This window comes from Kitasatospora sp. NPDC058444 (assembly GCF_042721415.1).
Taxonomy (GTDB): domain Bacteria; phylum Actinomycetota; class Actinomycetes; order Streptomycetales; family Streptomycetaceae; genus Kitasatospora.
In genome coordinates, this window is record NZ_JBHXLL010000025.1 from 54115 (window position 1) to 110533 (window position 56419).

A 56419-nucleotide genomic window follows, 5' to 3' on the forward strand; every position below is an offset into this window, starting at 1 on the left:
GTCTCGAACGGGAACGGCCCCAGGTGGGCTTCGGCCCAGGCGAGCTGACCGGGGGTGAGGGCGAGCGCGGGCTCCAGCTCGGCGGCGCGGGCGGTCGGCACCACGTCGCGCACCGGCAGGCCGTGCGGGCCGGTGCGCTCGCGCACGGTGTAGTCGCCGACCGAGACCTGGACCAGTTCGGTGGCCATCGGCTCGCGGGAGACGTACCGGCGGGTGGTGCGGCCGTCGCCCAGCCGCTCGGTGGCCGTCAACTCCCCGTTGGCCACGCCGAGGAGAGCGTCCGGGGCGGTCACCGCGATGGTGAACCGGGCCTTGTCGCCCGGGTGGTCGTTGCAGGGGAAGACGGTGTGGGCGCTGTTCGGCTGGCCGGCCACCGCGAAGCCGTCCGGGGTGGGGACCCAGCCGGTGTGCGGCAGCGAGCCCCGGGGGTCGGCGGTGTACTCGACGGCGAGCCGGGTGACGGCGCCCGGCCGGAACGGCCTGGCCGGAGTGACCGTCAGCTTCTCGTCGTGGGCCGCGAACTCCGCCGGCCGCCCGTCGACCCGGACGGTGCGCACGGTCAGTCCGAGCGCGTCCAGCTCCAGCCGGGCGAGGGTGCGGTCCGGCCGTACGGTGATCACGGCCGTGCCGTCCACCGTCCTGGTCCCGGCCCGGTACTCGAAGGCCAGGTCGTACCCGAGCGCCCGGTACCCGGTGTTCCCGAGCGAGGGGAAGACCGGATCGCCCAGCCCGTCGGCGGCGCCGGCCGTCGGCACGCTCGCCGACAGCACGACCGCACTGAGCACGAGCGAGGGAAGGAGACCGGCGCGGGGCCTGAGCAAGGTGATCACCGCACTTCACGACCGGGAGCGGAGGCGGGATCCGCCGGAACGGAGAGCGCCTGGGCCACGGATGCTAGTGGACGCCGGAGCGGCCCGGGCGCGATCGCTGCGTCCCGGCGACACACCGTGGTCCCCCGGACGGCCGACAGTGATGGCGGGGCCCCCGTACGCGGTCTAACGTGAGGAGTGCATCGTCCCCTGACGGACGATCCACGGCCGTCGGAAAACCTGGCCAGGTCCGGCGGCCGTACTCTGCTGTCCTGGCGCCGCGCGCCCGAACGCACCCCGTAGGCTGGCGGTCGAGACGACACCCGCGTACCGGATGCCAGGAGCCGCCGTGACCAGCCCAGCCGCACCCGTTCTGGTGATCGGCGAGTGCGTCGCTGACATCGTCCGATCGGGTGACACCCCGGACCGGGTGCACCCCGGCGGCAGCCCCGCGAACGTCGCCTACGGCCTGGCCCGGCTGGGCCGCCCGGCCACGCTGCTCACCGAGCTGGGACCGGACGCCAACGGCCGGCTGATCCGGCGGCACCTGGAGTCGGCGGGGGTGCGGGTGTGGGCCGCCGAGGTCTCCCGGACGCCCTCGGCGGTGGTGGAGCTGGACGGGCAGGGGCGGGCCCGCTACACCTTCGACATCCGCTGGACGCTCCCGCCGACCGAGCTCGCCGAGGCACCCGCGGCGATCCACCTCGGCTCGATCGGCGCGGTCACCGAACCCGGCGCGGCATCGGTGCTGGCGCTGGTCGAGCGCTGGCGCGGGCGGGCGCGGATCAGCTACGACCCGAACGTGCGCCCGGCGCTGATGGGGGACCGGGCCGAGGCCGTCCGCCGGGTCGAGCGCTGGGTGGAGCTGAGCGACCTGGTCAAGGCCAGCGACGAGGACCTGGCCTGGCTCTACCCGGGCGAGCGGCCCGAGGCGGTCGCCGAGCGCTGGCTGGCCCTCGGCCCGGCCGTGGTCGCGGTCACCCTCGGGGCCGAGGGCGCCTTCGCCCGCACCGCCGGGGGCGGACACGCCGAGGCGGCGGCCCTGCCGGTTCCGGTCGCGGACACCGTCGGCGCCGGCGACTCCTTCATGGCCGCCTTCCTGCACGCCCGCGCGGCCGACGCCGACCTCGCGGTCTGCCTGACCCACGCGGTGACGGCTGCCGCGCTGACCGTCGCCCGCCCGGGTGCCAACCCGCCCTCGGCGGCCGAACTCGCGGCCGCCCTCGGCGGAGGCGCCCCGGCGGCCTCATCGGGAGGCGCTCCGCCGGCCTCTCGATGAGCAGGGCCTCGTTCTCCGGGTGACCGGAAGGGGCCGCCGTCGCCGCTCCGGCGAGCCGGCCCCTCGGGGTCAGTGCCGCTGTTCCACGGCGGTGACGTCCTTTCCGTACCAGATCTCGGCGTACGGCCCGCTGCTGTAGGCGGGGATCTCCCGGTACCCGTTCCGCAGGTAGAGCGCGCGGGCCTCGACCAGGTCGAGGCGGGTGTCGAGGACGATCCGGTCCGCGCCCAGGGAGCGGGCGGCCCGGTCGACGGCGGCCAGCAGTTCGGCGCCGCCGCCGGTGCCGCGCAGGCCGGGGCGGACGAAGACGCGGGTGAGTTCGGCGGTGGTGGCGTCGAGTCGCCGCAGACCGGCGCAGGAGTGGGCGGCGCCGTCGTGGCGGCCGATCAGGAAGAGGCCGTTCGGGGCGGCGAGGTCGTCGCTCGGGGAGTCGGCCAGGCCGGACTCCAGCTCCTCGGGGGCGCCCTCCCGGTCGAGGTGCAGGCGGTAGTAGCGGTTGGCCACGTCGTAGTAGTACTCGCGCAGCAGGTCCAGGGCCTCCGGGGTGGTCACGTCGGCCGGGGCGACGGTCCAGGAGCCGGAGCTGCGGGGCGCGGTGTTCGTCATGCGCGCATGATCCACTCCGCGGCGCCGTCGCCGCAATCGGTTTTCCCGGCTGCCCCGCACCCGGCCCCGCCCGGCCACCCGGCGGCCCACCGCCCGGGCAAAGGAACGGCAAGGCCCCGGTGCGTCGTTGCCCCGCGCGAGTGATGAGGGGATTGGCGGTGGGGCGCGGCGGGGGAGCAGTGCACCCATGAACAGACCATCAGTTTGTCGTACTAGTGCGGGTCTGAGGGGGAATCAGCGGAATCGGACCGGCATGCGGACCGGCCTGCTGGCCACCGTCTGCCTCTCCGCCGTCCTGGCCGGCTGCGCCGGACCGGCCGCTCCCGCCGGGCCGAAGCCCGCCCCGATCGCCGACGCGAACGCGAAGGCTGCTCCCGCCGCCGAGCCCGCCGCGGCTCCGGCCGGCGGTGCGGAGGCGGAGGCCGCCGGTGCCGCCGAGGGTGCCGCCCCCGCCGCCCCGCCCGCGGCGCAGCCGCCGCTGCCCGCAGCGGCCCACCAGGAGGAGCAGGGCGGTGGCGAGGCCATGGCCCGTCAGGAGGCCGCCGCCCGCGCCACCTCGGAGGCCGCCCAGCGCTGGGGCCTGGAGCGCCCGCCGCTGAAGGCCCCGCCGCGCCCGGCGACCAGGGTCGCCCTCACCCCGGTGCAGGGGGTCAAGCTCGCGGACGGCCGACCGCCGGTCGTCTACCGGGTCCCCACCGACGACAAGGTGGTCTTCCTGACCGTCGACGACGGCGCCGAGAAGGACCCCGAGTTCTCCCGGATGGCCGAGGAGCTGGGCATCCCGCTGAGCACCTACGTCTCCGACTACCTCGCCCGCGAGAACTACGGCTACTTCCGCGACCTGCACGCCCACGGCGTGGAGATCAACAACCACACGATCAACCACCGCAACCTGAAGGTGCTGGACTACGAGACCCAGCGCCATGAGATCTGCGACCAGCAGGACCAGCTGGAGCAGCAGATCGGCGTCCGCCCCCGGCTGTTCCGGCCGCCGTACGGCGAGTACAACGACGACACCCTGCGCGCGGCGGCGTCCTGCGGGGTGGAGGCGGTGCCGATGTGGAACGAGGAGGCCTTCCCGGACCACATGGAATGGCGCTACGACGACCGGGAGCTGCATCCGGGCGACATCATCCTGACCCACTTCCGGGGCACCGACATCTGGAAGGCCTCCATGCCGGACCTGCTGCGCAAGGTCGTCAACGACGTCACCGCGCAGGGCTTCGCCCTGGCCCGGCTGGACGACTACCTGTAGCCGCACCACGGGCGTGGTCCACGGGGGTGGCCCACCGGAGCGGCCGGCCGCAGCGGCTCACCCCGGCGGCCGCGGGCCGGGCGACTCAGCCGAGCGAGAGGGCGTCGAGGTACACCCAGGCGCCCTCGTGCCGCACGAAGCGGCTGTTCTCGGTGAGCACGCCCTGCTCACCGCCCTCGGTCCAGTGGGCCCGAAAGGCGACCGTGCCCTCGGCGTGGAACGCGCCGCCCTCGGTGGCGGAGAGCACCTCCAGCCCGGTCCAGCGCAGGCCCGGGTCGAAGTCGACCTCCGCGGGCCGGGTGTCCGGGTGCCAGGTGCGCAGCAGGTACGCCTCGTCCTGCGCGGCGAAGGCGCTGAACCGGGAACGCATCAGGGACTCGGCGGTGGTGGCCGCCGTCTGGCCCCGGTGCAGTCGGCCGCAGCAGTCGCCGTAGCTGGCGGGCAGGCCGCACGGGCAGGGGGAGGAGGGCAGCAGCCGGGGCGCGGCGGCGCGCGGCTCGGAACGACGTCGGGACATGCCGTCCATTGTCCCCCACCCGTCGGGCGGCTCCCCGGCCACCCCTTGCACGACCGGAACAGGCCCGCCCCTCGGCGTACCGAGGGGCGGGCCCGTCCGTGTCACCCGGGGTCCGTCCGGGGGGCGGCACCGGTCGGCGGCTGGTCGGCGGCTGGTCGGCAGCCGGTCGGAGGCCGGGCGCCGCCGGGGCCGGTCGCGCGTTGCCCGGTCGGCGTGCTGCCCCGCTCCACCGTCCGGCAAGAATCGCCAGGCTTGTGGCGAGCCGCCTGCCACCTGCTGTTCGTCGCTGGTAGTAGTTGCCTGGTCGCGGAGCGATCCCCGCCGGGGAGCCCGTTCCCACGGGCTGGTCCGGCAGGACGACTCGACAGGACTTGAGGAGCGGTCAATGGGTGGCAGACAGCGTCCGCCGAGAGCGCGGACCCCTCGCCAGGGCAGGCCCGTCGGCGCCCGCCCGCGGGTGAACTCCCGGGCGGAGTTCGCCCGCATCGAGGGGTTCCTGGCCTGGGAGGCGGAGGTCGCGGCGGCCGAACGGGACGCCCGCGCGTTCGCCGCGCAGTTCCCGTGGCTGCCGGCGGCGGAGCGGGAGAGCCTCGAACAGGCCTACGCCGCCGACCGGTTGCGCTACGCCGAGGAGGTCGTCGACCGCGCGGTCGAGCGCTGCCGCCGACTGGCCGCCCGGTACCGCGTCGAGTGCCGCCGGATCTGCGCCCGCTGGGCGGCGCTCTGCCTCTCCGTCACCGTGGCGGCGGCGCTGTTCGCCGTCGTCCCCGCCGTCCTGCGCGGCTGAGCGGTCCCGGGCCGCCGTCCACCGGCCCGGGCACGACGAGGGCCCGCCGCACCGGGAACGGTGCGGCGGGCCCTTCCGCGTGTCGTCGCGTGCCGGGGACGCGGGTCAGTGGTGGCCGTGGCCGCTGCTGATCTCCTCGCGCTCCTCGACGGTGGGCTTGGCGATCTGGCTGTCCCTGCCGTAGAAGCCGCGGGAGAGCTTCACCCGCAGGCGGGTCCACAGCCCGGCCTTGCGGGCCACCCCGTTCTCGTCCACCTCGGGCGGCAGCTCGGAGGGCCGGGGCTGGTCGTGGGCGGTGAGGGTGAAGAGGCGGCCCGGCGGCAGCGGGGCGTGCACCTCGACGAACTCGCCGTGCTGGAGCCGGTTGATGACGCCGGTCTCCCGGCCGTGCAGCACCTTCTCCTTGTCCCGCCGCTGGAGGCCCAGGCACCACCGCTTGGTGATCACGAAGACGACGATCGGCACGGTGAAGAAGCCGATCCGCACCGCGTAGGTGATCGCGTTGATCGAGAGGTGGAAGTGGGTGGCCAGCAGGTCGTTGCCGCCGCCGGCCAGCAGGAGCAGGTAGAGGCTGATCCAGGCCGCGCCGAAGGCGGTGCGGACCGGGGCGTTGCGCGGCCGGTCGGCGATGTGGTGCTCGCCCCGGTCCCCGGTGATCCAGGCCTCCAGGAAGGGGTAGCCCCAGATGACCAGCAGCACGAGCGGGAAGACCATCAATGGGATGAACACCCCGAGGTTGAGGGTGTGGCCGCCCCAGACGCTGATCTCCCAGCCGGGCATCACGCGGATCAGGCCCTCGGAGAAGCCCATGTACCAGTCCGGCTGGGCGTCGGTGGAGACCTGGTCCGGACGGTACGGGCCGTACGCCCAGATCGGGTTGACCGTGGCGATCGCGGACATCACCGCGACCACGCCGAACACGAGGAAGAAGAAGCCGCCCGCCTTGGCCGTGTAGACCGGCAGCAGCGGCATGCCGACCACGTTCTTGTTGGTCCGGCCGGGCCCGGCGAACTGGGTGTGCTTGTGGTAGAAGACCAGGATCAGGTGCGCGGCGAGCAGGCCCACCATGATTCCCGGGATCAGCAGGATGTGGACGCTGAACAGCCGGGTGATGATGATGGTGCCCGGGAACTCGCCGCCGAAGAGGAAGAACGACAGGTACGTCCCGACGATCGGGACGGCGAGGATGGCACCCTCCATGAAGCGGATGCCGGTGCCGGAGAGCAGGTCGTCCGGCAGCGAGTAGCCCATGAAGCCGTCGAACATGCCGAGGATCAGCAGCAGGGCGCCGAAGACCCAGTTGATCTCGCGCGGCTTGCGGAACGCGCCGGTGAAGAAGACACGCATCATGTGGGTCAGCATCGAGGCGACGAAGACGATCGCCGCCCAGTGGTGGATCTGGCGCATCAGCAGGCCGCCGCGCACGTCGAAGCTGATCTTGATGGTCGACGCGTAGGCCTCGGACATCGGGATGCCGCGCAGGGGGACGTACGTCCCGTCGTAGACGACCTCGCCCATGCTCGGCGTGAAGAACAGGGTCAGCCAGACGCCGGTGAGGATGATGATGACGAAGGTGTAGAGCGCGATCTCGCCCAGCATGAAGGACCAGTGGTCGGGAAAGATCTTGCGGAGGTTGGACTTGGCCAGGGAGTAGATGCCCAGCCGGCCGTCGGTCCAGTCGGCCAGGGACTCGGCCATGTTGTCGGGGTTGGCGCGCGTGCTGGTCACCGGTCCCGGCTGCGACTGCTGGTCGGTTCTCACGACGGGCTCCCCGGCGTCCTCGGCGAACCGTGCTGGAGGCCCGCCGGCGGGAACGCCGGCCGGCGAAGTGTTGTGATCATGGGACCTCTCGATACGGGCCCGCCGGCCGGACCGGCGCGCGGACCAGGTGTTCCACTGGACCCGTTGCTCAGGGTGATGGAGCGCTTACTCTGTCATGCTGTCGGCAGGGGGCCGACTGTGCACGTCCATCGGGCCGTCCGGCCGCTCGTGTCGGGCCGGACGGGGGCTCCTGACGCCCGATCGGATGGCCGCCGCCCGGCCCAACGGGTGCCGATGCTGCGGTCGAGTGCCGCTGAACCGTTTCGGCGCGCGCCGCGGCCGGGCGTGGCGCGGTCCCGGGCCTACGCTGCGCCAATGGTGGATCACCGTGAACTCTTCGAGGACGTCACCGAGGCCCTGGCCCGCGCCGGGTTCGACACCGGACCGGGGCCCTCACCGCTGTGGATCGACCGTCACCCCGAGGGCGTGGTGGTCGGCTGGACGCCGGGCGCGGAGCCGGGCGGGCCGCCCTCCCGGGAGGCGCTCGCGGCGCTGAGCGGCGCGGCCGCGGTCGTGCTCCGCGAGTGCGGCTACCTCGTCGCCGGGACGGAGGAGGGCGATCTGCTGGTGCGTTGCGCCGAACCGGTGACGATCCCGGACGCGTCCGACTCCGAGCCGGAGCCGGTGCCGGAGCAGTGGTGGGGGTGACCCGGGCCTCCTGACGATCCCTCCGGTCCTCCGGAGGGCCCGGCGGGCCCGGTGTCCCGTGCGCCGGGCCCGCGTGCTTGCGGCGGGGGCGCTCAGTCGTCGAGCGTGAAGCCGATCACCGCGCCGCCGCCCTCACGGTTGGCGGCGAAGGCCGTCCCGCCGTGCGAGCGGGCCACCTCGTGCACGATGGCCAGGCCCAGCCCGGACCCCGGCAGGCTGCGAGCGGCGGTGGCCCGGTAGAAGCGGTCGAACACCCGGTCGAGGTCGGCCGCGTCGATGCCCGGGCCGCGGTCCCGGACCTCCACCCGCGGGCCGCGCACCACCACCTCGATCGGGCCGGTCCCGGACGGGTCGAACTTCGCGGCGTTGTCCAGCAGGTTGCCGACCGCGCGGGCCAGCGCGTCCGGCCGGGCGGTGACCACGGTTCCGTCCGCGTCCACCGCGATCTCCCGGTCGCTGCGCCGCCGGGCCTGGGCGGCGGCCTGCCGGACCACCTCGGCGAGCACCACCTCGGTCGGCTCCTCGTCCGCCCGGCGGTCCGCCGCGAGCGCCACCAGCTCCTCCACCAGCTGGGTCAACTCGCGGGACTCCTCGACCAGATCGGCCATCAGCGCGGCGCGTTCGGCCGGCGGCAGCCGGTCCAGGCCGGGCAGCACCGAGAGGTTGGTGCGCAGGCTGGTCAGCGGGGTGCGCAGCTCGTGTCCGGCGTCCTGCACCAGCCTGCGCTGGTTCTCCTTCGCGGTGGCGAGCCGGACCAGCATCCGGTCGAAGGCCCGGCCGAGCCGGCCCACCTCGTCCGTTCCGGCGGCAGGCACCGGGACGTCCAACCGCCCGCTGTCGGCGACCAGTTCGGCCGCCTCGGTGAGCCGGACCAGCCGACCGGTGATCCGCCCGGCGAGCAGCCGGCCGGCCCCGCCGGCGAGCGCCGCGACGACCGCGACCAGGGCCGCCGTGCGGTCCCGCAGGGTGGTCAGCAGCTCCTCGGTGGGCCCGACCTGCTGGATGATCTGGACCGCGCCGCGCCGACCGCCGAGCGAGACCACGCCGACCCGGTAGGCGTCGCCGTTCCGGTGGCGCAGCCCGGTGGAGGTACGGCCGGGCTGCTCGGCCCGGGCGAGGTCGTAGTCGCCCGGCGTCGGCGGCAGGTCGAGCTGTGCGGTGCCCGGCAGCACCCGGCCGTCGGGGGCGAGGGACTGGGTGGTGACCCGGATCGGGCGCACCAGGTCGTTGCTCAGGCCGCTCGGGCCGGCGAAGTCGCCAGGGAAGAGGACCTGCCGCTCGACCTGCCGGTCGACGGAGTCGACGGCGGCGGTGAAGTCGGCGGTCTCGTCGTCCCGGATCAGCCGGGCGGCGGCGTGGTAGCCCAGGGCGCCGATCAGTACCGCGACCAGTGCGGCCATCGCGGCGAAGGCCAGCGCGAGGGTGGTGCGCAGGCCCGGGCGCGGCAACCGCGGGAGGCGGCGGGCGGGGCGTGGCGCCCCGGGGACGCGGCGGGGCGGGCGCGGGGGCCGGGGCCTCGCTCGGCGGGCGGGGCCGGTCACGGCTCGCGCAGGGTGTAGCCGACGCCGCGGACGGTGTGGATCAGCGGTACCAGGCCCGGGCGGTCGAGCTTGCGGCGCAGGTAGCCGATGAACACCGCGAGGTTCTTGGAACCGGGGCCGAAGTCGTAGCCCCAGATCCGCTCGTAGAAGGTGGCCTGGTCGAGGACGGAGCCGGCGTGCCGGGCGAGCAGCTCCAGCAGGTCGAACTCGGTGCGGGAGAGTTCGAGCTCCCGCCCGGCGCGCCAGGCCCGCCGGGCCGGCGGCTCGACCCGCAGGTCGGCGACGGTCAGCACCTCGGTCGCGGGCTCGGGCGGGTGGCGCCGCAGCAGGGCGCGCAGCCGGGCGAACAGCTCGTCCACGTCGAAGGGCTTGACCAGGTAGTCGTCGGCGCCGGAGTCGAGGCCGGCGATCCGGTCGGCGACCTCGACCCGGGCGGTGAGCATCAGCACCGGGGTGCGGTCGCCGGCCGCGCGCAGCCGGCGGCAGACCTCCAGGCCGTCCGGCCCGGGCATCATCACGTCGAGCAGCAGGACGTCCGGGCGCTGTTCGGCGAGGACGGCCAGGGTCTGGGTGCCGTCGGCGGCGACCCGCACCCGGTAGCCCTCCAGCATCAGGGCGCGGGCGAGCGAGTCACGGATGGCCCGGTCGTCCTCGGCGATCAGCACGGTGTGCGTCATGGCGGAGATTCTCCCTGACGTGCTCACGGCGTGTCCGGGCGGCCCCGGGGTGTTCGTGCCCGCCCCGGGGCCGCCCGTGCCGGCCACCCCTTTTGCGTAGTGCTTCGCGGGCGTACGGTAGCCGTACGGTGGCGCGCCGCCGGGTGGGCCGCCTGGTCCGAGTCGGCACGCCCTGCCGGAGGCCGCGATGGCAGACCGGATGGCCTTCTTCACCACCCCGCGCGCGGAGCGGGCGCGCCGGGACGCGCGGGAACGGCTGGGGGACTGGCAGGAGGTGTACCGGCCGGGGGACCTGCTGCCGCTGGTCGGCGGGCAGGCGGGGCGGTGCATGGACTGCGGGCTGCCGTTCTGCCACCACGCCTGTCCCCTGGGGAACCTGGTACCGGACTGGAACCGGCTGGTGGCGCAGTCGCGGGCGGGCGGGGAACCGGGGGAGGGCACCGGGGAGGGCGCGGGAGCGGGAGGGGACTGGCGGGCGGCCGCGGCACGGCTGCTGGCCACCAACAACTTCCCGGAGTTCACCGGGCGGCTCTGCCCGGCGCCCTGCGAGAGCGCCTGCGTGCTGGCGATCGACGGTGCCGCGGTGACGATCAAGAACGTGGAGCTGGCGATCGCCGACCGGGCCTGGGAGGCGGGCTGGGACAGCCCCCGCCCGCCCGACCGCCCCGACCGCCCCGATCGGTCCGGCGGGCATCGGATCGCCGTGATCGGCTCGGGCCCCGCCGGAATGGCCGCCGCCCAGCAGCTGACCAGGGCCGGGCACGCCGTCACGGTCTACGAGCGGGCCGACCGCGCGGGCGGGCTGCTGCGGTACGGCATCCCGCCGTTCCGGCTGGAGAAGCACCGGCTGGAGCGCCGGCTCGACCAGCTGCGGGCCGAGGGCACCACCTTCCGCACCGGCGTACAGGTCGGCCGGGACGTCCCGGGCGAAGAACTGCGGGCGGGGTACGACGCGGTCGTGGTCGCGGTGGGCGCGGGCGCCTGCCGGGAACTGGCGGTGCCGGGGCGGGACCTGCCCGGGGTGCACCAGGCGATCGAGTACCTGACCTGGGCGAACCGGGTGGACGAGGGCGACTGCCCGGTCCCGCCGGTGTCCGCCGAGGGGCGGGACGTGGTGATCGTCGGCGGTGGGGACACGGCGGCCGACTGCCTGGGAACGGCGCTGCGCCAGCGCGCCGCCTCGGTCACCCAACTGGACATCAACCCGCGTCCGCCGCAGGGGCGGGCCTCCGGACAACCCTGGCCGGTGCACCCCAAGGTGTACCGGGAGACCACCTCGCACGAGGAGTCCGGCGCGGCAGAGGCCGGGCCCCGGGTGTTCGCGGCGACCACCGTGGGCTTCGAGGCCGGCCCGGACGGCCGACTGGCCGCCGTCCGCTGCGCCGAGGCCGAGCCGGCCGACCGCAGCCCGCGGACCGGCACCGAACGGACCCTGCCCGCGCAGCTGGCGCTGCTCGCGCTGGGCTTCACCGGGCCGGAGCCGGACCGGCGGCTGTTCGCCCAACTCGGCCTCACCACCGGGCCGGAGGGCACCCTGGCCAGGGACGACGGCTTCGCCACGGAGGCGGAGGGCGTGTTCGTCGCGGGGGACGCCGGGCGAGGGCAGTCACTGATCGTCTGGGCGATCGCCGAGGGGCGGGCGGTGGCCGCGGCGGTGGACCGGTACCTGCGGGGGTGGACGGAGCTTCCGGCGCCGATCCGGGCCTCGGCGCGGGCGCTCACGGTGTGAGGGACCGTTGGCATCCGCGCCGGGTCTGCGGGTTGGGCCTGCGGGTTGGGCCTGCGGGTTGGGCCTTGGGGTGGGCTTCGTCGGAGGCGTCAGGCCGATCGGGCTGGGTGTCAGAACGGCGGCAGGGGGTGGGGAGCACGCCCTCGACGCTGCCGATGGCGTCGCCGGGTACCGGGTCGGACGCCGCCCGGGCGGGGACGGAGTCCGCAGGCAGGAGCCATCGAATCGGGTACGTACGGTCTTTGCTACGATCCGGCGGGGCGGGCTTCGGGAGTCGCCCGTCGGGAGTTGTGCGTACCAGGGGCCGGAGGGCGGGGACATGAGTGCGGGTGAGCCAGCGGTGACGTGGGTCGAGGTCCGCTACACCCCGACGGCCGCCGACTTCGGGGAGGCCTTCGCGGCGTGGCACCGGCACACGGTGGTCGGGCGCCGGGCGCGGCGCGCCAGGTTCACGGTGGCCGCCGGAGCGACGGCGGTTGCCGGGCTGCTCGCCGTCGTCGGCGGGGCGGCGCTGCTGCCGGCCGTGGCCCTGGTGGTGTTCGCGCTGCTGGTGGCGTTCGAGTGGCCCCGGTGGCGGGTGCGGCGGATCGTGCGGGCGGCGGCGGACAAGGGCGAGTTCAGGATCCTGCTGGACGACTACGGGGTGGTCGTCAGCACCGCGGCCGGGGACACCGAGCTCGATTGGCCGGAGCAGCGGTATTTCCTGGAGACGCCGAGGCTGTTCCTGCTGCTGGGCGGCAAGGAGGAGACGGGGGTGCTGACCACGCTGCCCAAGCGCGGGGTCGAGGACGTCCGGCAACTGGCGGAGCTGATCGAGCGGCACGCGACGGCGCTCGTCCTGGACTGAGCGGTGGCCCCTGAGGTGGGGCCGCTTTGGCGGCTGGTGCGGCTGGCGCTGCTGGTGCGGTTGGCGTGTGGGGCGCGTGGAGCGTGTCATGGGGTGGGCTCCGCCGTGGCCGGCTCGGTGCGGTGCGCCCGCTGGTCGTAGCGCCAGAGCGCCGGGAGTGCGGCGGACAATGCGGCCGAGCTGCCGAGGCAGAGCAGGCCGCCGGTACGCAGCGCCGCCCGGATGCCCTGGCGGGCGGCGAGTCCGCCGGCCCGCAGGTCGCCCAGGGCCGGCCCGGCGGAGCCGATCAGCATCTCCAACCCGGCCGCGCGGCCCCGGAGTTCGTCCGGAATGGACTGGTTCCAGATGGCGCTGCGGAAGGTGTCGCCGATCCAGTGGGCGCCACCCGCGACGGTCAGGCAGAGCAGGACGGCCCACAGGCCCGGGGCGAACGCGGCCGCCGCCGTCGCCGCGCCGACCAGGGCGGCGGAGAGCAGGACCAGTCGGCCGTGCCGGTGGACCCGCTCCGCCCACCCGCCGGTCGCGGCGGCGATCAGGCTGCCGACCGCGCCGGCCGAGTAGAGCAGCCCGAGCGCCCAGGTGGCGTCCAGGTCCGCGGCCAGGAACGGGAAGAGCGCGGTGGGCAGGGCGAAGACGGCGGCGGCGAGATCGGCCAGGTAGGTGCCGATCAGGTCGGGCCGCCGGGCCGCGTACCGGGCGCCGTCGAGGAACTCGGCGAGCTGAGGCGCCTCGGCGTCCCGCTCCGGGGGGACCGGTCGGACCCGGGCGAGCAGGGCGATCGAGAGCAGGAAGGTGCCGAGGTCGACCAGGTACGCCGCCGGGACGCCGGCGGTCGCGATCAGCAGGCCGGCCGCTGCCGGGGCGGCCACGCCGCCGATGCTCCAGCGCAGCGAGAGCAGGGCACCCGCCGCCACCAGCTGGTCCTGGGGCACCAGCCGGGGGACCATCGCCTCGACCGAGGGCTGCTGGATGCCCTGGAGCGCCGCCGCCACGCCGGCGGCGAGGTAGAGCGGCCAGACGGCGGGGGTGCCGAGCAGCGCGTTGGCCAGCAGCAGGGCGCTCAGCGCGGCCAGGGCGACCTCGGTGGCCAGGGCGACGGTGCGGCGGTCGGCACGGTCGGCGAGGACGCCGCCGTAGAGGCCGAACAGGAGGGTGGGCACGAGTTCTACCGCGCCGACCGCGCCCACGGCCAGCGGGGAGCTGGTGAGGTCGGCGATCTGGAGCGGGATCGCCGTCATGGTGAAGATCGAGCCGAGCAGGGTGACCGTGCCGGAGGTCCACGTCAGCCGGAAGTCCCGGGAGGACCGCCAGGGCGCGGTGTTCGGCAGCAGCCGGGACCGGAAGCGGTTCGGTCGGGCGGTCGTGTTCGGGTGGGCGGTCGTTTCCGGGTGGGCGGTCGTGTTCGGTCCGGAGGGTGTGTTCGGTCCGGAGGTCATGAGGGGTGGGATCCCTTCGTGGCCGTCGGTGTCGCGACGGCTGTCCTTATCGCTGATAAATTCCAGCTTGGGAACTTATCGGCGATAAGGTGGGCTGGCAAGCGGATAACCGCCGACAACTGCCCGGTGACCAGGAGGCCGATCGGATGGCGTTGCAGCGCGACGAGGTGGTGCGCACGGCGCTGCGCCTGCTCAACGAGGAGGGCATCGACGGACTGACCACCCGTCGGCTCGCCCGTGAACTCGGCGTCCAGTCACCGGCGTTGTACTGGCACTTCAAGAGCAAGCGGGAACTGCTCGACCTGATGGCCGAGGCGATGCTCGCCGAAGCCCTCCCGCCCGACCGCGAGCCGGACCCGGCGCACTGGCCCGAGTGGGTCGCCGCCGACGCCCGCGCCAAGCGCAACGCCCTGCTCGCCTACCGCGACGGCGCCCGGGTGCACGCCGGAACCCTGCCCACCGAGGACGAACTCCCGGCAGTGGAAGCCCAGTTGAGCGCCCTCTGCGGAGCAGGGCTGCGCCCGCGAACGGCGCTGCGACTGCTGCTGACCGTCGACCGGTACATCATGGGCTGGGTCACCGAGGAGCAGGCCTGGCGACAGGACGCCGCGGACCGCGAGCGGCCACCGTTCCCGGACGAGGCCCTGCGTGAACTCCCGTTGCTGCGCGAGGCGGTCGACGTGCTGCGGATGACCGACCACGACGCCGACTTCGAGTACGGGCTGCGGGTGCTGATCGAGGGGTTCCGGGCGGAGATCGCGCGGGAGGCGGCGGAGGGTGCTCCGGCGTCGGGTCGGGGTTCGGAGGTGGGCCGAGGTTCGGCGTCGGGTCGGGCCTCAGGGGCGGGCCGGGCTTCGGGGGAGCAGTCCTCGGATGGGCTAACGTGACCCCATGACCACCCTCGATGCCCGCAGCACGGCCCTGGTCCTGATCGACCTGATGGACCGGATCGTCGCCAACCCGCTCGCGCCGCGCACCGGTTCGGAGGTGGTGAAGGCCTCGCTCGAGCTGGCCCGGGAGTTCCGGGCGGCGGGTGCGCTCGTGGTCGCGGTACGGGTCGAGCGGCCGAACGTCACCGAGCAGCCGCCCGGGAGCGAGCTGCTCGCGGAGGTCGCGGCGGCGGCCGACGAGGTCGTGGTGAAGCGCACCATCGGCGCCTTCCAGGGCACGGGTCTGGACGAGCTGCTCCGGGCGCGGGGCGTGGAGACCGTGGTGTTCGCCGGGATCGCGACCAACCTCGGCGTGGAGTCGAGCGCCCGGGCCGCCGCCGACCACGGCTACCAGCTGGTGTTCGTCGAGGACGCGATGGCCGCGCTCACGGCGGAGGAGCACCGGGCGTCGGTGGAGCTGGACTTCCCGCGCCTCGGCGAGGTCGTCGCGGCGGCGGACCTGCGGGTGGGGTGAACCGGGAGAGGCTGGGCGCCGCCGGGTGAGGCGGGGGGCTGCTACGGCCGGGTGAGGTGGGGCTGCTACGGCCGGGTGAGGTGGGGCTGCTACGGCCGGGCGAGCCGGAGGGCTTCGCGCAGCCGTCCGTCCGAGGCTGTGAGCAGCCGGGCGGCGGTGGGGGCGTCCACGTCCGCGAGCAGGGACAGGATCGCGTCCTTGGCCCGGCCGCCGGTCGCGGTCAGGGCGCGGTCGACCGTGGTCCCGTCGGCGCCGGTCGCCTCGGTGACGATCCGTCGGGCGCGGGCGCGCAGCTTGTCGTTGGTCGCGCGGAGATCGACCATCAGATTTCCGTACGTCCGGCCGAGCCGGACCATCACGGCCGTGGAGATCAGGTTGAGCACCAGCTTCTGTGCTGTGCCCGCCTTGAGCCGGGTCGATCCGGCCAGCACCTCCGGGCCGACCTCCACCTCGATGCCCAGCTCGGCCGCGGCCGCGAGCGCCGAGCCGCGGTTGCACGCCAGCCCGACGGTCAGTGCCCCGCCCGCCCGCGCGGCGCGGACGGCGGCCAGCGGGTAGGGCGTGCGGCCGGACGCGGAGACGCCCACCAGGGTGTCGGCGGGGCCGAGGGCGAGCGCGGCCACGTCGGCCTCGGCGAGGTCGGTGCGGTCCTCGGCGCCCTCGGCCGCCGCGGTGACGGCCGAGCGCCCGCCCGCGATCAGGCCGACGACCAGCGCCGGATCGGTGCCGAACGTCGGCGGGCACTCGACGGCGTCCAGCACGCCGAGCCGCCCGGCCGTCCCCGCTCCGGCGTAGACCAGCCGACCACCACGCGCCATCCGGGCGGCCACGGCGTCGACCACGGCGGCGATCCGCTCCAGTTCCCCGGCGACGGCGGTGGGAACCGTGTGGTCCTCGGCGTTCATCAGGCGCAAGAGCCCGAGGGTGGGCAGCTGGTCGATCGCGGCCCAGTCGGGGCGGACGGTCTCGGTCGTGGGTACGGCGTCGCCACTCATGCCCCTGTGCACCTCTCCATGGCCCGCTCGCTTCGCCCGCTCGCTTCGCCCGCTCGTGTGTGCACTTCGCCCGCCCATGCGCGCACCTCGCTCGCTCATGCGCGCACCTCGCTCGGCAAGGTAGTCGCCCACGCGCACCGCTCCATGACTCGCTCGCTCATGCGGCGAGCCTCCCCGGGTGAGGGGCGTCCGAATCGGGGCAAGCGCGGAGTGAGGGAGGTGATGGCCGTGGAACCGACCGTCGCCGGACTGCTGGACCGGTTCGGCCGCACCTACGCGGAGGAGGCCGGGATCACGCTGCGCGACAAGCCCTCGCCGCTCTACCGGCTGCTCGTCCTGACCGTGCTGTGCTCGGTGCGGATCGGCGCCGGCACCGCGACGGCGGCGGCCCGGGAGCTGTCGGCCGCCGGGCTGCGGACCCCGCGCGCGATGGCGGACGCCCGCCGCGGGACGCTGATCGCCGCTTTGGGCCGGGCCCACTACGTGCGCTACGACGAGAGCACCGCCACCGCGCTCGGCCGGGGAGCCGGGCTGCTGCTCGACCGCTGGCACGGCGACCTGCGGCGGATGCGGGACGAGGCCGCCGGCGAGCCTGGGCGGATCGGCGAGCTGCTCCAGGAATTCCCCCGGATCGGCCCGGTCGGTGCCGGGATCTTCCGGCGCGAGGCGCAGGCGGTCTGGCCCTCGCTGCGGCCGTACTTCGACGAGCGGGTGCTGGTGGAGGCCCGGACGCTCGGACTGCCGGGCGAACCGGACGGACTGGCGGCGCTGGTCGGGCCGGGGGACCTGGCCCGGCTGGCGGCGGCGCTGACCAGGGCGAGCCTGGCGCACGTGGGGGCCGGGTGACGGGCGGGTCGCCCGGGCGCTGGGCTGGGCCCGCCGTTCCGGGACGGGGCTGCTCCGGTCGGGCCGGAGGAGGGCCCGACCGTATGGAGGGTGCCTGCCGGTCGGGCCGGCTACCCGGTCAGGCCATCCAGAAGAAGACGGCCGTCATCCGCCGCTCGGCCAGGTCGGTGCCGTAGTAGCCGGTGGCGCTGTGGATCAGGTTGGCGTGGTAGAGGAGCAGTTGGTTGTAGCGGTTGGGGACGCGGACGTCCTCGGTGAAGTGGTCGGCCGGCACGTGGCGGGTGCCGAGCGCCTCGACCAGGTTGTTGTGCGGGGCGTTGACCAGGTTGCCGCCGAGGCGGCCGCCGGGGAACTGCTGGCGGTAGAAGCTGGTGCCGGCGTCCTTGGGGGCGCCGGGGCTGAGGTAGAGGACGGCAGCGTAGCGGCACAGCGCGCGGGAATCGGTGTGCGGGCGGGACTCCGACTCCCCGGCGCCGACGACCTGGACGCAGTTGTGGTTGAGCGTGCCACCACCCGGGGTGCTCTGCACCCAGAGCCGGGAGGCGCCGGTGGCCTTGCGGACCAGCGACTCGACCCGGGCCAGCTCCTCGGGTTCCAGGCCCGGCATGGTGCGCAGTCCGGGCCAGGTCTCGGGGCGGTGCGGGTAGCCCTCGGTCCAGTCCCCCCGGGCCAGGCAGCGCTCCCGGACGGCGTCCGGGTCCGGCAGCACGTTGTCCAGGACCCAGTAGTCCCTTCCGCGGGTGGGCTTGCGGTAGGGCAGAACCGGCAGGGTGGTCGGCCTGATGGGCTGTGAGGGCATGGGCCGACCATAGAGGCGGTGATCGTCAACCTTCTGCCGTGAGCAGGTCAACCTTTCGTCAAGGGTGCCCAGGTCCGGGCAGCGGGCCCAGTGCCGGGGCCCCGGCGCGGTGCGGCTCGGTGTGGTGCGGCTCGGTGCGCTGCGGTGCTCGGGAGTCTCAGGCTTCCCGTACGGCGAAGGTCCCGAGGGCGCCCTCCAGGCGGTCGTAGGCCTGGACCGCCGAGGGGTGGACCGCGGCGGCGATCGCCGCCTGCTCCTCGCCCGCCAGGGTGCGGCGGAACACCTCGGCGAACACCGCCCGGTCGACGGCGGCGAGCAGCGCGGCGGCGACCCGGCACTCGAAGCCGACGGGTATCTCGTGCACCGCCTCGGCCAGCGCCTCGGCGAGTGCCGTCTCGCTCTGCTCGTGCAGCTCGCGCAGCCGGGCGCCCAGCGCGGGGCTGTCGAAGACGGTGCGGGCGAAGGCCGGCCCGGAGAAGCCGAGCCGGGCGTCGTGCCGGTCGAGCCCGGCGAGGCAGTCGCGGCGCAGCGCGGCGAGCGCGGACTCGCCCGGCGCGCGCTCGGCGACGGCTCCGGCGAGCCGGAGGGCGAGCTCCTCGTGCAGGTCGAAGAAGAGGTCCTCCTTGCGCGGGAAGTGGTTGGTGACGGTCATCTTGGCGACGCCCGCGGCGGCGGCGACCTCGGCGATGGTCGTGCGGTCGAAGCCCCGCTCGATGAAGAGCCTGGTCGCGGCGTGCGAGATCGCCTCACGGGTGCGGCGCTTGTTGAGCTCGCGCAGGTTCGGAGTCGTCCCGGTCTCGGTCATGCCGGGGAGCCTAGCGCACGAAGCTGGGTCGAGCACAGGAATTAGATTTGACCCAGTTGCTGGGTCCGTCCTAAGTTCTTCCCGGGTGGCCGGAGCGGCTGCCCGGGTGAGGGTCCGAAGGTGTTGCCGGGTGGGCGTCGGAATCGACCGCACGCGGCTTCGGGGGCCGCTCGCTCAAGGGGCGACCAGGGGAGGGCGCATGACCACATCCGTCACCGGGAAGGGCCGGCCGGCAGGGGTCCGGGAGGGGGAGCCGGAGCCGATCCCACCGGGCCTGTGGAAGATGGGCGGGGTGCTCGCCCTGGGGCCGGTGCTCGCGCTGTTGGACAGCACGATCGTCAACGTCGGCATCGACTCCGTCGGCCGCGATCTGCACAGCTCGATCGCGGAGGTGCAGTGGGTGGCCACGGGGTACCTGCTGGCGATCTCGCTGACCATGCCGCTCTCGGGTTGGGCCGCCGGTCGCTTCGGGGGGCGGCGGGCGTGGCTCGCCTCGGTCGTCCTGTTCGTGCTCGGATCGGCACTGTGCGGCCTGGCCTGGTCGACGGGCAGTCTGATCGCCTTCCGGGTGCTGCAGGGGATCGGCGGCGGGATGATTCAACCGCTCGGCCAGGCGATCATCATACAAGCGGCTGGGCCGTCCAGGGTCGGGCGGGTGATGGGCACCCTGATGCTTCCGATCAGCCTGGCCCCGGTCCTGGGGCCGATCCTCGGCGGGCTGGTGCTGGAGCACTTCGACTGGCGTTGGATGTTCCTGCTGAACGTGCCCGTCGGGCTGTTGATCCTGCTGCTCGCCGCCCGCTGGCTGCCGGCTGACGAGGCGTCGGACGCGCCGAAGCCCCGGTTGGACGTGACCGGTCTGGTGCTGCTCTCGCCCGGGCTGACCGGGCTGGTCTACGGGCTCTCGACGATCGGTGAGGGTGCGACGGCCGGCTGGGCCGCCCTGGTGGCCGGTGCGGTGCTGGTCGCGGTCTACGGCTGGCACGCGCTGCGGGTGGGGCGCGAGGGTGCCCGGACGCCGCTGATCGACCTGCGGCTGTTCGCCCGGCGCGGCTTCACGGTGGCGACGGCGAACAGCTTCCTGCAGGGCGCCGCGCTCTACAGCTCGATGTTCCTGGTGCCGCTGTACTACCAGCAGCTGAGGGACGCCAGCGCGGTGGAGGCCGGTCTGCTGCTGGCTCCGCAGGCCCTCGGTACGGCGGTCACCGCCATGCTGGCCGCCCGGCTGACCGACCGCGTCGCGCCGCGTCCGCTGGTCCTGATCGGCATCGCCTGCTCCCTGGTCGGCACGATCGCGTTCACCCAGCTGGGCAGCGGCTCCGAGCCGGCCGGCTGGCTGATCGCCGGCTCGCTGGCGCTGCGCGGCGCGGGCATGGGGATCATCGCGATCCCCGGTCTGGCCGCGGTGTACGGGAGCGTCGAGAAGGCCCAGGTGCCGACGGCGGCAGGTGCCGTCAACGTACTGAACCGGGTGGGCGGGGCGCTCGGCACGGCGGTGCTGACGCTGGCGCTGCAGCAGGCGCAGGCCGGGCACCCGGGCCGGCCGGGCGCGGCCTTCGGCGAGACCTTCTGGTGGGTGCTGGCCCTGTCCGCGCTCGCCATCGCTCCGGCGCTGCTCTACCCGAACACCCGCCGGTCCGGCTGACCACCGCCTGGTTCCCCGCCACCACCCAGACCTGGAGGTACCCGTGTCCACCCGTCACCCCGGCGGCCTTCGTCTGCTCAGCGTCCACGCGCACCCCGACGACGAGTCCAGCAAGGGCGCGGCCACCCTCGCCCGGTACGCCACGGAGGGCGTGGACGTCCTGGTCGCCACCTGCACCGGCGGCGAGCGCGGCTCGGTGCTCAACCCGGCCATGGACCGGCCCGAGGTCCGGGCCGACATCACCCGCGTGCGGCGCGAGGAGATGGCGGCCGCCAGGGAGATCCTCGGTGTGCGCCAGCGGTTCCTCGGCTTCGTCGACTCCGGGATGCCCGGGCCGGACGAACCGCTCCCGGAGGGCTGCTTCGCCGCCGAGCCGGTGGAGCTCGCGGCAGCGGCGCTGGTCGCGCTGATCCGGGAGTTCCGCCCGCAGGTGGTGATCACCTACGACGAGACCGGCGGTTACCCGCACCCGGACCACGTGATGACCCACCGGGTCACGGTGGCGGCCGTCGAGGCCGCCGCCGATCCGGAGCGCCATCCCGAACTGGGCGAACCCTGGCAGGTCTCCAAGCTCTACTACCACCTGGCGCTCTCCCGGGCCTGGTTCCAGGCCATGCACGAGGCCATGGCGGAACGGGGCGTCCCCTCGGAGATGGGCGAGCTGCTCGCCGGCTGGCCCGACACTCCGCCGGCCCTGGCCACCACCACCCGGGTGGCCTGCGCCGAGCATTTCGCCGTACGGGACGCGGCGATGCTGGCGCACGCCACCCAGGTCCAGCCGGGTGTGGCCTTCATGGCCCACCCTCGGGACATCGAGCGCGAGGTCTGGCCGACCGAGGACTACCACCTGGCCCGGAGCCTGGTGCCGGCGGCGGGTGCGGCGGTCGGGGAGGGCGGGATCGAGACCGACCTGTTCGCCGGGCTACGGGCGGAGGTGGGCGCGGGATGACCCTCACGGTGGTCGTGGCGGCGCGGGCCGTCGCGGCCCTGCGCGGTGGTGCGACGGCCACCGTCCGATCAGCACTGGCCGTCGGCGAGCACGTAGTAGCCCGGGCCGGTCTGCTTCAGGGTGTGGGTGACGAAGGTGTTCCAGAGCCCCATGCTCTGGCCCGAGCCGAGTGCGTAGGTCAGGCCGCCGCTCTGGGTGGCGCGGCCGGCCGAGACGTGCGCGTAGTTGCTGGCGGTGAAGCACTGGGAGGTGCCCCCACCCGGGGTGGTCGCCGTCACCGCCGCCGACCGGGGGCCGGCCGCGCCCGCCCCGTCGACCGCCGCCACGCTGTAGCTGTACGTGGTGCCGGCCGCGAGCCCGGTGTCGGTGAAGCTCGTGCCGGTCACGCCGCCCACCTGGCTGTCGTTGCGGAAGACCTGGTACGAGGCCGCCCCGCTGACGGACTGCCAGCCGAGGGCGACCGAACCGGGGGCAGCGGTCGCGGTCAGCCCGGTCGGGGCCGGCAGTCCGGGGTCGGTGGGCCCGGAGCCGCCGTCCAGTCCCCAGAACTGCGCGGTGTAGTAGCCCGAACAGATGGTGTCGAGGAAGTAGGCACCGGTGGCCCCGCACTGGTCGGCCCCGGAGCCCGGGTCGACGGCCAGGCCGTGGCCCATCCCGCTGATCGTGAACAGGGCCACGGCGGGCTTGCCGCTCGCATCTGCGTAGAGCTCCTGGGTGGTGCCGCCGGGCAGGCTCCGGGTGCTGGTCGGCTGGCGGCCGACGCCCTGGACGTTCGTCCACTGGTCCCGCAGCTCGGTGGCGTTCACCGGCCTGACCACCGTGTCGGCCGTGCCCTGCCAGATCGCCACCCTGGGCCACGGCCCGGTGTAACCCTGGTACGCGGCCCGGACCTTGTCGCCCCACTGTGCCGGGGTGAGCCCCTGGTCGGAGTTCTGGCAGCCGGAGGCGGCGGCCTGGGTGGTGGCGCAGTGCGCGGGCAGCCCCGAGTCGATCGCCCCGCCGGCGAACACCTCGGGGTAGTCGGCCAGGAGGTCGGCGGCCATTCCGCCGCCGGCCGAGAGCCCGGTGACGAACACCCGGTGGGCGTCCGATCCGTACAGGGACTCGGCCTTGGTGACCATCTCGACCACCGATCGGGCCTCGCCGACGCCCCGGGCGGCCTTGCTCGCGTCGAACCAACTGAAGCAGGAGAGGCTGTTGTTGGCGCTGCTGGTCTGCGGGAACACCACCGCGAAGCCGTACTGGTCGGCGAACTTGGTCCAGCCGGAGTTGCGGTAGTAGTCGGTGGCGCTCTGGACGCAGCCGTGCAGCGCGACCACCAGGGGGGCGCCGCTGGGCAGCCCGGCGGGGGTGTAGGTGTACATCGCGAGGTTGCCCGGGTTGGTGCCGAACCCGGTGACCTGCTGGAAGCTGCCGCCCGTGGCCGCCGCCACGGAGGGTGCGGCGGAGGCCGGGGCAGGAGAGGCCGGGGCGGTGGGCGTGGTGGGGGAGGCGACGGCAGTGGCGGGTGCGGCGGTGCCGAGCGCGAGAGAGACGGCGGTGAGCAGTGCCGCGGCGGTGGGGCGCAGTGGCATGGGGACTCCATCGTGGGGGAGGAGTGGGGGTCGGTCCCGTGCAGCGTGGCGCGCCCGCCGCGCCGGTGCCATGTGGCGGTCATCCGGGGTCCGCCGCCCGCGCATGGCGCAGGCCGCCATGTCCTGCGGCCCCGCCCCGCGCCATCGGAGTGCCGAAGGCCGTATCTGCCCCGCACCGGAGGGAACTTGAGACGAACGGCCGGACCGGGCAGGTTGATCCCATGACTATCGACGAGATCGTGATCGAAGGCCCCCAGCCCACGAGCAGCCTGGAGCAGCGCACCCGGACCCACACCTGGACCTCCGGTCGGCCGGTCACCGACTATGCCCACCTGACCGGAGAGGAGATCCTGCTGGAGTGGATCGCCGGGCGGATCCCGGAGCCCTCGATCTGCAGCACCATGGGCTTCCACCTGACGGAGGTGAAGCCGGGGACGGCGGTGTTCGAGGGCGAGCCCGGGGACCACGTCTACAACCCGATGCACACCGTGCACGGCGGATACCTCGCCACCCTGCTCGACTCGGCCCTCGGTTGCGCGGTGATGAGTCGGATGCCGGCCGGGGTTGGCTACACCACCACCCAGCTCAACGTCCACATGCTGCGCCCGCTGTTCGCCGACTCGGGGAGGCTGCGCTGCGAGGGCGTGGTGCTGCACCAGGGCCGGACGATGGCGACGGCCGAGGCCAGGGTGGTGGGTGTGGAGAACGGCAAGCTCTACGCGCACGCCACCACCACCTGCGCGATCCTGGCTCCCCGCCCGTCCGCCTGACCGGGCGGCCTCGATACCCGAACCGGAAACGCGTGGGCCCCGGCCGCTGTGGCGGCCGGGGCCCGGGGCGGCGGTCCGTGCTGGTCAGCGGTCCGTGCTGGTCAGCGGGCCGCGAGGAGTCCGCTGAGGGCGATGAGGCCGCAGATCCCGAAGTTGATGATCTTGTGGGACAGGAAGATCGCGGCGAACTCGCGGATGGTGGCGCTCGGCCAGTAGTAGCGGGCGGTGGGGGAGCCGAAGACGTGGCCGTTGACGCCGGTCTGCCGGGCGAGCAGGGCGGCCCGGAAGGCGTGGAAGTTGTTGGTGACCACGACGCAGCGGTAGTCGGGCTTGGCCTGCTCCATGATGGCCTTGCTGAACAGCAGGTTCTCCTCGGTGGTGCGCGAGCGGTCCTCCCGCTCGATGTGCTCCTCGGGGAAGCCGCGCTCGACCAGGTAGTCGGCCATCGCGTGGGACTCCGGCAGCTTCTCGTCCGGCCCCTGGCCGCCCGAGGCGATCAGCACCGGCGGGTTGCCGCGGGCGGCCTGCTTCTCGTACACCTCGCGGCCCCGGTTCAGTCGGCTGGCGAGCAGCGGCGGGACGCGCTCGCCGCCGATCAGCCCGGAGCCCAGCACGATCACGAAGTCCACGTCCCGGCGGGGCTGGTGGCGGCCGTAGAGGAACGCGTAGCCGATGAAGCAGGTGAAGAGGAAGGAGACGTAGCCGATCACCAGGAGAAGGGTGCCGACCACGATCCCCAGCCGGGTCGAGCGGATGGCGATCGCCACGAACAGCATGGCGATGACGGCGAGGATGCCCAGTCCGGCGAGCAGGGAGAGCAGGTTGGCGGGCCGCCTGCCCTCCTTGCGGATCATGGTGAGGCCGTTGGCGATGAGGAACCAGATCAGGGCCGCCGTGCCGAGGGTCGGCAGGAGGAAGATCGCCACCATCGCGATCTCCACCACCAGCGTGGGCGCCTTGCGGAGTTCGGCGAGTACGGCGAGGGAGAGCAGCGAGACGGCGATGCCGAGCAGGATGGCGTTGCTGAACTGGCGACGGTCGCGTAGTACCCCGATTCCGAACAACAGGAAGAACAGGGCGGCTGGGGCATAAGCGATCATGGTCGTAATTGTAGGTTTCTCCGGTCGGGTCATGGATGGTGAAGGCCTGACGGCCACGCAGCCCGCGAGGCCTCAGGCGAAGCGGTCGATCGCGGCCAGGACCGCATCTCTCATCCGCGGACTCCCGGTGTGCCCGGACTCGTCGATGACCGTCAGCCTGGCGTCCGGCCAGGCCTTGGCCAGCTGCCAGGCGGTGGCGAGCGGGCCGCCGAGGTCCAGCCGGCCGTGGATCAGTTCGCCGGGGATTCCGGCCAGCCGTCCGGCGTCGCGCAGCAGTTGGCCGTCCGGCAGGAAGGCCCGGTGCGAGAAGTAGTGCGCGGTGATCCGGGTGAAGGCCATCAGCGCGTCGGAGGGGCGGTCGGTGTACGCGTTCGGCTTGCCGAGCGTCTCGTGCGAGATGACCGCGTCCTCCCAGGTCGCCCAGGCGTTGGCGGCGGCCCGCCGGACCGACTCGTCGGCGCTGTCGAGCAGCCGGCTGTAGGCGGCGAGCAGCTCGGAGGTGTCCCCGTCGCGGTCGGCGGGCGGAAGGAAGTCCCGGAACTCCTCCCAGGGTCCGGGCAGGAAGCGGCCCACGCCGCGGTAGAGCCAGTCGGTCTCCTCGGGGCGGGTCATGGTGACCCCGCAGATCACGATCGCGGAGACCCGTTCCGGGTGGGCCTGCGCGTAGGCGAGGATCAGCGTGGATCCCCACGAGCCGCCGTACAGCAGCCACTTGTCGATGCCGAGGTGCTCGCGCAGCCGCTCCATGTCGGCGATCAGGTGTGCGGTGGTGTTGTGTTCCAGGCTGGTCGACGGGTCGGCGGCGTGCGGCCGACTGAGCCCGCAGCCCCGCTGGTCGAACTGGACGAGGTGGTAGCGCTCCGGGTCGAAGTACCGCCGGGAGCCCGGGCTGTGGCCGGAGCCGGGCCCGCCGTGCACCACCACGGCCGGCCTGCCCGCCGGGTCGCCGGAGGCGTTCCAGTGGATCTGCTGCCCGTCGCCGACGTCCAACAGGCCTTGCGCGTACGGCTCGTAGAGGGGGTACAGCTCGGGCATCGGTGACTCCTCCGTGGTCGGACGGGCGGGCCCGGAGAGCCTACCCGGGTGCCGGAACCGGGGGTTCGGTCCGCCGCCAGGGGTTCGGCCCGCCGTCGGAGGAGGCGGGCCGAGGAGGGCTGCCGCGCGGGAGTCGCCGAGGCGGGGCGGCTCAGCGTCGCTCCGGCGGCAGCAGGGCCGCCAGGCCGTCGAGGACCCGCTGGACGCCGAACTCGAAGCGGGCGTCCATGTTCGGCTCGGTGAGGTCGTCGGCGAGAGCGACCAGGTTGGGGAAGGTCTCGGCGGGCAGGGCGCGGAACAGGTCCCCGGCGGCGTCGGCGATGTCCCGGCGGCTGGTGCCGAGGACCTCGGAGGCCGAGATCGGCGACTGCTCCTGGAGCACGAACCCCTGGACGAAGGCGCCCAGCAGATAGCTGGCCATGGCGGCGTCGGCGTCGGAGAAGCCGGCCGCGCGGAGCCGGTCCAGCTGGCCCTCCATCAGCCCGAGCAGGTTGGGCCCGGGTGCGAGCCGGCCGGCGACGACCTTGGCCGCGTCCCGGGTGTCGAGCAGCAGGCGGCGGTAGCGCCAGCAGTACGCGTGGAACTGTTCGCGCCAGCCGCCCTCGCGCGGCGGGGGTTCGGCGGAACCCATCACCGCGTCGGTGAGCAGGTCGAGCAGTTCCTGCTTGTTGCGGACGTGCCAGTACAGCGAGGCCGCCTTGACGCCGACCTCGGCGGCGACCTTGCGCATGGACAGCCCGGCCAGGCCGTCCCGTTCCAGGATCCGCAGGGCGGCCTGGGCGAGGGCCTCCCTGGTCAGGGCGGGGGTCGTTCCGTCGGGTCCGGGCGTTCCGGTGTGGTTCTGCGGCATGGGTGTGCGGACGCCTCCGGCTGCGTGGTGGATTCCCGCTTGCAATCTAACACCGTTAGGTGCGATCGTGACTGCCGCGCCACCCCCTAACAGTGTTAGGGGCTCATCATTCGGAGGGAACCCATGGAGGAGTCGAGCGCCCGCCGGGCGCGGCTCGCGCTGCTCACGCTCTGCGTCACCATGTTCATGTCCATGCTGGACAACGTCATCGTCAACAACGCCCTGCCCCGCATCGGCCGGGACCTGGACGCCGGAATCAGCGGTCTGCAGTGGGTCGCCGAGGGCTACAGCCTGGTCTACGCGGCCTTCGTGCTGACCGGCGGCGCGCTCGGCGACCGCTACGGCCGCACCCGGGTGTTCCGCCTCGGCCTCGCCCTCTTCACGCTCGGTTCGGCCCTGGCCGCGCTCGCCGGGACGATCGGCGTGCTGGTCGGCGCCCGGATGCTCCAGGGTGTGGGAGCCGCGCTGCTCACCCCGGGCAGCCTCACCCTGATCCGGCACGTCTTCACCGAGGAACAGGAACGGGCCAAGGCCATCGCCACCTGGTCCGGGGTCTCCGCGCTCGGCCTCTCGGTCGGCCCGGTGGTCGGCGGCCCGATGGTCGAACACCTCGGCTGGGCCAGCGTGTTCTGGATCAACGTGCCGATCGGCGTCGCCGGCCTGCTGCTCGCCGTCCGGGTGCTCCCGGACATCCCGCCGCGCGCCCGCCGGATCGACCTCGGCGGCCTCGCCCTGTCCGCCCCCGGACTGGGCCTGCTGGTCTACGCCCTGATCGAGGGCCCCTCCCGGGGCTGGACCGACGCCCGGGTGCTCGGCTGCGGTGCCGCGGCCGCCGTGCTGCTGCTCGCCTTCCTGCTGCTCGAACTGCGCCTCGCCGAACCGATGCTGGAACTGCGGCTGTTCCGCGACGGGATGCTGGGCGGCGCGCTGCTGAGCGGGTTCGTGGTCAGCTTCGGGATGTTCGGCGCGTCGTTCTTCCTGCCGCTGATGATGCAGGGCACCCTCGGCTGGTCCCCGGCCGCGGCGGGCTACGCCGGGCTGCCGATGACCGCGATGCTGGTGGTCGCCGCTCCGCTCTCCGGCCGGCTGACCGCCCGCCACGGGCCCCGGCTCCCACTGGTCCTCGGCCTCCTCCTCTGCGCGGCCGGCCTCGGCGGCCTGTCGCTGTACGGCGATCACGCCCGCTACCCGGAGTACCTGTGGACGCTGGTCGCGATGGGCCTCGGGATGGGGCTGACCTTCACTCCGGTGTCGATCGGAGTGATGCAGCGGGTCACCCCGGCGCAGGCGGGGATGGCGTCGGCGGCGATCAACACCCTGCGCGAACTCGGCGGCGTGCTCGGGATCGCCGTGCTGGGCGCCGTCCTGACCAACCGGCTGACCGACTCCCTGACGGCGGCCCTGCACCGGCTCGGCGTCCCGCCGGACGCCGTCGGGCCGATCGCGGACGCGCCCACCGGCGCGGTGCACGGCGGTGGCGCGGCGGCGGCACTGCCCGGTCCGCTCCGGGAGGCGGTGGACGGTGCCTTCGTCGACGGCATCCACCTCGCCGTGCTCTGTGGGGCGGTCGCGCTCGCGGTGACCGCCGGCCTGGTCGCCGTCCTGTTCGGACGGGCCCGTCCGGTCGTCGCGCCGGAGGCAGTCCTTCCGCGACCGGCGGAGCCGGCCGGGGCCCGCTCCGCCTGATCGGCGGCCCGGTCGCCCGTACCGCACGCTCCGGACCCGCCCGTCGCCGCTCGTCGCACCGGTCGCCGCACGGACCGTCGCACCGGTTGCCGCACGGACCGTCGCACCGGCGGTCGGTCAGCGGATGCCCTCGATCGCCGCCTGCGCCCTGCGGGCCAGCTCGCGCCGGGCTCCCGCCCGGGCGGGCTGCGGGCCGGGCGCCGGTACCGTCGGCAGGAAGGTCACGTCGGCGACCAGTCCGCGGGCCGCGACCACCCGGGCGAGCGAGGTGAGCAGCCCGTCGTCCCCGATGAAGGCGGGCACGCTGGTCGGCCGCCCGTCCGACAGCCGGTACCGGATCCTCACCGGCTGGACGTCGGCCCCCGCCTCCACCGCCGCCTGGAACAGGGCGGGCCGGAACCGGCCGCTCTCCCGCCCGCACCAGGTCGACCCCTCCGGGAAGACGATCACCGGTTGCCCGGAGCGCAGCACCTCGGCCACCGCCGCGACCGTGTCCGGCAGTGTCCGCAGCCGGTCGCGGTCCAGGAAGACGGTGCCGCACCAGGCGATCAGCGGGCCGAGCACCGGCCACTGCCGGACCTCGGTCTTGGCCAGCGACCGGCCCGGACGTCCGGCGGCGAGCAGCGGTATGTCCAGCCAGGACACGTGGTTGGCCACCACGAGCACCCCGCCGCCCGCGCCGTCGCTCGTTCCGTCGCCCGTTCCGTAGGCTCCGGTGAGGTGGACGCTCACCCCGAGAGCGCGCAGCACCACCCGCGCCCAGAACCGGACCAGCCGGATCCGGACGCGGTACGGGAACAGCCGGACCGGCAGGATGAGCACGACCCCCGCCAGTACGGCGGCCAGACAGGCCGTCAGCCGCAGCGCCCGCCGGGGGTGGGAGACCTCCGGCGAGGCGTCGGCCAGGCAGGTCTCGGGCCGGCAGGTCGCCGTGGGCAGCCAGACACTCATGACGAGGCGCCCGAGGCGGGTACGCCGGACAGGAAGTGCCGCAGGTAGCGCGGGTCGGTGCGCTCCAGCGACAGCAGCACGTACAGGTCGGCGCAGTCGAAGTCCGGGTCGTACGCGGGCTCGCCGCAGACCCAGGCGCCCAGTCGCAGGTAGCCGCGGAGCAGGGCCGGCAGGGCGCCCCGCTCGGCGCGTGCCACTCCGGTGGCGTCCCAGCGGCGGTGCGGGGTGACCCGGTACTCCTCGGGCGCCAGGTACTTGGCGCTGACGGTGTCCCAGACCCGGGCCGCGGTGGCGCCGCCGTCCGCCAGCTCGATCGAGCAGCAGCCGCCGACCCAGGTGTTGCCGGTGTCGGCCAGGTAGCGCGCGATGCCGCCCCACATCAGGTTGATGACGGCGCCGTTGCCCCGGTGCTCCGGGCTGATGCAGGAGCGCCCGAGCTCGACCAGGCCGGGGCGGACCGGCGCGAGCGCGGAGAGGTCGAACTCGCCGTCGGAGTACAGCCGGCCGGCCCGGCGGGCGGCCTCCGGGCGCAGCAGCCGGTAGGTGCCGACGACGGTGCCCTGCTCGCCCTCGCGGACCAGCAGGTGGTCGCAGAACTCGTCGAACGGGTCGACGTCCAGGCCCTCGACCGGGCTGTGCAGCACCGCGCCCAGCTCGGCGCCGAAGACCTGGTGACGCAACCGCTGGGCGGCACGCACGTCGTCCTCGTCGCGGGCGAGGGAGACGGTGTACGTGGCCGGGGCGGCCGGGGCGGCGGGCCGGGGGCGAGGAGCGGGGACCGCCGGGGCGTCATGGGCGGGGGTGACTGCGGACGGAGCGTACGTGGGGACGGTGGTCATGGCGGACCCTCCAGGGCAGCACGATCGGCGGTGCCGTGGGTCACCAGGGCACCGTTCCGGTCCGCAGGCGGTTGAGCATGGACGCGAACCGGTCCCCGTATGTCTCTCCGAATCGGTTGGCATTTATGTTGCGGCCCGGAGGAGCGCAGATGTGCACCTGTTGAATGGGAACACCCGTGGCCCGGTGGTCACTTGCCCGGCACCCGGTGCTCGTCCGCCGGAGGTGGACAACACGCGCCGCAGGGGCGTACGGCCGCACCGTACGCCCCTGTCGTCACACCTGTGTCGGCACGCCGCGACCGTGACGTTCGCCGGTGTCACGCCCGCGGCGGGCGGCTCAGAACGCCCGCCAGCCCTGCGGGTCGACCCCGCCCGGGACGGCGCCGCCCGGGCCGTACGGTTCGCGGGTGTAGACGAAGGAGCCGACGTCGAGGTGGCTGACGGTGCCGTCGGGGTGGCGGACCACCCGCAGGGTCTCGCCCGCGTAGTAGTTCTCCACGCCGGTCCAGGTGCCGTCCGGCTCGGGCCGGAAGCGCGAGCCCCGGCCGGTGCCGGTGAGCGGCGTGAGCTCCAGTTCCCGCCCGGGCCGCAGCCGCAGGGCGGTCGGTGCGGCGCCCCAGTACCAGGGGCCGGTGAGCTCCAGCAGCTCCGCGTCAACCTCGGCCAGCGGGCGCCACGGCTCGGGCAGCCGGGGCTCGAGTTCGGCGGTGAGCGCGATCAGCTGGGCGGCCAGCGCGGCGGCGCTGGCGCCGCTGGTGGCGTTGGAGAGGGCGTAGGCGGCCAGGCCGTCGGCCTCGCTGATCCACAGCCCCGCCGTGAAACCGGGCATCGAGCCGGTGTGCCCGTACAGCAACCGGCCCTCGTGGCGGCGCAGTTGCAGGCCGAGACCGTAGCCGATGGTCCACTCGGAATCGTCCGGGGCGACGGCCGGGCGGCGCATCTCGGCGAGGGTGCCGGCGGACAGCACCTTGTCGTCGCCGGCCGTCAGGAAGGCCGCCCAGCGGGCCAGGTCGCCGACGGTGGACCAGAGTTGACCGGCCGGGCCCATCAGGCCGGTGTCGGTGAGCGGCTCGGGCAGCATGACGTCGGCCCAGGGGTGGACGGCGAAGCCCCCGGCGTGCGGGTGCTCGGGCAGCAGCGTGGTGCGGTCCATGCCGAGCGGGGCCAGCACCTCGCGGCGCAGCACCTCGCCCCAGGACTCGCCGCGCAGCCTCTCCACCAGCGCGCCGAGCAGCGCGTAGCCGGGGTTGGAGTAGTGGTACACCCGCCCGGCCGGGTGCTTCAGCGGCCGTTCGGCCTCCAGGATGTCGCCGAGGCCGGGCCGCAGCGTGCCCTCGGTCCGCTCCCACCAGGGGCCGGGGGTCTCGGCGGTCAGACCGGAGGAGTGCGAGAGGAGCTGGGCGACGGTCGCCCCGTCGGCGGGGGTGCCGGGCAGGTGGCGGGAGAGCGGGTCGGCGAGGTCGAGCAGGCCCTCGTCGCGCAGCCGCAGCACCAGCACGGCGACGAAGGTCTTGGTGAGCGAGCCGATCCGGTACTGGACGTCCGGGGTCGGCGCGTGCCCGTCGACCATGCTGCGGGCGCCGCTCCACACCGGCTGTCCGTCCCGCAGCACCCCGGCGACCATCGAGGGCGTGCGCCCCTCGGCCTGGGCGACGGCGAGACGGTGCAGCAGGGCACGGCGGGTGGCGGGCAGCAGCTCACGGGGCAGGTCGGTCATATGGGCTTCTGGACTCATCGACATGTGCACGGACAGTAGCCCAGCCCGGCCCCGGGGCCGACCGATTAACCCGGCCGACGGGTCGACCGGACCCTGGTCCGGGCGACGGATCAACCCGGCCGCGGGCCCGGGCGACGGATCGACCCGGCCCCGGACCCGGCACGGCGCTCAGTCCGGCAGCGGCGGCAGCTCCGGCCGCTCCAGCCACGCCTCGAAGAGCGGGCCGAGCGGGTCGGCGGTGTACCGGGCGGCGTGGGCGCGCAGGTCGGCGGTGGCGACCACGCCGTGCCGGTTGGCGCTCGTCCAGTCCCGCAGCATCGCGAAGAACGTGTCCTCGCCCAGGGCCCGCCGCAGCGCGTGCACCACCAGTCCGCCGCGCTGGTACAGCCGGTCGTCGAACATCAGCTTCCGGCTCGGGTCGGCGAGCCGCAGGTCCTGCGGCAGCCCGGCCAGCAGCCGGTGCGCGGCGGCGGCGTGCACGGCCGCGCCCGGGCCGCCGGCGTGTTCGGACCAGAGCCACTCCGCGTACTTGGCGAAGCCCTCGTTGAGCCAGATGTGCCGCCAGTCGGCGATCGTGACGCTGTTGCCGAACCACTGGTGGGCCAGCTCGTGCGCGATCAGCCGTTCGCGCTCCCAGCCGCCGCCGAGGTGGTTGGTGCCGAAGGTGGCGACGCCCTGCGCCTCCACCGGGACGTCCAGCTCCTCGTCCGCGATCACCACCGCGTACTCGCCGAACGGGTACGGGCCGAAGACCTCGCCGAAGTACGCCGCCATCTCCGGCTGCCGGGCGAAGTCCCGGCCGAACGCGGCGGCCAGCCGCTCCGGAACGTAGCCGGTCTGCGGCACCGCCGGGCGCACCGCCAGCGGTACCGGCCGGTAGTGCCCGATCGACACCGTCACCAGGTACGTCGGGGTGGGCGCGCTCTGCTCGTACACCCAGGTGGTGCTGGACGCCTTGGTGGTGCGCGTCAGCAGCCGGCCGCTCGCCACCACCGTGAACGGCGACGGCGTGGTGACGGCCAGCTGGTAGGTCGCCTTGTCGGCGGGGCGGTCGTTGCACGGGAACCAGGACGGCGCGCCGACCGGCTGGCTCGCCACCAGCGCGCCCTCGGTCAGCTCCTCCCAGCCCAGGCCGCCCCACGGGCTGCGCACCGGCCGCGGGTTGCCGGTGTAGTGCACCTCGACGGTGAACGCCGCGCCCGGCGCGAGCGCCTTGGCCGGGCGGATCCGCAGCTTGCCGCCGCGGTGGGTGTACCGGGCGGCCCGGCCGTCGACCAGCACCCGTCCGATCCGGAACTCGGCGAGGTCGAGCGCGAACTCCGCCAGCGCCGCGTCCGCCACCGCGCTCAGCCGGGCCGAGCCGGCCAGCCGGTTGGGGCCGGGCCGGTAGTCCAGCGCCAGCTCGTAGCGGTGCACCCGGTAGCGGTGGTCGCCGCTGTTCGGGAAGTACGGGTCCGGGGCACCGGCGGCCGCGGGGACGTGCTTGGGCTTCACGGGGGCGTGCGCTTCCTGTGGGCCGGGACGGGGGGACGGGGAGGTGGTCACGACGTGGTCTGCCACGCCTCGATCGGGTTGCCCAGCCACCGCGTGTCGGCGGGGACGGACTCGGCGCGCATCACCAGCGAGGCCGGGCCCAGCGTGCTGCGCGCGCCCACCGTGCTGCCGGGCAGCACGATGCCGCCCGGGCCCAGGGTGGCGCCCTCGCGGAGGACCACAGTATCCATCCGCATGATCCGGTCGTGGAAGAGGTGGGTCTGCACCACGCAGCCCCGGTTGACGGTGACCCCGTCACCGAGGGTGACCAGGTCCGCCTCCGGCAGCCAGTAGCTCTCGCACCAGACCCCGTGGCCGACGTGCGCGCCCAGCGAGCGCAGCCACAGGTTCAGCACCGGGGTGCCCGGCACCGCACCGACCAGCCACGGCACCGCCAGCATCTCCACGAAGGTGTCCGCCAGCTCGTTGCGCCACACGAAGCCGCTCCACAGCGGGTGCTCCACCGCGCGGAACCGCCCGACCAGCACCCACTTGGCCGCCACCGCGACCACGCAGGCCACCGCGCCGGACGCCAGCAGGACCAGGCCCGACAGCAGCGCGGCGGTCAGCGGCGAGCCGGCCGCCAGCCAGGACAGCGCCGCCACGGTCAGCAGACCCAGCGCCCCCGAGGCCAGCACCGGGACCAGCCGGCCCACCTCGACCAGCCCGCGCGCCCACAGCAGCCGGGCCGGCGGCTCGTAGGTCAGGCTCTGGTCGGCCTGGTCCGCCGAGCGCGGCAGCCGCATCGGCGGCATGCCCAGGTACGACCCGCCCTTCTTCGCCTTCGCCGGCGTCGCCGACAGCACGCCCACCAGGCCGCGCTTGGGCACCGCGCGGCCCGGCGCGGTCATCCCCGAGTTCCCGAGGAACGCCCGCTCGCCGACCTTCGCCTCGCCGAGCCGCACCCAGCCGCCGCCCAGTTCGTACGGGGCCATCAGGGTGTCGTCGGCGAGGAACGCGCCGTCGCCGACCGTGGTCAGACTGGGCAGCGCCAGCACCGTGGACACCTCCGCGCCCCGGCCGACCCGCATCCCGAGGGCGCGCAGCCACAGCGGCGTGACCAGCCCGGCGTAGAGCGGGAACAGCACCTCGCGGGCCCGGTCCATCAGCTGGGTGACGGTCCACGCCTGCCAGCCCACCCGGCCGTGCAGCGGGTGCGTCCCGGGCACCAGGCCGATGCTCAGCAGCCGCACCAGCACCACCAGCTGCGCCGCGTACACCGCGCCGAACGCCGGCGTGGCGGGCAGCAGCCCCAGCAGTGCGCCGCCGAGCGCCGGGCCGAGGGCCGCACCCTGGTCGACGAAGCGGGACAGCACGGCCAGCGCGGCGAGCGCGGGCAGCACCGGGAGCAGGCCGAGCACAGCACCGCCGACGCCGTACAGCGCGGCCCAGCGGGCCCGGCGGGCCGGGCGCTCCTTGGGCCAGGTGCGCTCGGCGCGGCCCAGCTTGACGGCGGGCGCGCCGCCCCAGCGCTGGCCGGTCGGCACCTGTCCGGTGACGCTGGAGCCGGCCGCCACCTGGGCGCGCTTGCCGACCCGGGCGCCGGGCAGCAGGGTCGAACGGGTGCCGACCACGGCACCGGAACCGATCTTGACCTGGCCGATCAGCAGCCGGTCGCCGTCCAGCCAGTAGCCGCACAGGTCCACCTCGGCCTCGACCGCGCAGCCGCGGCCCAGCTTCAGCATCCCGGTGACCGGCGGCAGCGAGTGCAGGTCCACCTCGGGCGCGACCTTGGCGCCCAGCGCCCGGGCGTAGCGCACCAGCCAGGCGCCGGACAGCGAGTCCGCGCCGCTCAGCTCGGTGAGCCGCTCGGCGGTCCACAGCCGCAGGTGGACGGAGCCGCCGCGCGGGTGGCTGCCCGGACGCACGCCGCGCAGCAGCAGCCGGGCGCCGCCCGCCGCGAGGGCCAGCCGGCCCGGCGGGGTGTACAGGGCGAGCGCGCCCGCGCCGACCCACCACCAGGAGGCGGTGGGCGCCCACGGGAAGTCGCCGAGGTGGGTGAGCAGGTTCCCGGCCGCCAGCAGGGCGACCGTCCAGCGCAGGCCGACCACGGTGAACAGCGGGATCAGCAGGAGCAGCTGAAGCAGCTTGGCCCTGGTCGGCACCAGGGTGACGGTGCGGGTCTCGGCGCTCTCTCCGGCGGACCGCTCCAGGTGCCGGGCGAGCTTGCGCAGCGTCGGGTGCTGGTAGATGTCCAGCACGGCCACCCTCGGGTAGCGGGTGCGCAGCAGGGTGGTCAGCCGGGCGGCGGCCAGGCTGCCGCCGCCGATCGCGAAGAAGTCGTCGCGCGGGCCGCCGACCCGCACGCCGAGGATCTCCGACCACTGCTCCGCCAGCCAGGCCTCGGTGCCGTACAGCTCCTCGCTCGGGCCGGCGCTCTCCAGCTCGGGCAGCGGCCAGGGCAGGGCGGCCCGGTCGACCTTGCCGGAGGTCCGGGTGGGCAGGGTCTCGACGGTCGCCAGCAGCGGCACGAGGGCGGCGGGCAGCTCGGCGCGCAGCCGCTCGACGGCCTGCTCGCGGTCGAAGCCGTCCTGGACGACCAGGTAGCCGACCAGCAGCTGGTTGCCGCCGCGGGCCGTCCGCACGGCGGCCGCCGCGCCCGCCACGCCGGGCAGGGCCTGCAGGGCCGCGTCGACCTCGCCGAGCTCGATCCGGCGCCCGCCCAGCTTGATCTGCTCGTCGGTGCGGCCGAGGAACAGCAGACCCGCCGGGTCGGCCTGGACCAGGTCACCGCTGCGGTAGGCGCGCTCCCAGCCCAGCGAGGGCAGCGGCGCGTACTTCTCGGCGTCCTTCTCCGGGTCGAGGTAGCGGGCCAGGCCCACACCGCCGATCACCAGCTGCCCGGTGCCGCCGGGGGCGACCGGCACACCGGCCTCGTCCACCACGGCGAGGTCCCAGCCGTCCAGCGGCAGGCCGATCCGCACCGGGCCCTCGCCGGTCAGCAGCGCGGCGCAGGCGACCACGGTGGCCTCGGTGGGGCCGTAGGTGTTCCACACCTCGCGGCCCTCGGTGACCAGGCGCTGCACCAGCTCGGGCGGGCAGGCCTCGCCGCCGAAGATCAGCAGCCGCACCTCGTTGAGCGCCTCGGCCGGCCACAGCGCGGCCAGGGTCGGGACGGTGGAGACCACGGTGATCTCCTGCTCGGCCAGCCAGGGCCCCAGATCGGCGCCGCTGCGCACCTGGGAGCGCGGGACCGGCACCAGGCAGGCGCCGTGCCGCCAGGCCAGCCACATCTCCTCGCAGGAGGCGTCGAAGGCCACCGAGAGACCGGCCATCACCCGGTCGCCGGGGCCGATCGGCTCCTCCTGGAGGAAGAGCGCGGCCTCGGCGTCCACGAAGGCGGCGGCGTTGTGGTGGGTGACGGCCACGCCCTTGGGCTTGCCGGTCGACCCGGAGGTGAAGATGATCCAGGCGTCGTCGGCCGGGGTGGGGCGGCGCTCCAGGGCGGGAGCGCGCTCGCCGGTGGTCGCCAGGCCGCGCCCGGCACCGAGCACGGCGGCGACGGCGGCCTCGCCGAAGACCAGCTCGGCGCGCTCGTCCGGGTCCTCGGCGTCCACCGGGACGTAGGCGGCACCGGCGGCGAGCACCGCGAGGATCGAGACGTACAGGTCGTTGGTGCCGGAGGGCACGCGCACGCCCACCCGGTCGCCCGGGCCGATCCCGGCGGCGGCCAGCCGGCGGCGCAACTGCTCGACCTCGCCGGCCAGGGCGCGGTAGCTGAGCACGGTGTGCCCGTCGTCCAGGGCGGGCTCGTCGGGGTGGGCGCGCACGGTGGCGTCCAGCACGTCGACCAGGGTGCGGGGGGCGGCGGCCGGGCGGCCGGGGAACAGGGCCAGTACCTGCTCGGGGGCCTTTCCGGGTGCGTGCTCGGTGGCCTGCTCGGGTGCCTGCTCGGGACGCGGCGGCGCCGCCTGGGCGGGCTCCTGCGGTGGCGTGGCGTGCTGCTCCGGGTGGCTCGGTTCAGCTGTCATGGCAGCCGTGCGCTCCTCGTCCTCGCCCCGTTCCGACCGATGCCCGGCCCCTGGGGCGGTGGGAGCACCGCCTGATCAGCTGCTCCCACTCCGGGCCGGAGCTGACAACCCGACCGATGGTAGCCCCGGGCGGGTGAGCCGGCAGGAGCGAACACTCGGCCCAACTGGCGCTGGAATGGCCGAATCTGACAAAACGTCAGTCAACAACTGATGCTTCTCGGCATCGATGTGATGAGGCGTCAGAAGAATTGACGGACCGTCAGGTCGATTTCTCGACCGTGATCCACGCCACAGTGATTCCTGCTCCCTTCGGGTGGTGGAAGGTGGCGGGCCGGGATTTCCGGGCCGATTTCCGGATCGGATTCCGGTCCGATTCCGGTGCGGGGCCCGGCCCGCCGTCCTGTCCGGTGCTCAGCGGAACCGGTGCAGGTTCTCGCCCAGGAAGGCCTCCAGCGTACGCGGAGCGCGTCCGGTGAGGCGGAGGAAGCAGCCGTCCGGGGTCTCCTCGCGGACCACCGCGAGCTGCTGGATCTCCACCACGTGGTCAGCCAGCCAGGGCGGCATCCCGGCCCGGCCGACCAGCTGGGCGTGCAGTTCGGACGGGCTCAGGTCGACGTAGCGGACCGGTCGGCCGAGCAGCTCGCCCAGCAGCGCGGTGAGCTCCGGGTAGCTGTACGCCCTGCCACCGGTGAGCGGGTAGGTGCCGCCGGCCGACTCGGGGCGGGTCAGCACCTCGGCCGCGGCGTCCCCGATGTCACGGACGTCCACGTAGTTGCACCGCGCCTGGCCCAGCGCGCCGTGCACCACGCCGGCGGCGGCGATTCCGGGCGCCAGGAGCAGCAGCTTCTGCATGAACGCGTACGGCCGCAGGACGGTGGTGGTGATGCCGGAGGACCGCAGCCGCTCCTCGATCAGGTGGTGGCCGCGGGAGACGGCGACGGGGGAGTCCGGCTCGGCGGCGGGCGCGGAGACCTTGACGATGTGCTCCACGCCGCAGTCGAGCGCCGCCTCGATCGCGTTCAGCTCGTACCGGACCTGCTGCGGGCCGTTGGCCATGGTGAGGAAGAGCTGGTGCGCGCCGCGGAAGGCCTCGCGCAGGGAGGCCGGGTCGGCGGCGTCGGCCGGGAGGGTGGCGGTCCGGGCGAGCGTGCGCTCGTCGAGGGTGGCGGCCAGCCGGGCGGGATCGCGGCTGAGGGCGCGGCTCGGTGCGCCGAGGGCGGCGAGGCTGCGCAGGGTGGCGCCGCCGGTGGCGCCACCGGCGCCCATGATGACGATCATGACGTCTGCCTTTCGGGGTGGGGTGCGGTCTGGGGTCGAAGTGCGGGTTCGGCTCGGGATGCGCTGGGTTGCGCTGCGCCGGACGGCGGCGTGGCGTGGAGCCGGTGCTGCGCCGTGCGGGCAGGCCGGCTGCCGCGCCAGCGCCAGGTGGTGATGGTGGCGGCGATCGCCGAGGAGACCGGCAGGTCGATCGGCAGCCGCCGCGGCCACGGGCTGTCGGCGAGGGCCGGGATCCGCGGCAGCCAGTGGTCGGCGGCGAGGCCGACCGCCAGCCCGAGCGCGGCGGAGACCAGACCGAGGGCTGCGGCGGCGAGCCACCGCGGGGTCCGGGGCGGCCGGCCGCGGACGGGGCGGCGGCGCAGGGCGGCGCCGAGTGTCGCGGCCACCAGGGCGGAGGTGCCGCCGATGGTGGTGAGTGCGGCGGCCACCAACTGTGGCTGCCCGGTGGCGGCGCCGCCGGTCCCGGCCATCGCGGCGGGCATGGCGTAGGCGACCAGGACCTCGCGCCACAGGACGAACGGCGGGGGAGCGCCGGGGGCCTTCTTGCTCATGGGATCGGAGCTTCCTCTCGCTTATGATTAGGCAGCTAAGTATTTGTGCTTAGGTGGCTAACTATTGGGGCTGAAGGGAGGCGGGCCGCCGGCCGGCGGCCCGCCCGGGGCGGATCAGTCCTCGGTGAGTGCGTCCATGCCCGCGACCACGCGGGCCAGCAGATCCAGGAAGGTGCCGCGCTCCTCGACGGAGAGGCCCCCGACCAGCGCCTGCATCCGGGCGAAGTGCTCGGGGGCCAGCTCCCGCAGCCTGTCGGCGCCCCGTGCGGTGAGGATCACCACATTGCCGCGGCCGTCCTCGGTGGACGGTCGGCGGGCCACCAGGCCCTCCCGCTCCAGGCCGTCGACCAGGCCGGTCACGGTCGCCCGGGAGACGCCGAGACTCGCCGCGAGCTGGGAGGGCGACTTCTCGCCGCCGTGGTCCTCCAGGTCCGCCAGCAGCCGGTAGCGGCCGGTGGAGAGGCCGAAGCGGCTGAAGTGCACCTCGCCGGCCTGGCCGAGCCGGGCCCCCGCCGCCATCAGCCGGGTCGCGACCAGGATCGCCTGCGGATCGGCCGCGAGGCCGTAGTGGGCGATCTGGCGGCGGACCTGGTCGAGACTGGGGGCCGTGGGGCCGCCCTCGGAGTGCTGGGTCACGAGAAGTAATATGGCGCCTAACCTGATCCCCGGTCAAGCCGCGTCGTCGGTCTGTGTCCAGGCGGCACGGGGAACGATCCGCGGCGGAGTCCAGTCGGCGTGCCGCAGGACGGTCCGGACCATCGCGCCGGGCGGGGTGAGCCGGATCGCGGCATTGCGCAGGCCGACCGCCAGCGGGTGGGCGAGCTGCTGGCCCATCCGGCCGGCCCGGCGGGCGTCGCGGGCCACGGTCTGGCTGCGCGGGCGGCGGGCCGCGTCGTAACGGGCGAGCGCGTCCTCGACCGTCCGGGCCTCGGCGAGCGCCGCCGCCAGGGTCACCGCGTCCTCCAGTGCCTGGCAGGCGCCCTGGCCGAGGTGCGGCGTCATGGCGTGCGCCGCGTCGCCGAGCAGCGCGACCCGGCCCGACACGTAGGACGGCAGCGGCGTGGCCAGCTCGCTGACGTCGTGGTGCAGCACCGCCTCCGGCCGGGTCGCGGCCAGCAGCGAGGGGATCGGCTCGTGCCAGCGCCCGAAGCGGCGGCGGACCTCGGTCAGCGGGTCCCGGTAGCGGACCCCGGCCGGCGCGTTCAGGACCGCGTGCCACTCGGCGGTGCCGTCCGGGAAGGCGATGTGGCCGAACTCGGCGCCGTGGCCCCAGGTGATCTCGAAGTCGGCCTTCAGGCCGTCCACCGGGCGCTCGGTGATCGCCCGCAGCACCGTCGAGCCGCTGTGGACCGGCCCGGGGTGAGTGGGGAAGAGTCGGCGCCGGAGACGGCTGTTGATGCCGTCGGCCGCCACCAGGAGGTCGGCTTCCAGGGTCGTGCCGCCGACGCCGACCCGGACCCGGGGTGGCCGGGTGGTGTCCCCCTCGGTCACCTCGGTTACCTCGGTCACCTCGGAGCCGATGACGAGGGAGGTGGCGGGCAGCGCCTCGCGCAGGATGCGGTGCAGGGCCGCGCGGGGGATCCCGACGATCGGGGCGCCCAGCTCGCGCTCCAGCGCCGCGCCGTCCATCGCGGCGAGCCGGCGCCCGTCCGGGGTCCGGGTGCCGCCGGTGTACTGGCGGCGGGCGGCCGCCTCGACCGCCTCACCGACCCCCAGGGCGCCGAGCGCGCGCATCCCGTTGGCGGCCAGGGAGATGCCGGCGCCCGCATCGTCCAGGACGTCCGCCCGCTCGACCACGGTCACGTCCCACCCCGCCAGCCGTAGCCCGATCGCGGCCGCCAGCCCGCCGATCCCGCCCCCGACCACCACCGCGCTGTTGCCGCTCATGCCCGGTCCTTCCCGTGTCGCCGTACTGTTTTCTACAGTTGTAGAAGGAGCGTACTACGGGGCGGCCGGCGGCCGGCGGAGGAGCGGCGGAGGGGGCGCCAGGGACATGGTCGGTGGCTGCCGGAGCAAGGCCCGGGTGGTGGCGGGCCGCAGGGGTGGAGGGGGCCCGGGCGGCGGGCGGCCCGGTGGTGGGGCTGCGAGGACGTGACGGACGGAGGTGGGTGACAGAGGGTTCGTCCGGGTGGTGGGGCGAGGTGGTGACGGCGGGTCGGTGGCTGGCCTGGGGCGAGGTGGTGCGTGGCCGGTGCCGCGGTCCCGGTAGAAAGGGGGGATGCGGCGAAACGAGGAGCAGAAGCGGGACGATGCGGGGCGGCCGGACCGGCGGACGGCGCTGGCGGACGCCGCGATCGGGGTGCTGGCGGACCTCGGCGTGCGTGGACTGACCCACCGGGCGGTCGACGCGGCGGCCGGGCTGCCGGTCGGGACCACCTCGGCCTACCTGCGGACCCGGCAGGCCCTGCTCACCGCGCTGGTGCGACGGCTGGTGGAGCTGGACCAGGGCGAGCTGCACGCCATGGGGGAGCAGGTGCCGGTCCGTTCCGCGGCGGAACTGTCCGAGGGGATCGCGGAGCTGATGCGCCGCCGACTCTCCGGTGACGGGCGGCGGCGCTCGCTCGCCCGGTACGCCTGTGCGGTGGAGAGCGTGCGCGATCCCGAGCTGCGCGAGATCCTCGTACCCCGGGAGAACGCCGGGCGCGCCGCCGTCCGTGAGTTCCTCGCCGCCCAGGGCGTGGCCGACCCCGACGGGCGGACGGCCACGCTGCTGGCCTGCATCGACGGACTGGTCTTCGAACATCTGGTGGGCGGCGGCGAGCCCGGGGCGGACGCGATCCAGGGGCTGGTGGCGGCCGCCCTGCGGGGAGCGGCCGCGAGCTGAGCCGCGCCGGCCGCCCGGCCCGGCAGGGCGGGGCCGCCCCTCGTCCGGTCAGGACTCGCGCTCGTGCGGGTGCCTCAGCTCGGCGGCGTAGCCGGCGAGCAGGATGCGCAGGGTGCGGTGGAAGCACTGCTCGGAGTCGAGGCCCTCGCCGGTGGCGAAGGCCTGCGCGAGGCCGGGGTAGAGCTCGTGGTCCAGGGCGGCGAACTGTTCGGGCCGGGGTTCGGTGCCCTCGTGGTCCGGCGTCTCGCCGACCTCGCCCAGTGTGTGCCCGATGGTCCACCGGGCGACGGAGTTGAGCACGTCGAGCGCGTCGCCGAGCGGGACGCCGTCCGCGTGGAGCACGGCGATGCCGCGTTCCAGCAGGGCGAGGGCGGCCGGCGTGGCGACCGGGCGGGTGGCCAGCACGGTGAGCATGGCGGGGTGGTCGAGCAGCAGTCGGCGCAGCTCGACGGCGAAGTCCCGGACCACCTCCGTCCACGGGCCGTGAGGCTCGGCGAACAGACTGCCGGCCGACAGCTCCAGCAGGCGCTCCACCATGCCGTCGAGCAGGGCGGTCCTGCCGGGGACGTAGTAGTAGAGCGTCATGCCCTCCACGCCGAGCGCCGCACCGAGCTTCCGGTTGGAGAGCGCGGCGAGCCCGTGCTCGTCCGCGTAGGCGAGCGCGGCGTCGATGACCTTCTCGCGGGTCAGTCCCGTCCGCGGGCGGGTGCGCCGGGTCGGCATCGGTTCCTCCTTCGCCCGGTGTGCTCCACCGGGGTGTGCGGCTCGGACCCCTTGACAAGTCTTGCAGTGCAAGAAGACAACTACTCGGCGTCAACTTCTTGCACTGTAAGAAAAACTCTGGGGAGGGTGCCCGAGGGAGATCGTCACCATCGCGCTGGTCGAGGGCGACCACGGGTCGGAGTCCGTCGAGGCGTGGACGGAGCGGGTGGCGCCGGTCGAGGCGCTCCGCTTCGAGCGGATCAAGGACCTGGTCGGCCCGCCGACGCCGCATGCCGTTTGCCGGGTCGTCGCCGAGGGCGACCCGTCGCGTCCGGTCGCGCAATAGCGGCGCTCCCGGGCCGCCGGCTGCCCGGGGGTCCAGCTCGCCTGTTCAGGCCCCGTCGAACCCGGACTTCCGTCGGCCGATCGGCGAACCGGATGACGAGACATCAGGTCAATCAACCGTCAAGTTGGTTCATTCACAGAATATTTCGCTTGGGGTTTTGCGTCGGGTGGATGATTTACGCCGCTCCCAGGTCTTCCCACAGAGATCTCCGACTGACAGGCTGGGGCCGCCCTTTTCAGTACGGAGGAGGTTCCTTGTCCCGCATATCCACGCTGGCCGGAGCGGTCACCTGCGCTCTCGCACTTGTCACCGGCACCGCCGTCGCCGCGTCGGCGGCGCCCATCGACCAGGCCCCGAGCCTGGTCGAGGCGAAGGTCGATCCCGTCCCCTGGACGCCGTGCAACCCCGACCCGAGCAAGCCGGACCCCGGCATCTACGACTGCGCCGTCTACCCCGTGCCGCTGGACTACGACAACCCGTCGGGTGAGAAGATCGGCATCGCCATGATGCGGCGGCGGGCGAGCGACCCGTCGAAGCGGATCGGCTCGCTGTTCCTCAACCCCGGTGGCCCGGGCGGCAGTGGTTACCTGTGGGCGACGACCAGCCGCTTCGGTGCCGAGGTGCAGTCCAAGTTCGACCTGGTCGGCTTCGACCCGCGCGGCGTGGCCCGGAGCAACCCGCTCAAGTGCTTCAAGACCCAGGAGGACGCCGACGCGGTCACCAACCGCATGGTCGGCGTGCCGGTCACCAAGGCCGAGATCAACGGGACGCTCGACGCCGACCAGGACTACAGCGACGCGTGCAGCAAGAACGCCGGCCCGCTGATCGAGCACATGTCGACCATCAACGTGGTGCGCGACCTCGACCGGATGCGCCGCGCCGTCGGTGACTCCCAGCTCTCCTTCGCCGGGTTCTCCTACGGCACCCTGATCGGTTCGACGTACGCCAACATGTACCCGAACAAGGTCCGCGCGATCATCGTCGACGGCAACGTCGACCCGAACCTGCGCCTGCACAACGGCATGGAGTACGACCGCCAGCGGGCGAACGGCTTCGAGATCGCCCTGGACGAGTTCCTCAAGCGCTGCCAGGCCGCCGGCGCCCCGCGCTGCGCCTTCGGCGAGGGCGACACCCGGGCCAAGTTCGACCAGCTCCGCGACCACCTGCGGACCAGCCCGATCACGCTGCCGAACGGCTCCCAGGTGACCCTGAGCAGCTTCACCGGGGAGGTGGCCAGCGCCCTGTACTCGCAGGCCAAGCTGGCCCCGCTGGCCAAGTCGCTCCAGGCGACCTACCAGGTGTTCCAGAAGCCGGCCGCGGCCGCCCTGCTGGCCCCGCAGGCGAACGTCTCGGACGAGGACGCCAACCTGCTCTCGGTGGACGTCCCGCGGACGGCGCTGCGGGAGGCCCCGGTCGACTCCGAGTACACCGCGGACGACTCCTACCTGGCCGTCAACTGCCAGGACAAGCCGTACCCCTCCAACGACCGGGTGTTCGCGAACGCGGCCAAGGTCTGGGAGCAGGACATGCCGACCTTCGGTCGCTACCAGGCCTTCGACGCGCCCGCGTGCGCGAGCTGGCCGGCCCCGGCCCGGGACGCCGAGCGCTTCTCCGGCCCGTGGAACAAGAAGACCTCCAACACCGTGATGGTGATCGGCAACCTCTACGACCCGGCCACCCAGTACAAGTTCGCCCAGCGGATGCAGCAGGAGCTGGGCAACGCGGTGCTGGTGAGCGTCGACTCGATCGAGCACTGCGCCGTGGGCCGTAGCAAGGCGCTGAACCAGCTGGTCACCCGCTACCTGGTGGACGGCACCGCGCCGGCGCCCGGCCAGCTGCTGAAGCCGGACGCGGAGATCTTCCCGGCGGTCTGACGGAACGGCCCCCGGTGAGCCGGGGGAGGAGTTGACGATCGTGGTGGTCGGCGGTGCTGCCGGCCACCACGATCGTGCTTTCCGGACGGTTTCCCGGAGGGCCGGGAAAGTCCTGAGAATGCGGAAGCGGATCGTCATCGAACCTCCGGTGGAGCGGATTCCTGCGAGTCGTCGGCGACCGTAGCCCATGCCACTGACAATCGGGTTCCGGCACAACGGCGGAGGTCATGGCCCGGATGGGGCAGCGAAAATGACGTACTGTCACACTATTCAATAACAAATTCCCACGGTCGAATATCCGTGTTAGCGTGCGGGCCGCCGGCTTCTCTCGAACTCGGGAAGGTGGGGGCGGGCCATGCAGGACGAATTCTCGCGGCGGGGTTTCCTGGGCGGTGCCGGTGCGGCGGCCGCCGGGATCACCGTCGGTTCCACGGGTGCGGCGGCGGCCGAGGCCGCGCACCGGGAACTGCCCAAGGGGCGCTCGGTGCTGGCGGGCGATCCCCGGTACCAGACCCTCGCCCAGGGCTTCAACCAGCGGTGGAGCAGCAGCCCCTCCTCCATCCGGCTGGTGGGCAACGAGGCGGACGCGGTCGCCGAGTTGAACCGCGCGCTGGACGGTGGGTTACGGCCGACGGTCCGCGGTGGCGGCCACTGCTACGAGGGTTTCGTCGACAACGACGGCGGCGTCATCCTCGACCTCGGCACGATGCGCGGCGTCGCCGCCTCGACCGACAAGTTCGGCCGGCCCACGTACGGCGTCGAGGGCGGCGCCACCAACTGGGACGTCTACACCACGCTCTTCCGGGAGTACGCCGTCACCGTTCCCGCCGGGTCCTGCTACTCGGTCGGCGCGGGCGGGCACGTCTGCGGCGGCGGGTACGGCCTGCTCTCCCGGCGGCACGGGCTCACCGTGGACCACCTCGTCCAGGTCGACGTGGTCACCGTCCGGGGTGGCCGCGCGGTGGTGACGCAGGCGCACCGCGAGGACGCGAAGGGCTCGCCCGAGCAGGACCTCTTCTGGGCCCACACCGGCGGCGGGGGCGGGAACTTCGGGGTGGTGCTGCGGTACCACTTCGCCCCGGACGTGCCCCAGCCGCCGCCCCGGGTCTGGCTGAGCAGCGTGGCCTGGCCCTGGGCCGAACTGCTCGAGCGGCCCCAGGACTTCGAGGCCCTGGTGGCCAACTTCGGCGCTTTCATGGCCGAGCACAGCGGCCCGCAGGAGCCGCTGTACCAGGGGCTGTTCGCCATCCTCAAGCTCACCCACCACTCCAACGGGAACGTCGTCCTCTTCAGCCAGTGGGACGGCGAGGACCCGGGCCCGCTCGACGCCTTCGTGGCGGCGGTCGAACAGGGGATGGCGACGCGCTCGACGGTGCAGAGCAGGGCGGCCGGCGGGCTGTTCCTGCCCTACCCGGACACGCGGCGCCAGATGCCCTGGTTCCAGGCGACCATGACGCTCAATCCCTCCGGCGACAACCAGCGCGGCAAGTACAAGTCGGCCTACCACCGGGAGCCGTTCGCGCCGGAGCAGATCGCCGCCTTCTGGGAATGGCTGGTGCGGGACGTGGAGGGGGCGGACCTCTCGGACACGCTGGTCCAGATCGACTCCTACGGCTGCCGGATCAACACCCGGCGTCCCGAGGAGACGGCCGTCCCGCAGCGCGACTCGATCATGAAGCTGCAGTACCAGACGCACTGGACGGACCCGGCCGAGGACCAGAAGCACCTGGTCTACCTGAGCGGGCTGTACCGCGACGTCTACCGGGGGACGGGCGGGATCCCCGAGGTCGACACGGCGACGGACGGTGCCTACGTCAACTACCCGGACGTCGATCTGGGCACCGCCAACCAGCCCGACCCGGCCTACCCACGCCTCTACTACAAGGGAAACTACCCGCGGCTGCAACGCACGAAGGCCTACTGGGACGGGGAGGAGGTGTTCCACCATGCCCAGTCGATCATCCCGGCCAGGCCCTGAGGCCGAGCACCGGAGCCCCGGAGACCTGCCGGAGCTCCGGAGATCTGCCAGAGCCCCGGAGGCGGGAGAGTGCTCCGCAGCCGTGCCGGCGCGTCCGGAGAAAGGTCAGGTGCCCCGGAGGTGCGGGGAGGCACCCCGCATCCCCGCACCCGTGACACGACCCCCGGCCCCGCTCCGCTAGGCGGCCCGCTCCGCCTCCTCCTCGATGATCCGTCCGTCCCGGACCTCGATCACCCGGTCGGCGAGCCCCATCAGCGTCGGGTCATGGGTGGCGACCAGCACGGTGACGCCCTCGCTGCGCACCACCGCGCGCAGCAGCTCCATGATCGAGCGGCCGGTCTCCGAGTCCAGCTGACCGGTCGGCTCGTCGGCGATGATCAGGCTGGGCTCGTTCGCCAGCGCGCGGGCGATGGCGACGCGCTGCTGCTGGCCGCCGGATAGTTCGCCGGGGCGCTGGTTGGCGTGGTCGGCCAGACCGACGAGGGCGAGCAGGGTGTGGGCGCGCTCCTCGCGCTCGGCGGCCGGGGCCTTGCGCAGCCGCATCGGTACGCCGACGTTCTCGGCGGCGGTGAGCATCGGGATCAGCCCGAAGGACTGGAAGACGAAGCCGATCCGCTCCCGCCGCAGGGCGAGCCGGCCGTCCTCGTCCAGGCTGGCGAGGTCGATGCCGTCCAGGGCGATGCTGCCGCCGGTCGGGGCGTCCAGACCGCCGACCAGGTTGAGCAGGGTGGTCTTGCCGGAGCCGGACCGGCCCTTGAGCGCGGCCAGTTCGCCGCGTCCGACGGTGAACGACACGCCGCGCAGGGCGTGCACGGTCCGCTCTCCGGTGCCGAAGCTCCGGCGGAGGTCGGTCACGGCCACCATCGGCGTGATGGTGGTGTCGGCGGTGGCGGCCTGATGCTGCGTCATGCGGCGTCCCCCTGTGGGCGTGGCGGCCCGGTTCCGTCCGGGTCCCGTCCGGGTCTACGGATATATCTGCGACGGTGGTTCACGTTCCCGGGCGGGAATCCGAAAAGACGGTCTCCCGGGGCAAAGGAGCGCACCGAAGCCAGATTTGTGAAGTGTTCATGGCATTTCAAGTGGGGCATCCCTGGCCGGGATGCTACCAATGAAAGGAATTTGCTCATTGCCTACTTGATTCGCGCAAGTCCCTTCCGTTCCTCGATCGAATCTGACAGCATCGTCCGCTATCCGGCGACCGATTGCCGGTGATCACTGCGCCGGTGCGCTCGCGATGTGTCCGTCTGTGGCCGACTTGTCCTCGGACCGGATCGATGCGCGGGGCCCGGGGATGCAACCGGGGATGTAAATCCGGGGGAGGAACTTGATGCTCGGCTTCGTCGTGCGCCGACTGCGCGGGCGAGTGCCGCTGGCTGCCGCCGTCCTGCTTGCGGTGCTGATCACCACGTCCGTGCTGACCGCCTTGGTGGCCTTCAACAGCAGCGTCGGTGAAGCCGGCCTGCGGCAGGCGCTCCAAGGGCCCGGTCACGCCCGGACCACGGTGGCGGTGACCGGCGAGCACGGAGGCGACCAGCGGACCAAGGACGAGGCGGCGCTCGCCGCCTACCGGCAGAAGCTCTTCGGCGACCTGCCCGTGCACACCGACAGTCTGACGCGCAGCCGCTCCTACAGCCTGCCGCCGGCCCCCGGCAACGCCGCTGATGGCACCGCGACAGGCAGCGGCGCGACAGGCAGCGGCGCGGGCACCGCCCCCGCCGCTCCCGCCCCCACCCCCCAGGCCTCCACCCCCCAAGCCCCCGGAGCCCAGACCGCCGGAGCCCAGCTCGACCTCACGGTCCTCGCCGACCTCGACCGCGGCCGGGTCCAACTGCTGGCCGGCGCCTGGCCGGGCGCCGCCACCGGGCCGGTCCAGTCCGCCGCCCCGGAGGTCGCCGTCCCGCAGAGCCTGCTGCGCCGGCTCGGCCTGACCGAGCAGGCCCTGCCCGCCGAGGTCCGGCTCGTCGACCGGAGCGACAGCAAGCCGCTGACCGTCCGGATCACCGGCGTCTACCGGGCCACCGACCCGGCCGCCCCGTACTGGCGGATCGACCCGGTCGGCGGCCACGAGATCGAGGTCGGCGGCTTCACCACCTACGGCCCGATGATGGTGGACCAGAGTGCCTTCAGCACCGCCGGTCTGATCCAGAGCGGCCTCGGCTGGTCGCTGGACGCCGACTTCTCGGGCACCGACCGGGCCACCGCGCAGGCCGTCGGCGACCGCGCCCGGGGCCTCTCCGAGGACCTGCGGAGCACCGCCTCGCTCGGCGCGAAGACCGAACTGCCCGACATCATGCGCGAGCTGGCGGACAGCATGGTGGTCGCCCGGTCCACCCTGCTGATCGGCGCCCTCCAGTTGGCGGTCCTCGCCGCGGCGGCCCTGCTGCTGGTCGTCCACCTGATCTCCGCACGGCAGGAGTCCGAGAACGAGATGCTCGCCGCGCGCGGCGCCTCGGCCTTCCGGCTCGGCTCCTTCACCGCCCTGGAGTCGCTGCTGCTCGCTCTGCCCGCAGCACTGTTCGCACCGCTGCTGACCCCGTTCCTGGTCCGCGCGCTGGCCGGCCTCGGCAGTTCCCACCCGATCACCCTGGAGACCGGCATCAGCTGGTCGCTCTGGCCGGTGGCCGTGGTCTGCGCGTTCGCCTGCATCCTGCTGGCCACCGTGCCCAGTGTGGTGCGCGGCGTCGGTGCCGCGCTGCGCCGCCGGGCCGGCCGCCGCCAGGCCGTCGTCTCCGGCGTCGCCCGCAACGGTGGCGACCTCGCCGTGCTCGCCCTGGCCGCACTCGCCTACCAGCAGCTCGACCAGTACGGCGGCGGGCTGTCCCCCGACTCCAGCGGCCGGCTCGACGTGGACCTGCTGCTGGTCGCCACCCCGACCCTCGCCCTGTGCGCCGGCACCCTGGTGGTGCTGCGGCTGCTCCCGCTCGTCGCCCGGTTCGGCGCCCGCGCGGCGGCCCGCGGCCGCGGCCTCGGGCCCGCCATGGTCGGCTGGCAGCTCGCCCGCCGGCCCGGCCGCGCCACCGGCCCCGTCCTGCTGCTCGTCATGGCCGTGGCCACCGGCGTCCTGGCACTCGGCCAGCACGCCACCTGGACCTCCTCCCAGCGCGATCAGGCCGCTTTCACCACGGCCGGCGGCCTGCGCATCTCCGGCTCGCACAACGCCCCGATGGGCCAGGGCGGCCGTTACGGCAACCTGCCCGGCGGCGACCGGCTGGTCCCGGTGGTGCGCGACGAACAGCCGCTGCAGGGCGGCACCGGTCAGCTGTTGGCCGTCGACGCCGCCGCCTTCGCCGAGCGCGTCCCGGTCCGCTCCGACCTGCTCGACGGCAGGACCGGCGCGGAGGTCTTCGGCACGCTCGCGGCCCCCGCCCCCGCCGGCATCGCGCTTCCCGGCCGCCCGCTGCGGATCGACGCCGACGTCACGGTGAGCCAGACGATCCAGACGGCCACGATGTACAGCAGCCCGGTCCGTCCCGAGGTCCGCCTGCTGCTGCGCGACCGTTTCGGCCTGGTCCACAAGGTCCCGTTCGGAGAGCTTCCGCTGAACGGCGAGGCCCGCTCCTCGATCCGGCTCGGCGCGCTGGTCGACGCCCCGGTGGGCTCGGTCGCCGCCCCGCTGAGCGTGGTCGGCGCGACCGTGGCCTTCGGCGACCGCAGCGAGGGCGAGGTCAACGTGCGGAGCCTGGCCGTCTCGGAGACCGCCGACGGACCGTCCACCACCGTCCCGGTGCCGGCCGGCACCGGCTGGAGCCTCAAGCCCCCGCCCTCGCGCAACGGCGGCACGGCCACCACGCCGGTGGCCGCGCTCGCCTCCGAAACCGCCACCGCCGAGAGCCTGTTCACGGTCCGCTACCACTCCGCCCGCGGCCTCGGCGAGTCGGTGCGCGCCGTGCTGACCCCGACCGGGGCGCCGCTCCCGGCCGCCGTCAACGGCGTCGCCACCCGCGACTACCTGAAGGACGTCGGAGCTTCCGTCGGCGACACCCTCCAGGTGCCGTTCAGCGGCGTCGTCGTCCCGGTCAAGGTGACCGGCGTGGTCGAGGCCGTACCGGTGGCCGGCCGACAGGCCCTGGTGCTGGACCTGGGCACCGTCGCCCGGGCGCTGGCCGTCCAGGACCGCAACCTGCCCTCCCGCATCGAATGGTGGCTGCCCGCCACCGGGCCGGGCGACCGCGCCCCGGCCGAGGCCGCCGCCGCCCTGCGCGGCGCCCCCGGGAGCCAGGACCTCGCGCTCTACGACGAGGTCTCCGAGGGGCTCCTCGGCGACCCGGTCGGTGCCGCCCCGCAGAGTGCGCTGATGGCCATCGCGATCGTCACCGCCGTGCTCGCCGCGATCGGTTTCGCCGCCGCGGTGGCCGGCTCCGCCCACGAGCGCTCCCGGGACTCCGCGCTGCTGCTCGCCCTGGGCGCCCCGCGCAGGCAGGTCGCCCGCACCGTCGCGGCCGAGAACGCGGTGCTGGTCGGCCTCGGCGGGATCGTCGGCCTCGCCCTCGGCGCCCTGCTCGTCCGGCTGATCGTGCCCTTCGTGGTGCTGACCCCGGCCGCCCGCCGCCCGGTGCCCGAGGCCCTGGTCGAGCTGCCGTTCGGTCAGGCGCTGCTGTTCGCGGCCGCGATCGCCGTCGTCCCGCTGCTGTCGGCCTTCCTGGTCGGGCGCCGGCGTCGAGACGTGGCCTCCCGGCTGCGACACGTGGAGGAGATGTGACCACCAAGGCCGGCACCCGCGTGCCCACCCCCGACTCCGCCCCGCCGCCCGCGTCCGGACCCGCCCTGGCCCAACGGCCCGCGCCCTGGGTCCGTACCCGGCTGCGCGCGATGCCGCTGGCCGCGCTGCTCACCGCGGCCCTCGCGTTCGTCACCGTCTTCCTGGCCGCGGCCTTCCCCCGGATCGCGGACCGGGGTGCGGACACCGCGCTCCAGGAGTTCACCCGCGGCCTGGGCGGCAACGTCACCAACCTGGAGATCACCTCGGCGACGGCCCCCGGCGACACCGCCGGCAACCTCGACGACGTGCAGCAGAAGCTCGCCGCGCAGATCGGGCGGCAGTTGCCGCTGAGCCCGTCCGGCGAGGTCCACGGCACCCGGACCAAGACCGGGCGCCAGATGTTCAACCCGGGGTTCACCCGGCTCTCCGACAACGCCACCCCGGCACTCGGCCTGTACTACCTGCACGGCCTCGCCGACCGGGTGACCCTGACCGCGGGAAGCTGGCCGGGCCCCGCCCCGGCCGACGGCCCGCTGCCGATCGTGCTGAGCCAGCAGGCCGCCGAGGCCATCAACATCAAGGTCGGCGACGTCATCGAGAGCGGCACCGACGGACCCGTCTCGCTGCGCAGCTCCGTGGTCGGCCTCTACCGGGTCAACGATCCCCAGGAACCGTTCTGGGAAGGGCTCGGCTGCCCGGCCCGGGCGTGCCTGGGCCTCAAGGGCGACGACGCCTGGTACTGGACCAGCGGCTTCGTCGACGGCGGCAGCCTGGCCGCGCTGGGCCGCTGGGGCTCGGCCGGCCAGGACTTCTGGCGGCTGCCCGTCGACGCCGGCAAGCTGCGCGCCGACCAGCTCGACCGGACCCGCGCGACCCTCGGCTCGTACACGGCCGGCCCCGGCATGACCGCCCTGGTCGACACGACCCTCCGGGCCGACCTGCACGCCAACTCGCTGCTGCCGGACGTCCTCGTCCGGGCCACCGCCCGCTACCAGGCCGCGGCCCCGCTGGGCGCCATCGGGCCGGCCGGCGTCGCCGGAGTCGCGGTCGTGGTGCTCTGTCTGGCCGCGGCGCTCAGCACGGACCGGCGCGCCGCCGAGATCCGGCTGCTCCAAGCCCGTGGCGCCTCACGCAGCGGAGTGCTGCTGCGGCTGCTCGGCGAGGGCACGGTGACCGTGCTGCCCGCCGCCCTGCTCGGCACGGCCCTCGCACTGGTGCTGCTGCCCACCCCCCGCTGGGGCAACCCGGTGCTGCTGGCACTCGCCGTGACCCTGCTCGCGATCCTGGCCTTCCCGGCCCGGGCCGCGCGGCTCTGGGCCCGCCCGCGGCCGGCCGGCGGCTGGCGCCGGGTGATCGGCGAACTCGCCGTGCTGGCCGTCACCGCCGCCGCCGTGGCCGAGGTCCGCCGTCGCGGCGTCGGCCACCCCGGCGGAGGCGTGGACCCGCTGCTGGTGGCCGCCCCGCTGCTGCTCGCCGTCTCCGGCGGCCTGCTGCTGGCGAGGATCGAGCCGGTCGTGGTCGGCTGGCTTGCGGCCCTCGCCGGCCGCGGCCGCGGGCTGGTCGGCTTCCTCGGGCTGGTCCGGGCCGCCCGCGACGACTCGGGTCGGCGCCGGCCCTCCGCGCTGCCCCTGCTCGCCCTGCTGATCGCCGTCACGGCCACCGGCTTCGGCGCCACCGTGCTCTCCACCGTGGACCAGTCCCGGTCGCGTGCCGCGCGCGTCACCACCGGCGGCGACGTGTCCGTCAGCATCCCGGTCTACGCCAGCCTGCCGGAGGCCTTCACCAAGCCGGCCGGCGAACTGCCCGGCGTCCGGGCCGCGACCGGGGCCTGGATCGAGGAGCGGGCCACCTTCATCGGCGGCGACCGGGACACCACCGACGCCATCCTGGTGGTGGTCGAACCCGACGCCTACGCGGAGATCGCCCGCACCGTCGGGGTCGGCGAGTACGACCCGGCCAAGCTGGCCGCCGCACCCGGCGGCAAGGACGGCCCGGTGCCCGCGCTGTTCAGCCGGGACCTGGCCAAGCGCCTGACCTCGGGCGCACCGCAGGTGCGCACGCCCAGCGGCAGCCAGATGGCCACCAGCGTCGCCGGGGTCGTCAGCGCCACGCCCGCCCTGCCGGACCCCGGCAAGCCCTTCGTCGTGGTGCCGGCCGGCCCCGCCGCGGAGCACCTGCCGGAGCTCAAGCGGGCGACCAAGGTGAACAAGTGGTTCGCGGTCGGCGACGTCGACCCGGACCGGGTCCGCGCCCTGCTGATGGAGCGCGGCCTCGGTGGCGGCGCGCAGCTGGGGCGCGTCGGCAAGCTGATCCAGGACGAGGCCAAGGCCGCGGGGAAGACCTCCGCCGGACTGCCCCCCGGGTACGCGGTGCACAGCAGCCGCGAGAAGACCGCCGAGCTGGCCGCCGACCCGGTGCAGCACGCCGCCGGACGGCTGTTCTGGTACGCGGGCTTCGCCGCCGCAGGGTTCGCCCTGCTCGCCGTGCTGCTGACGCTGCTGCGGGCCGCGCCGGAGCGCACGGCGGTGCTCGCCCGGCTGCGCACCATGGGCCTGCGGCCCCGGCAGGGCTTGGCCCTGATCCTCGCCGAGGCGCTGCCGCAGACCCTGGCGGCGGCGGTCGGCGGCGGCCTGGTGGCGCTGGCCGCGGTCGCCCTGCTCGGGGGCGCCTTCGACCTCTCGGCCCTGGTCGGCGCCACGGTCGCCGAGAGCCTGGCCCCGGCGGTGATGCCGGTGCTGCTGCCCACCGTCGGTCTGACCCTGGTGGTCGGCCTCGGCGTGGTGGTGGAGACGCTGATCGCCGGCCGGCGCCAGATCGCCACCGAACTGCGGGCGGGGGAGCGGCAGTGAGGCCGGGAACGGCGCCGCCCGGCGGCACGGAAGGAAGGCCGCGGCCGGCGGCCGGGAGCGGTGCACGGGCCGTGACAGCGGTCCGGGGCGCCGGGACAGTGGAGAGCGGTGCGTTGAAGCAGACAGTCGAGACAGGAGACCAGCGGTGAAGAGCACTCCCCAGGAGCGGACGGTCGTCGAGGCCCCCAGCCTCCAGGAGCTCCAGCAGCGGGCCCTCGCAGCCGCCTCGCCCAAGGCGTACGGCGAGGGGGCGGCCATCGTCTGCGACCGGCTGGTCCGGATCTTCAGCGCGGAGGGCGTCGAGGTCCAGGCGCTCCAGGGCCTGGAGCTGACCATCCGGCAGGGCGACCTGGTCGCCCTGGTCGGCGCCTCGGGCAGCGGCAAGTCCACCCTGCTCACCATCCTCGCCGGGCTGGACGTGCCGACCGCCGGCACCGCCACCGTGGCCGGCTGCGACCTGCTGGAGATGTCGGTCAAGGAGCGGCTGCGCTACCGGCGCGAGGTGGTCGGCTTCATCTGGCAGCAGACCGCGCGCAACCTGCTGCCGTTCCTCACCGCCGCCGAGAACATCGCGCTGCCGATGCAGCTGCGCGGCCGTCGCTCCGGCGCCGGAGGGGCGAAGCAGCAGGCGGCGCGGGTGGCCGAGCTGATGGAGGCGCTGGAGATCGGCGAACTCGCCCACCGCAAGCCCAACGAGCTCTCCGGCGGACAGCAGCAGCGGGTGGCGATCGCGGTGGCGATGGCCAACAACCCGCCGGTGCTGCTCGCCGACGAGCCCACCGGCGAGCTGGACTCGGAGACCGCCGGGATCATCTTCGAGTCCTTCCGCACCGTCAACCGCGAACTGGGCGCGACCGTCGTGATCGTCACCCACGACCCGATGGTCGCGGGCGAGGTCCGCCGCACGGTCGCGATCCGGGACGGACGGACCGCCAGCGAGGTGCTGCGCCGGACCGTGACGGACGAGCACGGCGAGGAGTCGGTGAACGAGCGCGAGTACGTGATGCTGGACCGCAGCGGCCGGGTGCAGCTGCCGGTCAAGTTCCTGGAGTCGCTCGGCATGGAGCACCGGGTGGCGGTCGACCTCGCGGCCGACCACATCGAGGTCCGGCCGGACGACATCACCGGGCACTGAGCCGGAGCGCGCGCTGCCCGGAAGCGCGTGCCGGACCGGAGCGTGCCAGGTTCGGAGCGCGCCGGGCCGGGAGGCGGTCGCCGCCTCCCGGCCCGGTCAGCTGTCGCCGCCCATCCGCTGGAAGAGGCCGCTGCCCTCGGCGTCGGTCCGGAGGTCGGTCGGCGCCTCCTCCGCGGCGCGGTCGCCGCGCGAGGTGGCGGTGCAGAGGGCGAAGACGATCAGGGCGCTGGCCGCCACGGCGAGGATGCCCAGCGCGGTCAGGACGCGTAGCCAGGTCAAGGTAGTGCCTCCTGGGGGACGGTGCGGCCCGCACAGACGCGCACGCCGCCGCCGGGGATGTATCGGCAGGTCGGGCCGCGCGATCGAGTGCCCACGGACGGTTCTTCCCACCGGTTGGTGCACGAGAGACCGCCGGTGTTGGCGCTCGAAGCACTCGTGGGGCGCGTCACGCCCCGTCGCGCGCCCCAGCGGTCGCGGCCGCCCGTCCGGTCCGGCCGTCCACCTGGGCCCGCAGGGCGGCGAGGTCCGGCTTCCCGAGTCCGTTCAGGGGTATCGCGGGCAGCAGCAGGAGCGTGTCAGGGGCGCACCGGCCGAGTCCGCGCGCCCGGCACCACCGGTGCAGCTGCTCGGCCGTCAGTCGCGAGCCGGGGGCGAGGGCGACGGCGGCGTGCACCCGGTCCAGACGGTCCGGGTCGGTGGTCGTGAACATCACCGCCTCCCGGACCTCCGGGTGGGTGCGCAGCGGCTCCTCGATCTCGCGGG

General features: G+C 74.3%; 46 protein-coding genes (2 of these 46 running past the window's edge). 19 read left to right on the forward strand and 27 right to left on the reverse strand.

Annotated elements, in window-relative coordinates; translation table 11 throughout:
* Window positions 1-785: the 5' portion of a M1 family metallopeptidase gene (locus ACFWP2_RS24690; protein WP_380454979.1), read on the reverse strand. 751 nt of this gene lie to the left of the window's left edge; only the first 785 of its 1536 coding nucleotides appear in the window; the start codon lies at window positions 783-785; its stop codon lies beyond the left edge, outside the window.
* A 373-nt stretch (window positions 786-1158) separates the two neighbouring features.
* Between ACFWP2_RS24690 and ACFWP2_RS24695 the strand changes: the two genes are divergently transcribed.
* Complete coding sequence (locus ACFWP2_RS24695) at window positions 1159-2088, forward strand: carbohydrate kinase (RefSeq protein WP_380454981.1); 930 nt, start codon at window positions 1159-1161, stop codon at window positions 2086-2088.
* 69 nt (window positions 2089-2157) lie between these two features.
* On the opposite strand, the gene ACFWP2_RS24700 is transcribed toward ACFWP2_RS24695, so the two are convergent.
* Window positions 2158-2694, reverse strand: coding sequence for a GNAT family N-acetyltransferase (locus ACFWP2_RS24700; protein WP_380454983.1), 537 nt, complete (start codon window positions 2692-2694; stop codon window positions 2158-2160).
* Window positions 2695-2947: 253 nt separating this feature from the next.
* On the opposite strand from ACFWP2_RS24700, the gene ACFWP2_RS24705 reads away from it, so the two are divergent.
* On the forward strand, window positions 2948-3949 hold the full coding sequence (locus ACFWP2_RS24705) for a polysaccharide deacetylase family protein (RefSeq protein ID WP_380454988.1): 1002 nt from the start codon (window positions 2948-2950) through the stop codon (window positions 3947-3949).
* A gap of 85 nt (window positions 3950-4034) precedes the next feature.
* On the opposite strand, the gene ACFWP2_RS24710 is transcribed toward ACFWP2_RS24705, so the two are convergent.
* Complete coding sequence (locus ACFWP2_RS24710) at window positions 4035-4466, reverse strand: YchJ family protein (protein WP_380454990.1); 432 nt, start codon at window positions 4464-4466, stop codon at window positions 4035-4037.
* 385 nt (window positions 4467-4851) lie between these two features.
* Between ACFWP2_RS24710 and ACFWP2_RS24715 the strand changes: the two genes are divergently transcribed.
* Window positions 4852-5253: a cytochrome C oxidase subunit I gene (locus ACFWP2_RS24715; RefSeq protein WP_380454992.1), complete on the forward strand. Its 402-nt coding sequence runs from the start codon at window positions 4852-4854 to the stop codon at window positions 5251-5253.
* 105 nt (window positions 5254-5358) lie between these two features.
* Here ACFWP2_RS24715 and ACFWP2_RS24720 read toward each other — a convergent pair whose 3' ends face one another.
* Entirely contained in the window at window positions 5359-6951 is a 1593-nt protein-coding gene (locus ACFWP2_RS24720) for a cytochrome bc complex cytochrome b subunit (protein ID WP_380455120.1), read from the reverse strand.
* Window positions 6952-7389: 438 nt separating this feature from the next.
* On the opposite strand from ACFWP2_RS24720, the gene ACFWP2_RS24725 reads away from it, so the two are divergent.
* Window positions 7390-7722, forward strand: a complete 333-nt coding sequence (locus ACFWP2_RS24725) for a hypothetical protein (RefSeq protein WP_380454994.1) — start codon at window positions 7390-7392, stop codon at window positions 7720-7722.
* Window positions 7723-7814: 92 nt separating this feature from the next.
* Here ACFWP2_RS24725 and ACFWP2_RS24730 read toward each other — a convergent pair whose 3' ends face one another.
* Together ACFWP2_RS24730 and ACFWP2_RS24735 are read right to left on the reverse strand one after the other, a co-directional pair.
* On the reverse strand, window positions 7815-9170 hold the full coding sequence (locus ACFWP2_RS24730; protein ID WP_380454996.1) for an ATP-binding protein: 1356 nt from the start codon (window positions 9168-9170) through the stop codon (window positions 7815-7817).
* Window positions 9171-9259: 89 nt separating this feature from the next.
* Window positions 9260-9940: a response regulator transcription factor gene (locus ACFWP2_RS24735; protein ID WP_380454998.1), complete on the reverse strand. Its 681-nt coding sequence runs from the start codon at window positions 9938-9940 to the stop codon at window positions 9260-9262.
* Between the two features lie 187 nt (window positions 9941-10127).
* Here ACFWP2_RS24735 and ACFWP2_RS24740 point away from each other — a divergent pair, with 187 nt between their 5' ends.
* Window positions 10128-11669 (forward strand): glutamate synthase subunit beta, encoded by a 1542-nt coding sequence (locus ACFWP2_RS24740; RefSeq protein ID WP_380455000.1) that lies wholly within the window; start codon window positions 10128-10130, stop codon window positions 11667-11669.
* A gap of 340 nt (window positions 11670-12009) precedes the next feature.
* Window positions 12010-12516 (forward strand): YcxB family protein, encoded by a 507-nt coding sequence (locus ACFWP2_RS24745; protein WP_380455002.1) that lies wholly within the window; start codon window positions 12010-12012, stop codon window positions 12514-12516.
* 86 nt (window positions 12517-12602) lie between these two features.
* On the opposite strand, the gene ACFWP2_RS24750 is transcribed toward ACFWP2_RS24745, so the two are convergent.
* A complete protein-coding gene (locus ACFWP2_RS24750) occupies window positions 12603-13952 on the reverse strand; it encodes an MFS transporter (RefSeq protein WP_380455004.1) in 1350 nt (449 codons plus the stop codon).
* A gap of 146 nt (window positions 13953-14098) precedes the next feature.
* Between ACFWP2_RS24750 and ACFWP2_RS24755 the strand changes: the two genes are divergently transcribed.
* Window positions 14099-14839, forward strand: a complete 741-nt coding sequence (locus ACFWP2_RS24755) for a TetR/AcrR family transcriptional regulator C-terminal domain-containing protein (protein WP_380455006.1) — start codon at window positions 14099-14101, stop codon at window positions 14837-14839.
* 4 nt (window positions 14840-14843) lie between these two features.
* Window positions 14844-15356 carry an isochorismatase family protein gene (locus ACFWP2_RS24760; RefSeq protein ID WP_380455008.1) on the forward strand — a complete coding sequence of 171 codons (513 nt, stop codon included), beginning with the start codon at window positions 14844-14846 and terminating at the stop codon, window positions 15354-15356.
* A gap of 89 nt (window positions 15357-15445) precedes the next feature.
* Here ACFWP2_RS24760 and murQ read toward each other — a convergent pair whose 3' ends face one another.
* Entirely contained in the window at window positions 15446-16351 is a 906-nt protein-coding gene (murQ, locus tag ACFWP2_RS24765; protein ID WP_380455011.1) for an N-acetylmuramic acid 6-phosphate etherase, read from the reverse strand.
* 222 nt (window positions 16352-16573) lie between these two features.
* Here murQ and ACFWP2_RS24770 point away from each other — a divergent pair, with 222 nt between their 5' ends.
* Window positions 16574-17197 carry an endonuclease gene (locus ACFWP2_RS24770; RefSeq protein WP_380455013.1) on the forward strand — a complete coding sequence of 208 codons (624 nt, stop codon included), beginning with the start codon at window positions 16574-16576 and terminating at the stop codon, window positions 17195-17197.
* A gap of 118 nt (window positions 17198-17315) precedes the next feature.
* Here ACFWP2_RS24770 and ACFWP2_RS24775 read toward each other — a convergent pair whose 3' ends face one another.
* Window positions 17316-17996 carry a DUF6445 family protein gene (locus ACFWP2_RS24775; protein WP_380455015.1) on the reverse strand — a complete coding sequence of 227 codons (681 nt, stop codon included), beginning with the start codon at window positions 17994-17996 and terminating at the stop codon, window positions 17316-17318.
* 157 nt (window positions 17997-18153) lie between these two features.
* Entirely contained in the window at window positions 18154-18801 is a 648-nt protein-coding gene (locus ACFWP2_RS24780; RefSeq protein WP_380455017.1) for a TetR/AcrR family transcriptional regulator, read from the reverse strand.
* Window positions 18802-19000: 199 nt separating this feature from the next.
* Here ACFWP2_RS24780 and ACFWP2_RS24785 point away from each other — a divergent pair, with 199 nt between their 5' ends.
* Entirely contained in the window at window positions 19001-20446 is a 1446-nt protein-coding gene (locus tag ACFWP2_RS24785) for an MDR family MFS transporter (RefSeq protein WP_380455019.1), read from the forward strand.
* Between the two features lie 43 nt (window positions 20447-20489).
* On the forward strand, window positions 20490-21395 hold the full coding sequence (gene mca / locus ACFWP2_RS24790; protein WP_380455021.1) for a mycothiol conjugate amidase Mca: 906 nt from the start codon (window positions 20490-20492) through the stop codon (window positions 21393-21395).
* A gap of 68 nt (window positions 21396-21463) precedes the next feature.
* Here the strand turns inward: mca and ACFWP2_RS24795 are convergent, their stop codons facing one another.
* Window positions 21464-22969, reverse strand: a complete 1506-nt coding sequence (locus tag ACFWP2_RS24795; RefSeq protein ID WP_380455023.1) for a PHB depolymerase family esterase — start codon at window positions 22967-22969, stop codon at window positions 21464-21466.
* A 221-nt stretch (window positions 22970-23190) separates the two neighbouring features.
* Between ACFWP2_RS24795 and ACFWP2_RS24800 the strand changes: the two genes are divergently transcribed.
* On the forward strand, window positions 23191-23739 hold the full coding sequence (locus tag ACFWP2_RS24800; protein ID WP_380455026.1) for a PaaI family thioesterase: 549 nt from the start codon (window positions 23191-23193) through the stop codon (window positions 23737-23739).
* Window positions 23740-23840: 101 nt separating this feature from the next.
* Here ACFWP2_RS24800 and ACFWP2_RS24805 read toward each other — a convergent pair whose 3' ends face one another.
* From ACFWP2_RS24805 to ACFWP2_RS24815, 3 genes are all read right to left on the reverse strand, one after another.
* Entirely contained in the window at window positions 23841-24839 is a 999-nt protein-coding gene (locus ACFWP2_RS24805; RefSeq protein ID WP_380455028.1) for a YdcF family protein, read from the reverse strand.
* A 72-nt stretch (window positions 24840-24911) separates the two neighbouring features.
* Complete coding sequence (gene pip, locus ACFWP2_RS24810; RefSeq protein ID WP_380455030.1) at window positions 24912-25874, reverse strand: prolyl aminopeptidase; 963 nt, start codon at window positions 25872-25874, stop codon at window positions 24912-24914.
* 151 nt (window positions 25875-26025) lie between these two features.
* Window positions 26026-26724, reverse strand: coding sequence for a TetR/AcrR family transcriptional regulator (locus tag ACFWP2_RS24815; RefSeq protein ID WP_380455032.1), 699 nt, complete (start codon window positions 26722-26724; stop codon window positions 26026-26028).
* 123 nt (window positions 26725-26847) lie between these two features.
* On the opposite strand from ACFWP2_RS24815, the gene ACFWP2_RS24820 reads away from it, so the two are divergent.
* Complete coding sequence (locus ACFWP2_RS24820) at window positions 26848-28410, forward strand: MFS transporter (protein ID WP_380455034.1); 1563 nt, start codon at window positions 26848-26850, stop codon at window positions 28408-28410.
* A gap of 117 nt (window positions 28411-28527) precedes the next feature.
* On the opposite strand, the gene ACFWP2_RS24825 is transcribed toward ACFWP2_RS24820, so the two are convergent.
* From ACFWP2_RS24825 to ACFWP2_RS24865, 9 genes are all read right to left on the reverse strand, one after another.
* Window positions 28528-29361, reverse strand: coding sequence for a lysophospholipid acyltransferase family protein (locus ACFWP2_RS24825; protein ID WP_380455037.1), 834 nt, complete (start codon window positions 29359-29361; stop codon window positions 28528-28530).
* Window positions 29358-30200, reverse strand: coding sequence for a GNAT family N-acetyltransferase (locus ACFWP2_RS24830; protein WP_380455039.1), 843 nt, complete (start codon window positions 30198-30200; stop codon window positions 29358-29360). The genes ACFWP2_RS24825 and ACFWP2_RS24830 overlap by 4 nt, the downstream gene beginning before the upstream one ends.
* A 337-nt stretch (window positions 30201-30537) precedes the next feature.
* A complete protein-coding gene (locus tag ACFWP2_RS24835; protein WP_380455041.1) occupies window positions 30538-31917 on the reverse strand; it encodes a serine hydrolase domain-containing protein in 1380 nt (459 codons plus the stop codon).
* Between the two features lie 168 nt (window positions 31918-32085).
* The gene (locus ACFWP2_RS24840) at window positions 32086-33411 is read right to left on the reverse strand and encodes a M1 family metallopeptidase (protein WP_380455043.1); all 1326 of its coding nucleotides are present in this window, start codon (window positions 33409-33411) and stop codon (window positions 32086-32088) included.
* 47 nt (window positions 33412-33458) lie between these two features.
* A complete protein-coding gene (locus ACFWP2_RS24845) occupies window positions 33459-37421 on the reverse strand; it encodes a Pls/PosA family non-ribosomal peptide synthetase (protein ID WP_380455045.1) in 3963 nt (1320 codons plus the stop codon).
* A 411-nt stretch (window positions 37422-37832) separates the two neighbouring features.
* Window positions 37833-38699, reverse strand: a complete 867-nt coding sequence (locus ACFWP2_RS24850; RefSeq protein ID WP_380455047.1) for an NmrA family NAD(P)-binding protein — start codon at window positions 38697-38699, stop codon at window positions 37833-37835.
* On the reverse strand, window positions 38696-39250 hold the full coding sequence (locus ACFWP2_RS24855) for a hypothetical protein (RefSeq protein WP_380455049.1): 555 nt from the start codon (window positions 39248-39250) through the stop codon (window positions 38696-38698). The genes ACFWP2_RS24850 and ACFWP2_RS24855 overlap by 4 nt, the downstream gene beginning before the upstream one ends.
* Window positions 39251-39364: 114 nt before the next feature.
* Window positions 39365-39886: a MarR family winged helix-turn-helix transcriptional regulator gene (locus ACFWP2_RS24860; RefSeq protein WP_380455051.1), complete on the reverse strand. Its 522-nt coding sequence runs from the start codon at window positions 39884-39886 to the stop codon at window positions 39365-39367.
* 33 nt (window positions 39887-39919) lie between these two features.
* Window positions 39920-41137 carry an FAD-dependent monooxygenase gene (locus ACFWP2_RS24865; RefSeq protein WP_380455053.1) on the reverse strand — a complete coding sequence of 406 codons (1218 nt, stop codon included), beginning with the start codon at window positions 41135-41137 and terminating at the stop codon, window positions 39920-39922.
* A 331-nt stretch (window positions 41138-41468) separates the two neighbouring features.
* Between ACFWP2_RS24865 and ACFWP2_RS24870 the strand changes: the two genes are divergently transcribed.
* A complete protein-coding gene (locus ACFWP2_RS24870) occupies window positions 41469-42074 on the forward strand; it encodes a TetR/AcrR family transcriptional regulator (protein ID WP_380455055.1) in 606 nt (201 codons plus the stop codon).
* Between the two features lie 48 nt (window positions 42075-42122).
* On the opposite strand, the gene ACFWP2_RS24875 is transcribed toward ACFWP2_RS24870, so the two are convergent.
* Complete coding sequence (locus ACFWP2_RS24875) at window positions 42123-42797, reverse strand: TetR/AcrR family transcriptional regulator C-terminal domain-containing protein (RefSeq protein ID WP_380455057.1); 675 nt, start codon at window positions 42795-42797, stop codon at window positions 42123-42125.
* A gap of 579 nt (window positions 42798-43376) precedes the next feature.
* Between ACFWP2_RS24875 and ACFWP2_RS24880 the strand changes: the two genes are divergently transcribed.
* Complete coding sequence (locus tag ACFWP2_RS24880) at window positions 43377-44996, forward strand: alpha/beta hydrolase (protein WP_380455059.1); 1620 nt, start codon at window positions 43377-43379, stop codon at window positions 44994-44996.
* Window positions 44997-45351: 355 nt separating this feature from the next.
* The gene (locus tag ACFWP2_RS24885) at window positions 45352-46974 is read left to right on the forward strand and encodes an FAD-dependent oxidoreductase (protein WP_380455061.1); all 1623 of its coding nucleotides are present in this window, start codon (window positions 45352-45354) and stop codon (window positions 46972-46974) included.
* Window positions 46975-47151: 177 nt separating this feature from the next.
* Here the strand turns inward: ACFWP2_RS24885 and ACFWP2_RS24890 are convergent, their stop codons facing one another.
* Window positions 47152-47883, reverse strand: a complete 732-nt coding sequence (locus tag ACFWP2_RS24890; RefSeq protein WP_380455063.1) for an ABC transporter ATP-binding protein — start codon at window positions 47881-47883, stop codon at window positions 47152-47154.
* Window positions 47884-48301: 418 nt separating this feature from the next.
* On the opposite strand from ACFWP2_RS24890, the gene ACFWP2_RS24895 reads away from it, so the two are divergent.
* From ACFWP2_RS24895 to ACFWP2_RS24905, 3 genes are all read left to right on the forward strand, one after another.
* Complete coding sequence (locus ACFWP2_RS24895; RefSeq protein WP_380455065.1) at window positions 48302-51673, forward strand: ABC transporter permease; 3372 nt, start codon at window positions 48302-48304, stop codon at window positions 51671-51673.
* The gene (locus tag ACFWP2_RS24900) at window positions 51670-54522 is read left to right on the forward strand and encodes a hypothetical protein (RefSeq protein WP_380455067.1); all 2853 of its coding nucleotides are present in this window, start codon (window positions 51670-51672) and stop codon (window positions 54520-54522) included. Before ACFWP2_RS24895 ends, ACFWP2_RS24900 begins: the two co-directional genes overlap by 4 nt.
* A gap of 145 nt (window positions 54523-54667) precedes the next feature.
* The gene (locus ACFWP2_RS24905) at window positions 54668-55657 is read left to right on the forward strand and encodes an ABC transporter ATP-binding protein (protein WP_380455069.1); all 990 of its coding nucleotides are present in this window, start codon (window positions 54668-54670) and stop codon (window positions 55655-55657) included.
* A gap of 96 nt (window positions 55658-55753) precedes the next feature.
* On the opposite strand, the gene ACFWP2_RS24910 is transcribed toward ACFWP2_RS24905, so the two are convergent.
* Together ACFWP2_RS24910 and ACFWP2_RS24915 are read right to left on the reverse strand one after the other, a co-directional pair.
* Window positions 55754-55936 (reverse strand): hypothetical protein, encoded by a 183-nt coding sequence (locus ACFWP2_RS24910; RefSeq protein WP_380455071.1) that lies wholly within the window; start codon window positions 55934-55936, stop codon window positions 55754-55756.
* Between the two features lie 166 nt (window positions 55937-56102).
* Window positions 56103-56419: the 3' portion of an AMP-binding protein gene (locus tag ACFWP2_RS24915; protein ID WP_380455073.1), read on the reverse strand. Its footprint extends 1255 nt past the window's final position; only the last 317 of its 1572 coding nucleotides appear in the window; its start codon lies beyond the right edge, outside the window — the gene reads right to left on this strand; its stop codon occupies window positions 56103-56105.

What these genes read in the sequence shown, in the direction of transcription:
- ACFWP2_RS24700 (WP_380454983.1), bottom strand. Translation starts at nt 2,694, where the DNA reads ATGACGAACACCGCGCCCCGCAGCTCCGGCTCCTGGACCGTCGCCCCG.
- ACFWP2_RS24705 (WP_380454988.1), top strand. Translation starts at nt 2,948, where the DNA reads ATGCGGACCGGCCTGCTGGCCACCGTCTGCCTCTCCGCCGTCCTGGCC.
- ACFWP2_RS24710 (WP_380454990.1), bottom strand. Translation starts at nt 4,466, where the DNA reads ATGTCCCGACGTCGTTCCGAGCCGCGCGCCGCCGCGCCCCGGCTGCTG.
- ACFWP2_RS24715 (WP_380454992.1), top strand. Translation starts at nt 4,852, where the DNA reads ATGGGTGGCAGACAGCGTCCGCCGAGAGCGCGGACCCCTCGCCAGGGC.
- ACFWP2_RS24720 (WP_380455120.1), bottom strand. Translation starts at nt 6,951, where the DNA reads ATGGCCGAGTCCCTGGCCGACTGGACCGACGGCCGGCTGGGCATCTAC.
- ACFWP2_RS24725 (WP_380454994.1), top strand. Translation starts at nt 7,390, where the DNA reads ATGGTGGATCACCGTGAACTCTTCGAGGACGTCACCGAGGCCCTGGCC.
- ACFWP2_RS24735 (WP_380454998.1), bottom strand. Translation starts at nt 9,940, where the DNA reads ATGACGCACACCGTGCTGATCGCCGAGGACGACCGGGCCATCCGTGAC.
- ACFWP2_RS24740 (WP_380455000.1), top strand. Translation starts at nt 10,128, where the DNA reads ATGGCAGACCGGATGGCCTTCTTCACCACCCCGCGCGCGGAGCGGGCG.
- ACFWP2_RS24750 (WP_380455004.1), bottom strand. Translation starts at nt 13,952, where the DNA reads ATGACCTCCGGACCGAACACACCCTCCGGACCGAACACGACCGCCCAC.
- ACFWP2_RS24755 (WP_380455006.1), top strand. Translation starts at nt 14,099, where the DNA reads ATGGCGTTGCAGCGCGACGAGGTGGTGCGCACGGCGCTGCGCCTGCTC.
- ACFWP2_RS24760 (WP_380455008.1), top strand. Translation starts at nt 14,844, where the DNA reads ATGACCACCCTCGATGCCCGCAGCACGGCCCTGGTCCTGATCGACCTG.
- murQ (WP_380455011.1), bottom strand. Translation starts at nt 16,351, where the DNA reads ATGAGTGGCGACGCCGTACCCACGACCGAGACCGTCCGCCCCGACTGG.
- ACFWP2_RS24770 (WP_380455013.1), top strand. Translation starts at nt 16,574, where the DNA reads ATGGCCGTGGAACCGACCGTCGCCGGACTGCTGGACCGGTTCGGCCGC.
- ACFWP2_RS24775 (WP_380455015.1), bottom strand. Translation starts at nt 17,996, where the DNA reads ATGCCCTCACAGCCCATCAGGCCGACCACCCTGCCGGTTCTGCCCTAC.
- ACFWP2_RS24780 (WP_380455017.1), bottom strand. Translation starts at nt 18,801, where the DNA reads ATGACCGAGACCGGGACGACTCCGAACCTGCGCGAGCTCAACAAGCGC.
- ACFWP2_RS24785 (WP_380455019.1), top strand. Translation starts at nt 19,001, where the DNA reads ATGACCACATCCGTCACCGGGAAGGGCCGGCCGGCAGGGGTCCGGGAG.
- ACFWP2_RS24795 (WP_380455023.1), bottom strand. Translation starts at nt 22,969, where the DNA reads ATGCCACTGCGCCCCACCGCCGCGGCACTGCTCACCGCCGTCTCTCTC.
- ACFWP2_RS24800 (WP_380455026.1), top strand. Translation starts at nt 23,191, where the DNA reads ATGACTATCGACGAGATCGTGATCGAAGGCCCCCAGCCCACGAGCAGC.
- ACFWP2_RS24805 (WP_380455028.1), bottom strand. Translation starts at nt 24,839, where the DNA reads ATGATCGCTTATGCCCCAGCCGCCCTGTTCTTCCTGTTGTTCGGAATC.
- pip (WP_380455030.1), bottom strand. Translation starts at nt 25,874, where the DNA reads ATGCCCGAGCTGTACCCCCTCTACGAGCCGTACGCGCAAGGCCTGTTG.
- ACFWP2_RS24815 (WP_380455032.1), bottom strand. Translation starts at nt 26,724, where the DNA reads ATGCCGCAGAACCACACCGGAACGCCCGGACCCGACGGAACGACCCCC.
- ACFWP2_RS24820 (WP_380455034.1), top strand. Translation starts at nt 26,848, where the DNA reads ATGGAGGAGTCGAGCGCCCGCCGGGCGCGGCTCGCGCTGCTCACGCTC.
- ACFWP2_RS24825 (WP_380455037.1), bottom strand. Translation starts at nt 29,361, where the DNA reads ATGAGTGTCTGGCTGCCCACGGCGACCTGCCGGCCCGAGACCTGCCTG.
- ACFWP2_RS24830 (WP_380455039.1), bottom strand. Translation starts at nt 30,200, where the DNA reads ATGACCACCGTCCCCACGTACGCTCCGTCCGCAGTCACCCCCGCCCAT.
- ACFWP2_RS24835 (WP_380455041.1), bottom strand. Translation starts at nt 31,917, where the DNA reads ATGACCGACCTGCCCCGTGAGCTGCTGCCCGCCACCCGCCGTGCCCTG.
- ACFWP2_RS24845 (WP_380455045.1), bottom strand. Translation starts at nt 37,421, where the DNA reads ATGACAGCTGAACCGAGCCACCCGGAGCAGCACGCCACGCCACCGCAG.
- ACFWP2_RS24850 (WP_380455047.1), bottom strand. Translation starts at nt 38,699, where the DNA reads ATGATCGTCATCATGGGCGCCGGTGGCGCCACCGGCGGCGCCACCCTG.
- ACFWP2_RS24855 (WP_380455049.1), bottom strand. Translation starts at nt 39,250, where the DNA reads ATGAGCAAGAAGGCCCCCGGCGCTCCCCCGCCGTTCGTCCTGTGGCGC.
- ACFWP2_RS24865 (WP_380455053.1), bottom strand. Translation starts at nt 41,137, where the DNA reads ATGAGCGGCAACAGCGCGGTGGTGGTCGGGGGCGGGATCGGCGGGCTG.
- ACFWP2_RS24870 (WP_380455055.1), top strand. Translation starts at nt 41,469, where the DNA reads ATGCGGCGAAACGAGGAGCAGAAGCGGGACGATGCGGGGCGGCCGGAC.
- ACFWP2_RS24875 (WP_380455057.1), bottom strand. Translation starts at nt 42,797, where the DNA reads ATGCCGACCCGGCGCACCCGCCCGCGGACGGGACTGACCCGCGAGAAG.
- ACFWP2_RS24885 (WP_380455061.1), top strand. Translation starts at nt 45,352, where the DNA reads ATGCAGGACGAATTCTCGCGGCGGGGTTTCCTGGGCGGTGCCGGTGCG.
- ACFWP2_RS24890 (WP_380455063.1), bottom strand. Translation starts at nt 47,883, where the DNA reads ATGACGCAGCATCAGGCCGCCACCGCCGACACCACCATCACGCCGATG.
- ACFWP2_RS24895 (WP_380455065.1), top strand. Translation starts at nt 48,302, where the DNA reads ATGCTCGGCTTCGTCGTGCGCCGACTGCGCGGGCGAGTGCCGCTGGCT.